The 55155-nt window shown below is 64.6% G+C and carries 56 protein-coding genes and 1 tRNA gene (1 of these 57 cut by a window edge); 26 read left to right on the top strand and 31 right to left on the bottom strand.

The window, feature by feature from the left end; genetic code table 11:
* Nucleotides 1–21 precede the first annotated feature (21 nt).
* Nucleotides 22–342: a cupin domain-containing protein gene (locus SG26_RS16425; RefSeq protein ID WP_014040517.1), complete on the bottom strand. Its 321-nt coding sequence runs from the start codon at nt 340–342 to the stop codon at nt 22–24.
* A 214-nt stretch (nt 343–556) separates the two neighbouring features.
* Between SG26_RS16425 and SG26_RS16430 the strand changes: the two genes are divergently transcribed.
* A tRNA-OTHER gene (locus SG26_RS16430) sits at nt 557–658 on the top strand.
* 362 nt (nt 659–1020) lie between these two features.
* Here SG26_RS16430 and SG26_RS16435 read toward each other — a convergent pair.
* A complete protein-coding gene (locus SG26_RS16435; RefSeq protein ID WP_004592515.1) occupies nt 1021–1245 on the bottom strand; it encodes a hypothetical protein in 225 nt (74 codons plus the stop codon).
* Nucleotides 1246–1331: 86 nt separating this feature from the next.
* Between SG26_RS16435 and SG26_RS16440 the strand changes: the two genes are divergently transcribed.
* The 4 genes from SG26_RS16440 to SG26_RS16455 all read left to right on the top strand — a co-directional run bounded on the left by SG26_RS16440 (nt 1332) and on the right by SG26_RS16455 (nt 5373).
* Nucleotides 1332–2372: a nicotinate-nucleotide--dimethylbenzimidazole phosphoribosyltransferase gene (locus SG26_RS16440; protein ID WP_050038159.1), complete on the top strand. Its 1041-nt coding sequence runs from the start codon at nt 1332–1334 to the stop codon at nt 2370–2372.
* 2 nt (nt 2373–2374) lie between these two features.
* On the top strand, nt 2375–3694 hold the full coding sequence (locus SG26_RS16445) for a cobyrinic acid a,c-diamide synthase (protein WP_050038160.1): 1320 nt from the start codon (nt 2375–2377) through the stop codon (nt 3692–3694).
* Nucleotides 3695–3766: 72 nt separating this feature from the next.
* Nucleotides 3767–4576, top strand: a complete 810-nt coding sequence (gene dacZ, locus SG26_RS16450; RefSeq protein WP_004960990.1) for a diadenylate cyclase DacZ — start codon at nt 3767–3769, stop codon at nt 4574–4576.
* Between the two features lie 2 nt (nt 4577–4578).
* On the top strand, nt 4579–5373 hold the full coding sequence (locus SG26_RS16455) for a mechanosensitive ion channel domain-containing protein (RefSeq protein WP_004960988.1): 795 nt from the start codon (nt 4579–4581) through the stop codon (nt 5371–5373).
* Between the two features lie 6 nt (nt 5374–5379).
* On the opposite strand, the gene SG26_RS16460 is transcribed toward SG26_RS16455, so the two are convergent.
* The 3 genes from SG26_RS16460 to purD are packed head-to-tail and all read right to left on the bottom strand — an operon-like array spanning nt 5380 to nt 8856.
* A complete protein-coding gene (locus SG26_RS16460) occupies nt 5380–5928 on the bottom strand; it encodes a DapH/DapD/GlmU-related protein (protein WP_175055171.1) in 549 nt (182 codons plus the stop codon).
* A 20-nt stretch (nt 5929–5948) separates the two neighbouring features.
* Nucleotides 5949–7445, bottom strand: a complete 1497-nt coding sequence (locus SG26_RS16465; protein ID WP_050038161.1) for a TrkH family potassium uptake protein — start codon at nt 7443–7445, stop codon at nt 5949–5951.
* A gap of 58 nt (nt 7446–7503) precedes the next feature.
* Nucleotides 7504–8856, bottom strand: coding sequence for a phosphoribosylamine--glycine ligase (gene purD, locus SG26_RS16470; RefSeq protein ID WP_050038162.1), 1353 nt, complete (start codon nt 8854–8856; stop codon nt 7504–7506).
* Nucleotides 8857–9009: 153 nt separating this feature from the next.
* Here purD and SG26_RS16475 point away from each other — a divergent pair, with 153 nt between their 5' ends.
* Nucleotides 9010–9273 (top strand): hypothetical protein, encoded by a 264-nt coding sequence (locus tag SG26_RS16475; RefSeq protein WP_050038163.1) that lies wholly within the window; start codon nt 9010–9012, stop codon nt 9271–9273.
* A 54-nt stretch (nt 9274–9327) separates the two neighbouring features.
* Nucleotides 9328–11481, top strand: coding sequence for a thioredoxin domain-containing protein (locus tag SG26_RS16480; RefSeq protein ID WP_050038164.1), 2154 nt, complete (start codon nt 9328–9330; stop codon nt 11479–11481).
* A 2-nt stretch (nt 11482–11483) separates the two neighbouring features.
* On the opposite strand, the gene SG26_RS16485 is transcribed toward SG26_RS16480, so the two are convergent.
* From SG26_RS16485 to SG26_RS16495, 3 genes are all read right to left on the bottom strand, one after another.
* A complete protein-coding gene (locus SG26_RS16485) occupies nt 11484–11873 on the bottom strand; it encodes a thioredoxin family protein (RefSeq protein WP_050038165.1) in 390 nt (129 codons plus the stop codon).
* Between the two features lie 108 nt (nt 11874–11981).
* Nucleotides 11982–14144: a glycoside hydrolase family 3 C-terminal domain-containing protein gene (locus SG26_RS16490; protein ID WP_050038166.1), complete on the bottom strand. Its 2163-nt coding sequence runs from the start codon at nt 14142–14144 to the stop codon at nt 11982–11984.
* Between the two features lie 41 nt (nt 14145–14185).
* A complete protein-coding gene (locus SG26_RS16495) occupies nt 14186–15943 on the bottom strand; it encodes a histidine kinase N-terminal 7TM domain-containing protein (protein ID WP_050038167.1) in 1758 nt (585 codons plus the stop codon).
* 27 nt (nt 15944–15970) lie between these two features.
* Between SG26_RS16495 and SG26_RS16500 the strand changes: the two genes are divergently transcribed.
* Together SG26_RS16500 and SG26_RS16505 are read left to right on the top strand one after the other, a co-directional pair.
* A complete protein-coding gene (locus SG26_RS16500) occupies nt 15971–16294 on the top strand; it encodes a DUF5827 family protein (RefSeq protein ID WP_079980837.1) in 324 nt (107 codons plus the stop codon).
* Nucleotides 16291–17115, top strand: coding sequence for an ATPase (locus tag SG26_RS16505; RefSeq protein WP_050038168.1), 825 nt, complete (start codon nt 16291–16293; stop codon nt 17113–17115). The genes SG26_RS16500 and SG26_RS16505 overlap by 4 nt, the downstream gene beginning before the upstream one ends.
* Nucleotides 17116–17136: 21 nt before the next feature.
* On the opposite strand, the gene SG26_RS16510 is transcribed toward SG26_RS16505, so the two are convergent.
* Nucleotides 17137–17712: an MBL fold metallo-hydrolase gene (locus SG26_RS16510; RefSeq protein WP_050038169.1), complete on the bottom strand. Its 576-nt coding sequence runs from the start codon at nt 17710–17712 to the stop codon at nt 17137–17139.
* 122 nt (nt 17713–17834) lie between these two features.
* Between SG26_RS16510 and SG26_RS16515 the strand changes: the two genes are divergently transcribed.
* The 5 genes from SG26_RS16515 to SG26_RS16530 all read left to right on the top strand — a co-directional run bounded on the left by SG26_RS16515 (nt 17835) and on the right by SG26_RS16530 (nt 20825).
* Complete coding sequence (locus SG26_RS16515; RefSeq protein ID WP_023843291.1) at nt 17835–18419, top strand: response regulator transcription factor; 585 nt, start codon at nt 17835–17837, stop codon at nt 18417–18419.
* Between the two features lie 10 nt (nt 18420–18429).
* The gene (locus SG26_RS16520; RefSeq protein ID WP_044951863.1) at nt 18430–19089 is read left to right on the top strand and encodes an ATPase domain-containing protein; all 660 of its coding nucleotides are present in this window, start codon (nt 18430–18432) and stop codon (nt 19087–19089) included.
* A gap of 82 nt (nt 19090–19171) precedes the next feature.
* A complete protein-coding gene (thyX, locus tag SG26_RS16525) occupies nt 19172–19915 on the top strand; it encodes an FAD-dependent thymidylate synthase (protein WP_008308896.1) in 744 nt (247 codons plus the stop codon).
* A 197-nt stretch (nt 19916–20112) separates the two neighbouring features.
* Nucleotides 20113–20286 (top strand): hypothetical protein, encoded by a 174-nt coding sequence (locus SG26_RS21220; RefSeq protein WP_154020804.1) that lies wholly within the window; start codon nt 20113–20115, stop codon nt 20284–20286.
* 134 nt (nt 20287–20420) lie between these two features.
* Nucleotides 20421–20825, top strand: a complete 405-nt coding sequence (locus SG26_RS16530) for a translation initiation factor IF-2 subunit beta (RefSeq protein ID WP_014040534.1) — start codon at nt 20421–20423, stop codon at nt 20823–20825.
* Here SG26_RS16530 and SG26_RS16535 read toward each other — a convergent pair whose 3' ends face one another.
* The 6 genes from SG26_RS16535 to SG26_RS16560 form a co-directional block, all read right to left on the bottom strand.
* Nucleotides 20826–21005, bottom strand: coding sequence for a hypothetical protein (locus SG26_RS16535; RefSeq protein WP_004515550.1), 180 nt, complete (start codon nt 21003–21005; stop codon nt 20826–20828).
* A 73-nt stretch (nt 21006–21078) separates the two neighbouring features.
* Complete coding sequence (locus SG26_RS16540) at nt 21079–22047, bottom strand: transcription initiation factor IIB family protein (protein WP_014040535.1); 969 nt, start codon at nt 22045–22047, stop codon at nt 21079–21081.
* A 479-nt stretch (nt 22048–22526) separates the two neighbouring features.
* Nucleotides 22527–22829: a hypothetical protein gene (locus SG26_RS16545; protein ID WP_023843293.1), complete on the bottom strand. Its 303-nt coding sequence runs from the start codon at nt 22827–22829 to the stop codon at nt 22527–22529.
* 55 nt (nt 22830–22884) lie between these two features.
* On the bottom strand, nt 22885–23160 hold the full coding sequence (locus SG26_RS16550; RefSeq protein WP_014040537.1) for a winged helix-turn-helix domain-containing protein: 276 nt from the start codon (nt 23158–23160) through the stop codon (nt 22885–22887).
* Nucleotides 23161–23339: 179 nt separating this feature from the next.
* Nucleotides 23340–23834, bottom strand: a complete 495-nt coding sequence (locus SG26_RS16555; protein WP_050038170.1) for a fasciclin domain-containing protein — start codon at nt 23832–23834, stop codon at nt 23340–23342.
* A 74-nt stretch (nt 23835–23908) separates the two neighbouring features.
* Nucleotides 23909–24193: a DUF357 domain-containing protein gene (locus SG26_RS16560; RefSeq protein WP_014040539.1), complete on the bottom strand. Its 285-nt coding sequence runs from the start codon at nt 24191–24193 to the stop codon at nt 23909–23911.
* 101 nt (nt 24194–24294) lie between these two features.
* Between SG26_RS16560 and SG26_RS16565 the strand changes: the two genes are divergently transcribed.
* On the top strand, nt 24295–25344 hold the full coding sequence (locus tag SG26_RS16565) for an NAD(P)/FAD-dependent oxidoreductase (RefSeq protein WP_050038171.1): 1050 nt from the start codon (nt 24295–24297) through the stop codon (nt 25342–25344).
* A gap of 66 nt (nt 25345–25410) precedes the next feature.
* Nucleotides 25411–25698 (top strand): hypothetical protein, encoded by a 288-nt coding sequence (locus tag SG26_RS16570; RefSeq protein ID WP_014040541.1) that lies wholly within the window; start codon nt 25411–25413, stop codon nt 25696–25698.
* 16 nt (nt 25699–25714) lie between these two features.
* On the opposite strand, the gene SG26_RS16575 is transcribed toward SG26_RS16570, so the two are convergent.
* A complete protein-coding gene (locus SG26_RS16575) occupies nt 25715–26374 on the bottom strand; it encodes a 2,5-diamino-6-(ribosylamino)-4(3H)-pyrimidinone 5'-phosphate reductase (protein ID WP_014040542.1) in 660 nt (219 codons plus the stop codon).
* Between the two features lie 44 nt (nt 26375–26418).
* A complete protein-coding gene (locus tag SG26_RS16580) occupies nt 26419–26877 on the bottom strand; it encodes a hypothetical protein (protein WP_023843295.1) in 459 nt (152 codons plus the stop codon).
* Between the two features lie 243 nt (nt 26878–27120).
* On the opposite strand from SG26_RS16580, the gene SG26_RS16585 reads away from it, so the two are divergent.
* Genes SG26_RS16585 through SG26_RS16595 form a run of 3 tightly spaced genes read left to right on the top strand, consistent with a single transcriptional unit; the run spans nt 27121 to nt 30917 of the window.
* Nucleotides 27121–28401 carry a Single-stranded DNA binding protein gene (locus SG26_RS16585; protein WP_050038172.1) on the top strand — a complete coding sequence of 427 codons (1281 nt, stop codon included), beginning with the start codon at nt 27121–27123 and terminating at the stop codon, nt 28399–28401.
* Nucleotides 28398–30119 carry a hypothetical protein gene (locus tag SG26_RS16590; protein WP_014040545.1) on the top strand — a complete coding sequence of 574 codons (1722 nt, stop codon included), beginning with the start codon at nt 28398–28400 and terminating at the stop codon, nt 30117–30119. The genes SG26_RS16585 and SG26_RS16590 overlap by 4 nt, the downstream gene beginning before the upstream one ends.
* A 48-nt stretch (nt 30120–30167) precedes the next feature.
* On the top strand, nt 30168–30917 hold the full coding sequence (locus SG26_RS16595; RefSeq protein WP_050038173.1) for a metallophosphoesterase: 750 nt from the start codon (nt 30168–30170) through the stop codon (nt 30915–30917).
* Nucleotides 30918–30936: 19 nt separating this feature from the next.
* Here the strand turns inward: SG26_RS16595 and SG26_RS16600 are convergent, their stop codons facing one another.
* A complete protein-coding gene (locus SG26_RS16600; RefSeq protein WP_004960905.1) occupies nt 30937–31785 on the bottom strand; it encodes a class 1 fructose-bisphosphatase in 849 nt (282 codons plus the stop codon).
* 176 nt (nt 31786–31961) lie between these two features.
* On the opposite strand from SG26_RS16600, the gene SG26_RS16605 reads away from it, so the two are divergent.
* Nucleotides 31962–34796 (top strand): DEAD/DEAH box helicase, encoded by a 2835-nt coding sequence (locus SG26_RS16605; RefSeq protein ID WP_050038174.1) that lies wholly within the window; start codon nt 31962–31964, stop codon nt 34794–34796.
* Nucleotides 34797–34819: 23 nt separating this feature from the next.
* On the opposite strand, the gene SG26_RS16610 is transcribed toward SG26_RS16605, so the two are convergent.
* Nucleotides 34820–35557 carry a sporulation protein gene (locus SG26_RS16610; RefSeq protein ID WP_014040549.1) on the bottom strand — a complete coding sequence of 246 codons (738 nt, stop codon included), beginning with the start codon at nt 35555–35557 and terminating at the stop codon, nt 34820–34822.
* Between the two features lie 176 nt (nt 35558–35733).
* A complete protein-coding gene (locus SG26_RS16615) occupies nt 35734–36870 on the bottom strand; it encodes a PAS domain-containing protein (RefSeq protein WP_050038175.1) in 1137 nt (378 codons plus the stop codon).
* A gap of 194 nt (nt 36871–37064) precedes the next feature.
* Between SG26_RS16615 and SG26_RS16620 the strand changes: the two genes are divergently transcribed.
* Together SG26_RS16620 and SG26_RS16625 are read left to right on the top strand one after the other, a co-directional pair.
* On the top strand, nt 37065–37682 hold the full coding sequence (locus SG26_RS16620) for a zinc ribbon domain-containing protein (RefSeq protein WP_023843296.1): 618 nt from the start codon (nt 37065–37067) through the stop codon (nt 37680–37682).
* Nucleotides 37683–37717: 35 nt separating this feature from the next.
* Nucleotides 37718–39475 (top strand): DNA mismatch repair protein, encoded by a 1758-nt coding sequence (locus SG26_RS16625; protein ID WP_050038176.1) that lies wholly within the window; start codon nt 37718–37720, stop codon nt 39473–39475.
* Nucleotides 39476–39480: 5 nt separating this feature from the next.
* Here SG26_RS16625 and SG26_RS16630 read toward each other — a convergent pair whose 3' ends face one another.
* From SG26_RS16630 to SG26_RS21225, 5 genes are all read right to left on the bottom strand, one after another.
* Complete coding sequence (locus SG26_RS16630; RefSeq protein WP_050007419.1) at nt 39481–39945, bottom strand: SRPBCC family protein; 465 nt, start codon at nt 39943–39945, stop codon at nt 39481–39483.
* A 290-nt stretch (nt 39946–40235) separates the two neighbouring features.
* Nucleotides 40236–40547, bottom strand: a complete 312-nt coding sequence (locus SG26_RS16635) for a hypothetical protein (protein WP_050007418.1) — start codon at nt 40545–40547, stop codon at nt 40236–40238.
* A gap of 645 nt (nt 40548–41192) precedes the next feature.
* Entirely contained in the window at nt 41193–43574 is a 2382-nt protein-coding gene (locus SG26_RS16640; RefSeq protein WP_050038177.1) for a cation-translocating P-type ATPase, read from the bottom strand.
* The gene (locus tag SG26_RS16645) at nt 43571–44344 is read right to left on the bottom strand and encodes a sulfite exporter TauE/SafE family protein (protein WP_014040556.1); all 774 of its coding nucleotides are present in this window, start codon (nt 44342–44344) and stop codon (nt 43571–43573) included. The genes SG26_RS16640 and SG26_RS16645 overlap by 4 nt, the downstream gene beginning before the upstream one ends.
* 1 nt (nt 44345) lies before the next feature.
* Nucleotides 44346–44522: a hypothetical protein gene (locus tag SG26_RS21225; RefSeq protein ID WP_023843297.1), complete on the bottom strand. Its 177-nt coding sequence runs from the start codon at nt 44520–44522 to the stop codon at nt 44346–44348.
* 167 nt (nt 44523–44689) lie between these two features.
* Here SG26_RS21225 and SG26_RS16650 point away from each other — a divergent pair, with 167 nt between their 5' ends.
* Genes SG26_RS16650 through SG26_RS16665 form a run of 4 tightly spaced genes read left to right on the top strand, consistent with a single transcriptional unit; the run spans nt 44690 to nt 48756 of the window.
* Nucleotides 44690–45922 carry a halocyanin domain-containing protein gene (locus SG26_RS16650; protein WP_014040558.1) on the top strand — a complete coding sequence of 411 codons (1233 nt, stop codon included), beginning with the start codon at nt 44690–44692 and terminating at the stop codon, nt 45920–45922.
* Between the two features lie 4 nt (nt 45923–45926).
* Nucleotides 45927–46496, top strand: a complete 570-nt coding sequence (locus SG26_RS16655) for a cytochrome c oxidase subunit II (RefSeq protein WP_014040559.1) — start codon at nt 45927–45929, stop codon at nt 46494–46496.
* Entirely contained in the window at nt 46496–48184 is a 1689-nt protein-coding gene (locus SG26_RS16660) for a b(o/a)3-type cytochrome-c oxidase subunit 1 (protein WP_050038178.1), read from the top strand. Before SG26_RS16655 ends, SG26_RS16660 begins: the two co-directional genes overlap by 1 nt.
* Nucleotides 48185–48207: 23 nt before the next feature.
* Nucleotides 48208–48756, top strand: coding sequence for a hypothetical protein (locus SG26_RS16665; protein WP_014040561.1), 549 nt, complete (start codon nt 48208–48210; stop codon nt 48754–48756).
* A gap of 5 nt (nt 48757–48761) precedes the next feature.
* Here the strand turns inward: SG26_RS16665 and SG26_RS16670 are convergent, their stop codons facing one another.
* From SG26_RS16670 to SG26_RS16695, 6 genes are all read right to left on the bottom strand, one after another.
* Nucleotides 48762–50033 (bottom strand): zinc ribbon domain-containing protein, encoded by a 1272-nt coding sequence (locus SG26_RS16670; RefSeq protein ID WP_050038179.1) that lies wholly within the window; start codon nt 50031–50033, stop codon nt 48762–48764.
* Nucleotides 50034–50073: 40 nt separating this feature from the next.
* Entirely contained in the window at nt 50074–51216 is a 1143-nt protein-coding gene (locus SG26_RS16675) for a zinc ribbon domain-containing protein (RefSeq protein WP_050038180.1), read from the bottom strand.
* Between the two features lie 60 nt (nt 51217–51276).
* Nucleotides 51277–52485, bottom strand: coding sequence for a PP2C family serine/threonine-protein phosphatase (locus SG26_RS16680; protein ID WP_050038181.1), 1209 nt, complete (start codon nt 52483–52485; stop codon nt 51277–51279).
* The gene (locus tag SG26_RS16685; RefSeq protein WP_014040565.1) at nt 52482–53720 is read right to left on the bottom strand and encodes an FHA domain-containing serine/threonine-protein kinase; all 1239 of its coding nucleotides are present in this window, start codon (nt 53718–53720) and stop codon (nt 52482–52484) included. The genes SG26_RS16680 and SG26_RS16685 overlap by 4 nt, the downstream gene beginning before the upstream one ends.
* 56 nt (nt 53721–53776) lie before the next feature.
* Nucleotides 53777–54961, bottom strand: a complete 1185-nt coding sequence (locus tag SG26_RS16690; protein WP_050038182.1) for a VWA domain-containing protein — start codon at nt 54959–54961, stop codon at nt 53777–53779.
* Nucleotides 54962–55094: 133 nt separating this feature from the next.
* Nucleotides 55095–55155, bottom strand: the end of a protein-coding gene (locus tag SG26_RS16695) for a hypothetical protein (RefSeq protein ID WP_014040567.1). Its footprint extends 542 nt past the window's final position; the window shows 61 of its 603 coding nt (coding positions 543–603); its start codon lies off the right edge, out of view; the stop codon is at nt 55095–55097.

Consider the following 55155-nt stretch of genomic DNA (forward strand, 5'->3'; position numbering starts at 1 on the left):
CGATATCTGTTTCTGCGAGTTTCAGGGTGCGCCGACGAGGACGAACGTGCTCTCGGTATCGCCGTTGTGAATCGTTCGCTCCGCCTCCGGCGGGAGTCTGATTGCGTCGCCCGCAGTGAGAGCCACGTCGTCGCCGTCAACCTCGACAGTCGCTTCTCCCTCGATAAGGACGTACACCTCCTCGTGGCCCTCGTCGGCGTGGTCGTGCGGTTTGCCGGTCCAGCCGGCCTCGCAATCCAGCACAGTGACGCCGACCTGCTCACAGTCCAGGGGGTCTCGGAGGAAGTGCATCGCATCGGCCACCGGTTCCACATCGGTGTAGTTGACTTTCGTGTAGCTCACAGACACAGGTGTCGCCGGCCAACACAAAATAAGTTGTTGTGGATTCGAAAGGAAAAGCTGCAGAGGCGGATACCGCTCCCGCTCTGGGCGTTGCCATTGGTGAGATACCGGATGAGCGACCGGCTCAACGGCACTCGAGTGTCGGCAGCGTTGACTGCGGAAACACCCGGAATCATCACTTACTTGGTTGTCAGGAACGTATTACTGATAGCTTGGAAGGGTGGCTCAGTGGTAGAGCGCTACCGACCAACATGCCAGAATCGGTTGGTAGTTACCCCGCAAAGGGCTCCGCGTGGTTCGACTCCCGCCCCTTCCATTTTCCGTCGGTTCGTCGTGAGCGGAGTAGCCGGCTCCGGGTGTGCCACACTGGCAAGTCGGATCTGACAGTTGAGCCGCCTAGAACTACCCCAGTAGGGTTGACTATAGCTATCGGGTACGAAAACCGTCGATGTGGAAGCCGACGCCTCACCGGAAGTGGAAAGGTAAGGAATGTGGGGGTGGGGGGTGGGGTGGTGCGGCACCAGTGTGGTGCCTATTGCGAAAAACGGGAGGAGATGTATAAAAATCCATTGCTGTGATTATCACAGTTGATATTGGGGTGAGATGCTGTTGCCGGATTCTACACTACTGGCGTAGAGAATTGGCGGAGGACCAACGAGATGACACCTGTCCCGGCAGTTACTTGTGGGTAAACAACACGACGTTCCCATCGTTGATAGTCGTACAGAGGTCCATCTCGAAATCGAGATTGAGGGAGGTGAACTCCTGCTTACAGACGACCATATCGTCGAACGGTTCTTCACAGGATGGACAGGCCACAGCCGTCGTGTTCTGGTAGGAAGCGATCGCCTCGTTGTCCTCACGCGGCGTCAACGACGAGAGGAGTTCGTCAAAATCGTCCATGTTCGGGGAACCGCGGGCGTACGGTATAAATCATGCGCCGCCCCAGCACCAAGGTATTAAAGTTCACTTGTGGTAATACAACTACAATGACTTCACCCGGTGGCGGAACGCGCTTCGCACTCGTCGCAGGAACCACGGAGACCGCGGATCGGGCGGGGATCAGCGCCGCCGGAGCCGATCCCGAACTAATGTCGGTAACGCCCGCCGCAGACGCTGAATTAGTGACATACGGCACACCAGTTCGGACGGACGTGACACCAGTCAGTCCGAGTGGCTGTCCGACGCCGGCGCTGGTGACACGGGCCGCCCGAGAAGTCCTTGGATTTGATGTCACAGTTGTCGATGGCGGACTGGCCGAGAAAACGGGGGCACCGACAGTCTCAGTCGGCGCACGCCCGGGAAAAGACATCGCAGAGCGGGACCCGGTGTCGACGGCCCACGGGGCGTTCGCGGCCGCCCGACAGCTCGGGCAGGCACTCCCGGCCGACGAACTGTATCTGGGCGAAACAATTCCCGGCGGGACGACGACGGCACTCGGCGTCCTCCGTGCGCTGGGCGAGGACGGGATGGTCTCCTCGTCGCTCCCCGAAAACCCCACAGCGCAGAAATCGGAGGTGGTCGCCGAGGGACTGCAAGCCAGTTCGCTGGAGCCGGGCGACGCCGCAAACGAACCGAAACGGGCGGTTCGCCGGATGGGTGACCCCGTTCTGGCAACGCTCGCCGGGCTGACCGCAGGGGCCGTCGAGAGCGATACCGCAGTGACGCTGGCCGGCGGCAGCCAGTGCGTCGCCGTCGCTGCGCTGGTCCGCCACGGCGGCTACGAGGGACCGCTCGGACTGGCGACGACGAGCTACGTGGCCGACGACGGGAGCGCCGACGTGCGGGCGTCGGCTGACCGACTTGACCTCGACCTGACGGTGACAGACCCCGGCTTCGACCGGAGCGATCACGTCGCGATGGAGCGGTTTGTCGCCGGCGAGGCGAAGGAGGGGGTCGGCATGGGCGGCGCGCTGGCGCTCGCCGACCGCGCCGGCATCCCGATGGCGGAGGTCCGTGACCGCTTTGCGGCCATCTACGACGACCTGATTGGCGACGCGCCCACAGCAACGGCCGAGGAGAGGACGTGAACATGGAGGGGTTCGTTCTCGCCGGCACAAGCTCCGGCGTCGGCAAGACCGTTGCCACGCTGGCGACCTTGACAGCGCTCGAAGACGCCGGGTATCAGCCCCAGCCGGCCAAGGCTGGCCCGGACTTCATTGACCCGAGTCATCACGAAGCACTCGTCGACACACCGTCGCGGACGCTCGACCCCTGGCTTGCGGGCGAGGACGGGATGCGCCGGACCTACTGGCGCGGCACGGGCGATATCTGCATCGTGGAGGGCGTGATGGGGCTCTACGACGGGACGAAGACGTCGACGGCAGCGGTCGCCGAGGGGCTGGACCTCCCGGTCGTTCTGGTCGTCGATGCGAAAGCCGGCATGGAGAGCGTCGCCGCGACGGCACTCGGGTTCGCGCAGTACGCCGACCGCATCGGTGTCGACATCGATGTGGCCGGCATCCTCGCACAGCGCGCCCACGGCGGCCGACACGCGGACGGCATCAGGGATGCACTCCCCGAGGACCTCACCTACTTCGGCCGGATTCCGCCGATGTCGGACCTGGAGATTCCGGACCGCCATCTCGGGCTACATATGGGCTCAGAGGCCGGGCTCGACCGTGACGCACTCTCGACAGCGGCAGAGACCATCGATATCGAACAGCTGGTCGACGTGGCACGGGAGCCACCGGAAGTCGCGCCTCAGGGAAAGGACAGCGACGGCGTGGCGGCCGACCACCGAATCGCCGTCGCGCAGGACAGCGCGTTCTGTTTCATCTACCCCTCAGTACTCGAACGACTCCGGTCTGAGGCGTCCGTCGAGCCGTTCTCGCCGGTCGCCGGTGACTCGGTGCCCGACGCCGACGCCATATATCTGCCCGGCGGCTATCCGGAACTCCACGGAGAGTCGCTCGAAACCGGCGGCACACTCGACGAGATAGCCCGTCGTGCCGCCGACGGCGTCCCGGTCTACGGCGAGTGCGGCGGCCTGATGGCGCTGTCGGAGTCGCTGACGACGACCGACGGCGACACCTACGAGATGGCCGGGGTCCTCCCCGCGGACATCGAGATGCAGGACCGGTATCAGGCGCTTGACCACGTTGAGTTAGAAGCACGGACAGACACCGCCGTGGCCGCGTCCGGAGCGCACCGCCGCGGACACGAGTTCCACTACTCCGCTGCGACCCTCGGCAGCGATGCGTCGTTCGCTTTCGACATGGTTCGGGGCGACGGTATCGACGGCGAACACGACGGCCTCACAGAATACAGCACCATCGGGACGTACTGTCATTGCCACGGCGAAAGTGGCGCGTTCGACCGTCTGCTTGCAGTTCCTTCGAAGGATATCTGACGTACGGCCCGCCGTCGGACGCGTGGCTGACTGCCCGCAACCTTTTTTTCGACAGACAGCGTCGTTCTGATAATGAACGAGTTGCGCGACCTACTTGGAGACCTGGTCGCAGACGTCGACGCCGTATTCCTGTTTTCCCCGAACGCGTCGTTTTTCGAGGAGTTCGACGACGTCGACGAAGAAATCGTCGTTGTCGGCCCGGAGAACACTCTCGATGCGGAACCGTTTGTCGAGCTACCGATCGATTTCACCGACCTTGAAGGCCGCCTCCGCTTCGGTATCGAGGGCGCACTGGAGCAGGGCATCGTCGACGAGGGCGACGAAGTGCTCTGTGTGACCGAGGTGCTGGACGGGGCCGAGAACACGCTCGTGCGGGTCCAGACCAACGATTTCTCACCCTCCGGCGTGTATGACATGTTCGTCAACTCGCGGGCGGACGCAAGTGTCGTCCGTGATGTCTTCGAGGTCGCCATCGAACTGGGGAAGAAAGGCCAGAAGGGCAAGCCTGTCGGCGCTCTGTTCGTCGTCGGCGACGCCGGCAAGGTGATGAACAAGTCCCGGCCGCTGTCGTACAACCCTTTCGAGAAGTCCCACGTCCACGTCGGCGACCCCATTGTCAACGTGATGCTCAAGGAGTTCTCGCGGCTCGACGGCGCGTTCGTCATCTCCGACGCCGGCAAGATTGTCTCCGCATACCGGTATCTCGAACCCTCCGCGGAGGGGGTCGACATCCCCAAGGGCCTCGGGGCCCGGCACATGGCGGCCGGCGCGGTCACCCGTGACACCATGGCGACGGCTATCGTTCTCTCCGAGAGTGACGGGCTCGTACGGGCGTTCAAAGGCGGGGAGTTAGTCCTCGAGATCGATCCCGAGGAGTACTGAGGATGCAGTTTGGTTTCGACTGGGCAACCATCATCCGGCAGGTGTTCTCGCCACAGGGAACGTTCGTCTTTTCGCTCGTGGTACTGGCGTTTGGCATCGTGCTCGGCTATCTCGTCTGGCGCTCGTCCCGGCGGTTCATGCGCGAACTCGGTGTGCCAGAGGCAGTTGAGGGGACACCGTTCGAGCGGACGGCGCGGGGACTCGGCACATCAACTGTCGGCATCGTCTCGAACCTGGCGGCGCTGTTTATCTACATTACGACGGTCACCGCCGTCCTCAACATCGCGCAACTGACAGACCCGGAACTGTACTGGGCCCGCTTCACGTCGTTCCTACCTGACCTGTTTATCGCCCTGTTCGCCGTCATCATCGGCCTCATCGCGGGCGACAAGGCCAAGCTCATCGTCTCCGAGCGACTGCGCAGCGTCAAGATGCCCGAGGCGACGGTGCTGCCCGAACTCGTCAAGTACAGTATCTTCTATCTGGCAGTACTCATCGCACTCGGGCAACTGGGCGTCGAGACGCTCGCCCTGCTCATTCTCCTCGGGGCGTACGCGTTCGGGCTGGTGTTCGTCTGTGGACTGGCACTGAAGGACATCCTGCAGGCCGGTGCAGCCGGTCTTTACCTCCTGTTGACAGAGCCATACAGCATCGGGGACGAAATTGTCATCGGTGACCAGAGCGGCATCGTGCAAGAAGTCGACATCCTCGTCACGCGTATCGAGAGCGACGGCGAGGAGTACATCATCCCGAACAAGCGCGTGTTCAACACGGGTATCGTCCGTATTCGCGGCTAAGTGAGGTTACGCTTCTTCGGTTGTCTCGTCGTCCGCGCCCAGCGGTTCGGCCGGGACGCCAGCAACGGTCGTCTCTGGCGGCACGTCGGCAGTCACGAGCGAGTTCGCGGCGACCTGTGCGCCCGGGCCGATTTCGACGCCGGGAAGCACAATCGCGCCCGCACCAATCATGGCCCGTTCGCCGACAACGACTTCGCCAGTGCGGTACTCGTCCTGCAGGAACTCGTGACACAGCAGCGTCGCGTCGTAGCCGATGATTGCGTGGTCCTCGACGGTGATGAGTTCGGGCCAGAACACGTCCGGCGTCGACTCCAGCCCCCACGCGACGCCGTCACCGACGGTGACACCGAGCCGCGAGAGTAGCCAGTTCTTCAGCCGGAGGCTCGGCGAGATGCGACAGACGAGGATGACGACGTAGTTGACCATCACCCGGAGCGGGTGTTTGGCGTCAGGCCACGGGAACAGGGAGTTGTGCGGGCCGGGCGTGGGGTGCTGGCGCAGTCGGTCGTGTCGTGGACCACTCACGTCCGTCGTGTACGGGGCCGCGATAATCAAACCCGTCGGCTCGCCGGCGGTCACCGCGTCCAGAACGTCGGCGTCAGCATCACCAGCACGGGGACGATTTCGATTCGGCCGACCCACATCAGCAGTATCATCAGCACCTTGCTCGACCGGGCGAATCCCTCGTAGGTCCCGTAGGGGCCGGCCTGCCCGAACGCCGGGCCGATGTTGAAGAACATCGACGCGGCGGCGCTGAGGGCCTCGAACTCGGTTATCGGTGCGCCCGCCCGCTCGCCGTCGGCCACGAGCAGGACAGTACCGAGTATGAAAAACACCAGCGCGACCAGCGTGTACGCATACACGTCGCGGACGGTGTCCTCGTCGACGATTTCCCGTCCCAGTCGGACCGGGCGGACACTCCAACGGTGGGCCGAAACGTTCAGGTCCCGCCAGAAGGACTTGGTGACGATGAGCCAGCGCAGCGTCTTGATAGAGCAGGTGGTGCTTCCGGCCATCCCGCCGATGAACATCATCACGAAGAGGACGTTCTTTGCGCCGGCCGACCAGGTGTTGAAATCCGTTGAGGCGTAGCCCGTCGTCGTGACGATGGCGGCGGTCTGGAAGACGGCGTGGCGAACCGTCGCCCCGACGCCACCGGTGAATCCCTGATCGAGCACGAGTAGGCCGCCGATGAGCAGGGTGCCGACCCCGAGAATCCCCACGTAGAAGTGGAACTCCTCGCTCTGCCGGAGTCGGTCAGTGTCGCCCCGAACGAGCGCGTACAGCAGGACGAAGTTCGTTGCGCCGACGATCATGAACAGCGTCACCGCCCACTGGACGGGCGGGGAGAACGCGCCGATGCTCTCGGCCCGTGGGGAGAAGCCGGCCGTCGCGATGGCGGTGAACGCATGAGCAATCGCGTCGAAGAGGGTCATCTTCGGGGCGAGGCCGCTCACTCCCAGCGCGAACAGAATAGCCGCCGCAGCAGCTGTCAGACCGAGATACAGCAACCCCAGGATGCGCGCCGTATCCTCGATGCCGGGCGTAAGCTTTGTCACATTCTCGGTCCGCGTCTCCGTCTCCATGAGCTGTGCGCCGGCGACCGAGAGCCGCGAGAGCACGGCCGTCGCGAGCAACAGAACGCCGAGGCCGCCGAGCCACTGGAGGACCTGCCGCCACATCAGCAGTGCCTGCGAGTGGGCGTCGAAGTCCCGGATAACGGTCGCGCCCGTGGTGGTGATGCCGCTCATTCCCTCGAACAGCGCGTTGACGGGGGTGGCGAAGACGCCGGTCCCCTCAAGGAACAGCGGTATCGCGCCGACCACGGCGATGGACAGCCAGGCCAACGACACCGTCAGGAACGCCTCGCGGTCGTCGATGCGCTCGCGCTGGAGGCGAGCGAGCGCTGTGCCGACGCCCAGCGTAATCGCTATCGTGACGAGATACGGTAGCGGCGACTCACCGTACAACACAGCCACCAGTGCGGGAATCACCAGCGGAACGGCCAACCACTGCAAAATCGCACCGAGAACGTTCAGCGACGACCGCACGTCGACAGTGGTCAGTGCCAAGGGCGTTCACCGCCCGGCGATTTTCCGGCGCGTGACCGCTGACGCTGCCACCACGCGCTCAGTCCGCGCCGCCGCGGATGTCGTTCATGTGGTCGATACGCTGCTGAACCAGGTCGGCCGTACCGATGTCGTGGCGGACCCGAAGCCCCTCCGTGCCGGCCCGTTGGAGTGATGCCTCAGCGATGGCCTCTGCGTCGCCAATCGTTTCGGCCAGGCCGACGACGGCGTAGGATCGCGACGTGGTCGTGTAGATGCCGTCCTCGCGGTCGTCGACGCTGGCGTAAAACAGCAGCGCCTCCGGAGCCGTCTCCGCGTCGTCGCCGGACTGCTCGCGGTGATCCTGAACGACTTCCGCGATGACATCGTCGTCAATGGTCACCTTCGCCCCGGCGTCGGGGTCGGTCGGGTAGCCGTCCGGGACGGCGTACTTGCAGACGGTCGCCATCGGGCGGAAAGAGAGTTGCGGCAACGGCTCCTCGTCGCGGGCGGCAGTCAGCACGTCGAGGAAGTCCGTGTTGAGCACCGGCAGCGTGTTCATCGCCTCGGGGTCGCCGAAACGGGCGTTGAACTCCACGACGCGGGGCCCGGTCTCGGTGAGCATGAACTGGCCGTAGAGAACACCTTTGTAGCCCTCAAGCGCGTCGACGGTCGCCCGGAGCACGTCGACGGCGTCCATGTAGTCATCCTCGTCCATGAACGGGAGGTGGAGGCTGGAGTCCGAATAGCTCCCCATCCCGCCGGTGTTCGGCCCCTCGTCGCCCTCGTAGGCGCGCTTGTGGTCCTGCACCGCCGGCGTGACGCGCAGTTGGCCGTTGGCGACAAAGGCCTGGACGGTGAACTCCTCGCCGACGAGGCGCTCCTCGAGGACGACGCGGTCGTAGTCGGAACTCCGGAGGTATTCCTTGGCCTCCGCGGCGGTACACTGGTCGCCGATGACACGGACGCCCTTGCCGCCGGTGAGGCCGGCGGGCTTGACCGCGAGGTCGCCGTCGTACTCGTCGATGTACTCGCAGGCGGCGTCCATGTCCTCGAACGTCTCGAAGTCCGGACAGCCGGGGATGTCGTGTTCCCGCATGAACCGCCGCTGGAACGCCTTGTCCGTCTCGATGCGAGCCTCCGCCTCCTGTGGCCCAAAGGTGTAGACGCCGGCGTCGTCCAGCGCGTCGGCGACCCCGGCTGCAAGGGCCGCTTCGGGTCCGATGACGGCGAGCGTCGCGTCGACCTCCTGGGCGTAGGTCGTCACTGCCGTCGGGTTTGTCGTGTCGAGTGCCTCGAAACCGTCGGCCAGTGCGACAATACCCGGGTTCCGGTTGCCGGCACAGGCGTACAGCTCCCCCGGTGAGTCCGCGAGCGAGCGCGCAATCGCGTGTTCCCGGCCGCCGCCACCCACGAGCAGCACTGTCTCTGTCATACTCGAAGGCCGGATTGGCTCTCACCTAAGTATTGTCTTTTCGCCGGTTTTCGCTGACTGCGACGGTCGTTTCCACATCGGAAGCGCTGTCGTGTACGGTCCGCCGGACAGAGACCGAGAGCTACTTTGCCCAACCTTGTGACACACAGGTGCATGCCCTCGTCCCGCCCCTTCATCGACCCCGCTACAGGAGAGTTGGAGATAGCCAGAATTATCTCCGAAGCCGTTCCGCTGGCGAAACTCATCGGCGTGTTCGTCGCTGTGAGCCTCCCTCCCTACGCCGTCGCGCTCTTCGGCGCGGAGAACACCGCACTGGGTGCATTACTGGCCCTACTCGGGGATTTTATCCTCGCCGTCGGAGCCGGCGTCGTTCTCATGTACGTCATCGTCCGTGGCATCCAACTGGCTGACGAGTGAGGCCTAGCTGCCGTCGTCGCGTCTCTTTTCCCCGCGGCGCTCCCAGCCAGAGGTATGAGCGACACGACGGACCCGACCTCTCGCAACCGACTCGACGAGGCAGAGAGCCCGTATCTCCGCCAGCACGCGGACAACCCCGTCAACTGGCAGCCCTGGGACGAGCAAGCCCTGGAGGCCGCCAAGGAACGGGACGTGCCTATCTTCCTCTCGATCGGCTACGCGGCGTGTCACTGGTGTCACGTCATGGAGGAGGAGAGCTTCGAGAACGAGGCCATCGCCGAGCAACTCAACGAGCACTTCGTCCCGATAAAGGTCGACCGCGAGGAGCGGCCGGACCTCGATTCGGTGTACATGAGCATCTGCCAGCAGGTGACCGGCGGCGGTGGCTGGCCGCTGTCGGCCTGGCTCACGCCCGAAGGCGAGCCGTTCTACGTCGGGACGTACTTCCCGCCGGAGGAGAAGCGCGGCCAGCCGGGCTTTGGCGACCTGCTCCAGCGGCTCGCCGACTCGTGGTCGGACCCCGAACAGCGCGAGGAGATGGAGAACCGCGCCCAGCAGTGGACCGAGGCCATCGAGAGCGACCTCGAAGCGACGCCGGCTGACCCTGAGGACCCCGCAGAGGACATCATTCAGACCGCCGGCACCATCGCCCACCGCGGCGCGGACCGGCAGGACGGCGGCTGGGGCTCCGGCGGCCCGAAGTTCCCCCAGAACGGGCGGCTCCATGCACTTCTGCGAACCCACGCGGACGGCGGCCAAGAGGACTACCTGACCGTCGTCGAGGAGACGCTGGACGTGATGGCCGACCGGGGGCTGTACGACCACGTCGGCGGGGGCTTCCACCGCTACGCGACGGACCAGCAGTGGGCCGTCCCGCACTTCGAGAAGATGCTGTACGACAACGCCGAGATCCCGCGGGCCTTCCTCGCCGGCTACCAGGCCATCGGCTCGGAGCGCTACGCGTCGGTCGTGCGGGAGACCTTCGAGTTCGTTCAGCGCGAGCTGCAACACCCCGACGGGGGCTTTTTCAGCACGTTGGACGCCGAAAGTGTCCCACCTGAAGATTCGGATGGCGACAGCGAGGAAGGGCTGTTCTACGTCTGGACGCCCGAGCAGGTCCACGACGCCGTCGATGACGAGACTGACGCTGACATCTTCTGTGACTACTACGGCGTCACTGAGCCGGGCAACTTCGAGGGGGCGACGGTGCTCGCCGTCCGGAAGCCGGTGTCAGTGCTGGCCGAGGAGTACGAGCGAAGCGAGGACGACATCACGGCGAGCCTCCAGCGCGCACTGAACGAGACGTTCGAGGCCCGCGAAGAACGTCCGCGGCCGGCCCGCGACGAAAAGGTGCTGGCCGGCTGGAACGGTCTGATGATTCGGGCGCTCGCCGAGGGCGCGATTGTCCTCGATGACGCCTACGCCGACGTGGCCGCCGACGCCCTCTCGTTCGTTCGGGAGCACCTGTGGGACGCCGATGCGGAGCGACTCAATCGCCGCTACAAGGACGGCGACGTGGCCATCGACGGCTATCTGGAGGACTACGCGTTCCTCGGCCGCGGCGCGCTGACGCTGTTCGAGGCGACCGGCAACGTGGAGCACCTCGCGTTCGCGATGGACCTCGGCCAGGCCATCACCGAGGCGTTCTGGGACGACGACGAGGGCACGCTCTTTTTCACGCCGACCGGCGGCGAATCGCTGGTCGCGCGACCCCAGGAACTGACCGACCAGTCGACGCCCTCCAGCACCGGCGTCGCCGTCGACCTCCTGCTGTCGCTATCCCATTTCAGCGACGATGACCGCTTCGAGACGGTCGCAGAGCGGGTCATCCGCACCCACGCCGACCGCGTCTCCTCGAACCCGCTCCAGCACGCCTCGCTCACGCTAGCGACGGATACCTACGAGCAGGGTGCGCTGGAACTGACGCTGGTCGGCAATCAGCCCGATTATCCGAGCGAGTGGACGGAGACCCTCGCCGAGCGGTACGTCCCGCGCCGCCTGCTGGCTCACCGACCGGCCGACGAGGGCCGCTTCGAGCAGTGGCTCGACGCGCTCGAACTGGACGAGTCGCCGCCGATCTGGGCCGGCCGCGAGCCGGTCGACGATGAGCCGACGGTGTACGCCTGCCGGAACTTCGCCTGTTCGCCGCCGAAACACGACCTCGGGACGGCGTTAGACTGGGGCACAACGGCCGACGACGGAGAGTAGCCTCACGCCATCGCGTCTTCGATCTGGTCGGCGAGAGACACGGCGATAGGGACCGGCTCCTCCTCGACAAAGCGGGCTATCTCCTCGCCGTCGTGCTCGACGACGACCGTCGGAATGAGTTCGATGTCGTACTCCTCGACATGTGGTCCGGTTTTCGAGCCGTCGTCTTCCTTCTCGACGGGATAGTGGTGAATCTGGGCGTCCGGGATATGGGCGGCTTTCAGGGCCGCGCCGAAGTCGGGGAGCTGGGCCCGGCAGTCCTTGCACCAGTCGCCGCCCCAGATCTTGTACTCGAACTCATCAGCGTAGTGTGTGAGAACGTCGACGGTGTCGGAATAGGCGTCTTCGACCCACACCGGGTTCGGCTCCATGGTTTCGAGCGTTTGACTCATAGCTGGCTGTATGTAGTCAGGGGGCTTGAAATCCCCGGCCGTGAATTTTCCGCTTCAGACGGGCTCCAGCGGAAAATCGGTGTTTCAGCCGAGGCGAGTCCGGACGCGCTAGCGGTCGACTCGGACAGTCGTCCGAACGTCCCGAGACGACCGGCCGATTTCGACGGTGTAGGTCCCGGAATCGACTGTCCAGCCGGAATCCGTGTCGTACCGCGAAAGCGCCAGGTCGTCCAATGTCAGCTCCACCGTCTGCCGTTCGCCGGCGTCCAACTGCACGGCCTCGAACCCGGCGAGTTCGCGCTCCGGGCGGTCGACGCCGTCCACGGATGGCGGTCGGACGTAGGCCTGAACGACCTCTCGGCCCGGCCTGTCGGCGACGTTCTCGACGGGGACTGCGACTGTCTGTTCGCCTGTGGTTTCGGCATCGCCGTACTCGAACGCCGCGTACGAGTGGCCGTGGCCGAACGGGTAGGTCGGGTCCACATCCGCGTCGTCGAAGTGTCGGTAGCCGATAAAGACGCCCTCATCGTAGTGGACTTCGTCATCGACACCGGGATAGCGGCGTTCAGTCCCTGCAGTCGGATACTCGCTTTCCGGGGCGAAGGTGACCGGGAGCCGGCCGCTCGGGTCGCGGTCGCCGTAGAGGACGGCGGCCGCCGCGTCCCCGTCCGCCTGCCCGGGATACCACTGTTCGAGGACCGCGGCCACGTCCTCCCGCCACGGGAGTTCTACGGGGCCGCCGGACCTGACGACGACCACGGTGTTCTCGTTGGCGGCCGCGATGGCCGAGACGAGTTCATCCTGTCGTCCCGGCAGTTTCAGGGAATCCCGGTCCCGCGCCTCTGTCGTCGCGTCGCGGACGAACACGACGGCGACATCGGCGGACTCGGCTGCCGTGACGGCGTCGTCGAGCGATGGTTCCCGGTCGGCTGTGTCGCCAGCCGCACCGTCGGTTTCGTCGTCCTCGCCGACGAACGGCAGGAGGTCGAACAGCGAAACGGATTCGATTTGCGGGACGCCGAGCGCTGTCGTGACTGCGCCCTCGGAACGAGATTCGATCCCGTCGACCGGGGTAACCGAGTGGATCGGCGTTGTTTCTGAGGAGCCACCACCGCCCAGTTTCGGCTCGTCGATATTCGGCCCGATGACGGCCACGTCCGCCCCGTCATCCAGCGGCAGGACGCCGTCGTTGTCGAGCAACACGGTTCCGCGGGCCGCAACGGCCGAAGCGATATCTCGGTGTCGCTGGCTGTCGAGTTCGCCCACCGACGCGTCGCTGCTTTCACCGGCTTCGGCAGTAGTCCGATTACTGTCCAGCCGCCCGAATCGATCTATCTGGCCGAGAATCCGCCGAACCATGTCGTCCAGCCGGCCGGCCGGGACTTCGCCGCCGTCGATGGCATCGGCGAGCGGGTCGCCGAACAGGCCCGCCCGCGTTGCGTCCGGGATGCCGTCGGGCCACTCGAACTCCTCGTCGCCATCCGCGGTGTCGCTGTCGGCGGCTTCCGCTGCGCCGGGGGCCGCCACGCCGGGCATCTCCAGGTCCATGCCTGCATTCGCCGCGTCGACGGTGCTCTCCAGTCCGTACCAGTCCGAGACGACGTAGCCGTCGAACCCCCACTCGCCTTTGAGTACGTCGCCGACGAGGCGCTCGTGGTCGCTCATGTGCGTGCCGTTCACTCGGTTGTACGCCGTCATCACCGACCCGACGCCGGCGTCGACGGCCGCGCGGAACGGCGGGAGGTACAGCTCTCGGAGGGTCCGCTCGTCCACTTCGGCGCTAACGGTCGTGCGGTGTGTCTCCTGGTTGTTTGCGACGAAGTGTTTCACTGTCGCCGCGATATCCGCGGACTGAATGCCGTCGATAAGGCCGGCCCCGACAGCGCCGGCGTGGACGGGGTCCTCGGAGAGATACTCGAAGTTGCGACCGCAGTGTGGAATCCGGATGATGTTCACGCCGGGCGCGAGCAACGCGTCCTGATCGAGCGCCGTCGCCTCGCGGCCCATCGCCGCTCCCTGTCGCCGAGCCAGGTCGAGGTCGAACGTCGCCGCGGTCGCAATCGACGCCGGAAAGGCGGTCGCACGTTGGCCCTCAGCGCGGATTCCCAGCGGCCCGTCGACGAGGCGAAACGGCGGAATCCCGGCCGCCTCAACGCCAGAGATGTATCCCGTCGCTGTGCCTTCCGGGTCGGTTGCGCCGCGAACGAGCGCGAGTTTCTGTTCGCGGGACAGCCGGGCGAGCACCGCTCCAATGTGGTCGTCGTCAGCCATATCGCAGTTCACAGCCGAGCGGGCCTTATACTGTCGGCTGCTCAGGACGGCGTCTCAGAGAGCTGTGTCGACCTTGTTTCGAGCCCCGAAATGACGAGTTTCGCGCCGCCGGACCGGCTCTCCGTCATCTCGACGTCCCACCCGTGGGACTCGACGACGTGCTGGACGATGGCCAGTCCGAGGCCGGTCCCCGACTCGGAACTGGTGACGCCGTGCGTGAATACCTCCTCTCGTTCCTCGGGCGGCACGCCGGGGCCGTTGTCGCTGATCGTGAACCCGTCCGGGGTGGCGTCAACGCGTATCGTTACCCCCGCGCCGCCGTGTGCCACACTGTCGTCGGACCCTGTCCGACTGTGCCCGTGGTCAGCGCTGTCGTCGGCATCTGGTCGACTGCCTGTGGAACCATGTTCCACACTGTTCCGAACCACGTTTTCGAACAGTTGCAGGAGCTGGTCACGGTCGCCGATAATCTCCCGGTCGCCGTCGATTCGCAGCGTCGCCTTGCCGGTGTCGACGTGGCCCCAGGCCGCCTTCGCCAGCGCCGAAAGCTGTAGCTCGACCCTGTCAGTCGTCTTTTCGTCGCGGGCGAAGGCGAGTACCTCGTCGATGAGGCTACTCATCCGGTCGTGGGCCTCCTCGACACGGTCGAACTCTTCGGGGTCGTTCCGCTCTCGGGCCAGCGCCAGTCGGCCCGAGGCCACGTTCAGCGGGTTCCGGAGGTCGTGAGAGAGGACAGCGGCGAACTGGTCGAGCTGCTGGTTCCGGCGTTCGAGTTCCCGCTCGCGCTCTTTCTGCTCGGTGATTTCGTGGACGAGAAACACGCGTCCGACCAGCGCGTCGTGGGAGTCATACAGCGGGGTGAGTTGGACGTCGAAAAACCGGTCGCGCTGCTCGATGACGGCCTGCGTTTCCTCGGCGTCGTCGTTCAGGCCGCGGTACTTTTCCAGTAGCTTTGGCGACGTTTCGAGCGCGTCCTCGACGGATTTCCCGACGATATCTTCGTCTCCGAGCAGTTGCCGGCCGACGTCGTTGGCCTCGATTATCGTATCGTCCGTATCGACGACGAACACAGCGCTGTTGAGGGATTCGACGACCTCCCGGTAGGCGACCGGCGAGATGTCCAGCAGTCGGCCTTTGAAAAACGCCCACGAGAGCGTGAGCCCGGTGCCAGCCAGCAACAGCGGTGTAAATTCGATTGCGGTATCACCGAAGATGCTGACAACGCTCCCGAACCACGGGAGCACGATAGCCAGTAGGACGGCGTACACCTGCTTCCGGTACAGGCCGCCGGAGACGAGTGCGTAGTGGATGAGAAGCGCACTCGACACGGCGATGAGTGCATAGGAGTATACCAGATGCCCCCAGAAGACCGGTCCAGGGGTTATCTCCCAGCCGTACATACCAGCGTCCGTCGGGCCGGAGATAGCGTATATCGCACCGTCGGGGCCGACAAACAGCGCGGCAAAGAACACGAGAGGTTCGACAGCCAGTAACGCGACGGCCCGCCAGCCGAGATACCGGTCGCGGCCGGTGTAGGCCAGCGCGAACACGAACAGGCCGGCCATCGCGGGCATCACGCCGACGTACAGGCCGTACGCGAAGAACAGAGCCAACTCAGTCCCGCGCGTCAAAACACCGACCGCGGCACAGAGGTCCCATATCGAGAGCCCGGCGAGCAGAACAGAGAGCGCGGTCCCGCCGGGAGAGTCACGCCGGCTCCACGCGTACACCGACAGCGTCCCGAGGACAACGGCCACGACAAGCAGGGAAAAGGCATATGCAACGAGCAGCGTGGCCATTGACGTATAATCCGGCTCTGCGAGTAAATGGGTTCCGCCCAGTTCGAGGGATTTACCCACTCGCTCGGCATACCGGTGGGTATGCCTGTCGACAAGCAGGAGTTCGACGAGATACTGTCGTTCGAGCTCCACGAACCCGCGGACATTCTCGACGCCGACAAACTGTACACCATCCCGGAAATCGCCCGCCTCCTGCAGGGCCTCCCGGCGGACGCCGAACTCAGCGAGGCCAGCGAGTCGGTGTTCATCGACTGGGCCATCCCGTGGATGATCTTCAATCAGGACGACCTCGTCATCGCCGACCCGCAGGACGACGACGTCGTCGGGCTGTACGGCCTCGCTGAGTCATGAAGCTCCTCGTTGCCGGCAGTGACCGGGTCGACGCGGGCAAGACCACGTTCAGCGTCGGCCTGCTCGAACGGACCAGCGCTCAGGGGTTCAAGCCCAGAGCGGGCAACAACTACTGGTTCGACCACGACGACTATCAGCGAGCGACAAACGAGGGGCGGCTGTACGGCAAGGACGCCAAGCGCCTCGCGGCCGCGTCACCGAGCGATGTCGCACCGGAAGAGATCAATCCGATTCACCGCCTCTGGCACCCCTCACCGGGAGCCGAGACGGGCCTGCTCGGGAAAGAAAACCAGCAGTTCGTCGTGGACCGGGTCGGCCGTCCGAGTTCTGAAACCGGGGTCGAATACGTCGTCAACGGGACCGTCGACCTGCCGGAGTCCGTTGCCGAACGACTCCCGGTTGCCAACGCGCCACGGGTCACCTCAGTCGCCGATTTCAACGACCTGATGCGGGTGATGCACGTCGAGGCACTGGAGTCACTCGCCGCGGACATCGAGACGACGGACCGGGCGGTCGTCGAGTCCTACGGCGACGTGGCCCGGCCGCTGTCGGGCGTCGAACCGGACGCCGTGGCCGTCGTCGAGCCGGGACGAGCACGCATCTACGACGGCGACCGGTACAGCAAGGCCTGTCAGATCGCCACCGGTGGTCCCGGCGACGGGCAACTGGAGGAACGGGTGCCGAACGTCGTCGACCTTATCGAGCAGGTCGCAGCAGTACGGCTCCCCGCACTCGATAGCGAGCAGCGCAACGACCCGGCGGCGGTCGCCGATGCGTACGACCACGCCTACGACGCCTTGCTGGCCTGTGCCTTCGACTAAAACTATCGCTCAGCCGCAGCCTCAGAACTTCGCGGCCTGCAGGGCCAGTTCGATGTCCTGGTACGGCGCGTCGGTGACGCTCGGCCCGTGGCCAGTGTGCATCTCCTGTAAGTCCTCGTCGACAACCGACAGCACCCGCTCGATACTGTCGACGAGCAGACTACGGTCGCCTTCGTCGAGGTCGGTCCGGCCGAAGCTCCCGTTGGCGAATACGAGGTCGCCGGCGAACAGGACGCCGGCTTCGTCCGAGTAGAAGCAGAGATGGTCGTTCTTGTGGCCGGGCGTGTGCAGCGCCCGGTAGTCGTGGTCACCTAGCTGTATCGTTCCGTCATCAGCGATAGCGTGCTCGACACCGTCCTGGTCCGTGTCGTAGCCGTACACCGGCACGTCGAAGGCGTCGACGACGCTGTCGAGGTTCTCGACGTGGTCGTAGTGGGTGTGGGTGACCGCAACAGCGTCGATGTCGTCGACGTGTTCTTCGACGGCCGACACCACGTCGAACTCGTTGCCGACGTCAACCAGAACGGTTCGGTCCCCAGTGACGAGGAACACGTTGCTCGTGAAGGCCTGCTGCCCACGGGCGAGGTTTCGAATCATTACCCGCCTATTGACCGTCGTCCCGGATGTGGGTATCGTTCTGTCACCGGCCGAGACGCGCTACACGCCCGCACCCACAGGGCTATGTACGTGGATATGCAAACGGGGGATAGTAGAACATTATGTCAGATTCGGACCTACCTGTGGTGCTTATCGTCGAAGACGAACCAGATGTTGCCGAGACGTACAAACTGTGGCTGCAACAGGAGTACGAGGTCCGCATGGCACAGAACGGCGACGAGGGCCTGGAGCAACTGGACGCGGATGTCGATGTCGTGTTGCTCGACCGGATGATGCCCGGACTTTCCGGGGACGAAGTGCTGGAGCGTATTCGCGAGCGGAAGCTGGGCTGTCGGGTGGCAATGGTCACTGCCGTCGAACCGGACTTCGATATTCTGGAGATGGGCTTTGATGCATACCTCTCAAAGCCGATTCGGAGCGAACAGCTCCACGAGACGGTCGACAATCTGCTCGACCGCTCCGAGTACGACTCTCTGCTGCAGGAGTACTACGCGCTCGTCGAGAAGCAGGCGACGCTGGAAGCGACGAAATCGAGCGCAGAGCTGGCGGAGAGCGACCAGTACGACGAACTGACCCAGAGAGTCGCAGAGATGCGAGACGACCTCTCGGAGACACTCGGTGGCATCGAAGACGACTCCGATTTCATCGCAACGCTTCGCGGACTGAGCGACGATGAAGACAACTGAGCGACAAACAATGTATGATCTCACCTCAGTACTAGAGTTCGATGCGCTCAGTGAGGTCCGGCCAGGGTCCAGCATCCTGATCTCCGGCCCAGCAATGAGCGGGAAGGAACGACTCGCATACGATATTCTCGCCGATGGTCTGCGAAAGGACGACGGCGCAGTGGTCGTGACGACCGGAGACGGCGCGGGCAGCGTCGTCGAGGAGTTCCGGTCGCTCGTGCCCGACCTCGACGACTCCCAGCTCGGTGTCATCGACTGTCGGGGCGAAGGTGGCACGGACGAGGAGGCAATCGGCAACGCCCACGCCCACCACGTCTCTTCGCCCGGTGATCTCACCGGCATCGGTATCGGCATCACGAAGGCGCTGGAGGGACTACACAACGCCGGCAACGAACAGGGCCGTCTGGCCCTCGTCTCGCTGTCGACGATGCTGACCTACACGGACAAGAAGACCGTGTTCAAGTTCTGTCATGTGCTGTCCTCGCGGCTGGACTCCGCGGGCTACATCGGCGTGTTCACCATCGACTCGGGAGCCCACGACGACCAGACACTGCAGGTCATCAAGCAGGCGTTCGACGGGATGATCGACGTGCGCGACGCCGAGGGCGGCGGCCGCGAGGCCCGCGTGCTCGGCCTCGCCGGCGAGCCGACCGACTGGCAGGACATCTGAGTACGTCGCCATCCACAGGCGGTCCGAACCCCGTGTCGGTCCGGGAAGGAAGTATTTTGCCGCTCCGGTTCACCCACCCGATATGGACGTAAAGCTGCTCGAAGCCACAGACGACCCCGAGGACCTCATCTGCAAGGCAGCACGTAACGACTACAGCGACACCTCCGTCGGCAGCCAGTCGTTCGAAGCGACGATGGCTGAGGTCGACGGAGACACCCTTGACGACAAGAAGGAGACGCTCATCGGCCACCTGCTCGACCACGGCCACTTCGGTCCGTTCGAGCACGCGCAGGCGACCTTCGCCGTGGAGGGGGTCTCCCGCTCCTGTATGGCCCAGATCACCCGCCACCGCCACGTCTCCTTCGACGTGCAGTCGATGCGGTACGTCTCCTTCGACGACGTGGACCCCGAAGCCGTCCGGGAAGGCGAACTGGTCGTGACGCCGCCGTCCGCGACGGACCCGGACTGGATCGGCCGGAACCAGCAGAAAGCGAGCGTCTCCGACGAGGAGTTCGAGAAGCGCACGGAAATATTCAAAGACACCATCGAACAGGCGGTCGAATCGTACCAGGAACTGCTTGAGCTGGGAATGCCACCGGAAGACGCTCGGTTCGTGCTGCCAATCGGAACAAAGGTGAACATCGTGATGTCGATGAACGCCCGGATGCTGATGCACGTCGCGGACATGCGAGCCGCGGCGGACGCACAGTGGGAGATCCGGGAGATGACCGAGGAGATGCTCGACCTGGCAGCCGACTGGTGTCCCAAGACCTTCGACTACTACGAGCGGGAGATGAAGGGACGCAAGAACCGGCTCGCACCCTGACAGAGCCGCACTTCTCGCGGCAGTTCAGAACAGCTGTCTTCGGTCGTGGGCATCGACAATTGTTGGATCGACCTTGATACTCACAACGGCAATAGCGAGACACGAGCCGTTTTGTTGCGTCAACGACCGGATTTCAGAGTATCAAAAGACGAAACGAGTACGACACATTCATTACCGCACATCCTAGATAAACAATTGTGTCTTACGAGGTTGAACGTCCCACCCGTCGGTCGGGCACTGCGTCTGATGTGATGTGTGCTGTCGACGATGTCGACGGCCAGCAGCGGTTCGTCATCGCCGATATTGCCCACGATGACATCTGGATTTCGATGGTAGCGGACGAGACCTGCACACTTACAACCTGGCGATAGCGGGCCACCACCGGCTGTGACGGATTCTTGTAGATAGTTCCGGATAGTGCTGACCTCGGGGTCGACACAGACCGGGAAATCGCTCAAACAGTCCGTATGAAAAGTTTTTGTTGACCGCTCTGTGACGTAGGAGTATGGAATACGACGACATGCTCGACCGGGCGATGGAGGAGACGCCCGAGATTGACGGCACAAGCGAGCGGTTCGAGGTCCCCGATCCAGACGTCCGACAGGAAGGGAACGTCACCGTCTACGAGAACTTCCAGTCGACGTGTTCCCGGCTCGGACGCGAGGACGACCATGTGATGAAGTTCCTCCAGAACGACCTCGGGACAAGCGGCCACATCGACGAGAGCGGTCGAGCGCGCCTGACCGGCGAGTTCGATGCCGACCGTATCGAGGCGTCCATCGACGAGTACGTCGACGAGTTCGTGCTCTGCTCGGAGTGTGGGCTGCCGGACACGCAACTGGAACGGGAACAGGGCGCGCTGTTGCTCCGCTGTGAGGCGTGTGGCGCCCGCTCGGCGACGAGCGAGTAGCTACTGCAGACCTTTCAGCGTCTGCAAGTCGTTTTCCGTGCGGGTAAAAACGGCGAGCCGATGGCTCGCGTGACAGTTCGGGCAGTGGAACGTCGTGTCGTGTCGCGGCAAGTCCGTTGGCGTCGACTCCCAGTCTTTCTTACACTCAGGACAGAGCAATCGAACGTACGCTTCCTCCATGTATGTTACTCACACACATATCCAACGATAAAAAGCCTTGGCGTCTCCCCATTAGTCTGCCTTCACCCGGGCGTCAGGCCGGAAGGTCCTCGGCTTCGAGGAGTTCCTTGTACCGGTTTCGAATAGTCACTTCGGAGATGTCGGCGACGTCGCTGACCTGACTCTGTGTGACCTTCTCGTTGGTCAGCAACGCGGCGGCGTAGACGGCCGCTGCGGCGATGCCGACCGGCGATTTGCCGGAGAGCATCCCCGACTGGCGAGCACCTTCGATGAGGTCCCGTGCCTGTCGCTGGGTCTCCTCGCTGAGTCCGAGGTCGGAGATGAACCGCGGGAGGTAGTGTTCCGGGTCCGCCGGCTGGACTTCGAGGCTGAGTTCCCGGACGATGTACCGGTAGGTCCGTGTGAGTTCCATCTTTTCGACGCGGGAGACGCGGGCCATCTCGTCCAGCGACCGGGGGTTTCCGGCCATGCGAGCGGCCGCGTACAGCGCGGACGTGGCGACGCCCTCAATGGAGCGGCCCGGAAGGAGGTCGTCACCGAGCGCGCGTCGGTAGATGACGCTGGATGTCTCGCGGACGTTCTGGGGGAGTCCCAGCGCCGAGGCCATCCGGTCGATTTCGCCCAGCGCCTGCTTGAGATTGCGCTCCTTGGAGTCACGGGTACGGAACCGCTCGTTCCAGGTCCGGAGCCGCTGCATTTTCTGGCGCTGCTCGCTGGAGAGGGAACGCCCGTAGGCGTCCTTGTTCTGCCAGCCGATGTTGGTCGAGAGCCCCTTGTCGTGCATCATGTTCGTCGTCGGCGCACCGACGCGGGACTTGCGGTCCTTCTCTGCGGAGTTGAACGCCCGCCACTCCGGCCCGTGGTCGATCTCGTCCTCTTCGACGACCAGTCCACAGTCCTCACAGACTGTTTCGCCGTGTTCGGAGTCCGTAACGACGTTGCCACTACATTCGGGACAGGCCTCTACAGCCTCCTGCTCCGTCGGTTCGGATATTTGCTCGTCTCGTTCTCGTGTGCTCGTCCGCGTTGGTGATTCACTCATGATTGGGAGTTCTGTTCTGCCGGGTGCAGAAATTTTAAGACTGTTTGGGGAAACTGTCTTATCCTATAGTTAGTCCGTAAAGTATATAAATCTTTCTCCGTATTTCCGCAGGAACCGCCGGATAGCGGGGTGATAGGGTATGACATGGTCCGCCGTACGGCTATATAATCTTGGTGGTTATCGCCGCCGTCCGTGCACAACGCATAAATGGGGGGCTGCACCGCCGTGCGACTCCATCTGTGCTCCGTCGAACGACCAGTCCTCACCTCGATACGACCGCTCCTGATCGGTCGGGAGCGGCAAGTGGGTCCCGGAATTACCGGGTCAGCGGGAGTCACCGTGTGGTTCCGCACATCGTGGGGGAGTGATGAGATATAAAAAGCGATGTTACCAGTCGATACAGTTTGGTTACAATTACGCTCCAGATGCATACATCCGCGCGACGAGAGCCCCCGTTCGTGGGATGTCGCGGCGACCGCTCAATCGAGCGAGATCCACGCCAGAAACAGCAGCCCTCCGAGCTCCAGTATCGCAACGAATGTCATCGCGCGACCGGCGACAGGGGCGGCGCTTCGCAACAGCACGGCGACCTCCGGGTCAAGGACGTAGTAGTAGACGGACAGGCAGTTCTCGGCGAGCAACAGTACCCCGAAGACCGTCAGTCCGAGCGCGTGTTTCGAACCCACTGCCAGGTAGTTCCGGACCCAGACTGACAGTAGCACGAGCAGGACCACGACGTTGAGCGCGGACGCGACACTCGCCGCGGTCATCCAGACTGCCATCTGTGCCCTCCTATGCCGGCTCGTGGTAAGACTCCTTTCCCGATTTCAGCCATTGTCACTCGATCTCCGCGATGATTTCCTCGATGGTGTCCCAGTACTGTTCGGTCCTGTCCGTCAGCGTGTAGACGGAGCCGTAGTCGCCGCCGGTGTTGTCGACGACGCCGTTGTCCAACAGCACGTCAAGGTGGTGCCGGACGGTCTTGTAATCGAGGTCAAGGTCCTCCGCCAGTTGGTTAGCGTTCCGGGGCCGTCGCTTGAGGGCCTTGAGGATACGGGCTCTGTTTGGCCCCCCACGGGTCCCGGAGAGAACGTACCAGAGGACACCCTCCATCAGCGGACCCAACTCTCCGGGCGTACGTATATCCACTGGCCGATTGTGCGATAACTGCCTACGAGCGTAACGGCGGAAGCTAATTGTCAGCGGTGGGCATCAAGAACCCGAAGCGGTCGTCGCGGGGTGGCAATTCTGGCCGGCTGTCACGCACGGGCTCGAGATAGTCGTGCGCCGGGTTACGGCTGCAACACGCCGTCGATGGCGTGGATGAAGCCGTTGGAGGCCTCGATGTTCGTGTCGACGATATCGGCCTGGTCGCCGTTGAGGTCAGTCCCGTCTACGTCGATCTTCGCCCCGTTCAGCGTCGGGATTTTCTCCGAGTCGACGACGGAGCTTGCGTCTCGCTCGCCCGGTGCGACGTGGTACGTGAGGACGTCCACGAGGAACTCGTCGTCAACATCGCCGACGTTGTCGACAGTGATTCCCGCGGCGTTAAACGCATCGTCGGTCGGCCCAAACACCGTCAGCTGACGGTTCCCGCTGAGTGTCTCGCCGATACCGGCTTCCGCGACAGCGGCGACCAGCACGTCGAAGCCGTCGGCCGCCATGGCCACGTCAATGATCGTATCGCCGTCTCTCGGCGGCGCGGCAGTCGCGGCACCGACGCCACCGACTGCGACTGCTGTTCCGGCACCGATACTCCGTAACACACTGCGCCTGGTCTGTTTCATGGAAACCCGGGCGATTCGGAGGACTGTTGACAGTTAACCAGTTTCCGAACTGGGACCCAAATTAGACCATAGTTTCAGACAGTGAATAGGTGACCCTCGGTCGGAACGTCAAAGAGTCCGATACGTGCGCCCGCGTCCAGCCACGCATGCCCGTACGAGAACGATGCCAGCGCGTTGACCGGGTCGTCGTCGTCCCTGAAGTGGCGACCGTCCGCCAGATACGCCGCCGCCATCTCTTCACACTCCAGTGCGGCGTCGTGCATCGGCGTCCCTTCAGGTGGCGCGACTGATGCCGCGTCGAGCGCCTCGGCGAGCAGTCCCTCGTAGCGGTCGGTCTTCTCTTCGAGATCTGCGGCCATACCCTCAGCGAACGGTGGCAGTGGCCTAAGCGTGTCGTCCCAGTGCGAGTTCGGCGCACGACAACACAAGCTAAATACGGCCCGGTAGTCTAGCTTGGCTAATGACAGAATCGGTCGAACACCGACGACTCATCGTCGCTGGCACCGGCGCAGCGGGACTGACAGCGGCCATCTACGCCGCCAGAAGTAACAACGACCCACTCGTTCTGGAAGGCGACGAACCGGGCGGGCAGCTCACGCTGACCAGCGAAGTCGAGAACTTCCCCGGCTTCCCCGAGGGGCTCTCCGGTCCGGACCTCATCAACAACATGAAAGAGCAGGCCGAGCGGTTCGGGACCGAGCTGAAACACGGCATCGTCGCCGACATCGACGACAGCGAACGGCCGTTCCGCGTGGAACTGTCGAACGGCGACGTGTACACCTGCGACGCCTTCATCGCCGCCTCCGGAGCCAGCGCCCGGACGCTGGGCGTCCCCGGCGAGGACGAGCTGATGGGCTACGGCGTCTCGACGTGTGCAACCTGTGACGGCGCGTTCTTCCGCGGCGAAGACATGCTCGTTGTCGGCGGCGGCGACGCGGCCATGGAGGAGGCCCACTTCCTCACGAAGTTCGCCGACACCGTCTACATCGCACACCGCCGCGAGGAGTTCCGCGCCGAGGACTACTGGATCGACCGCGTCCAGCAGAAGGTCGACGAGGGCGAAATCGAGATCATGCGAAACACCGAGTTGCTGGAGATGCACGGCTCACCCGAAGACGGGGTCGACCACGTCACCCTCGCACAGAACGACGAGGGCCATCCCAGCGAGAAGCTCGACGACGACGAGACCGAAACCTTCGACTTCGATGTTGGCGCTGTCTTCATCGCTATCGGCCACACGCCTAACACCGACTACCTCGAAGACACCGGCGTCGAACTGGACGATACCGGCTACATCCAGACCCACGGCGGCACCGGCGGCGACCAGACCGCCACCGACGTCGACGGGATCTTCGGTGCCGGCGACGTGGTCGACTACCACTACCAGCAGGCCGTCACCGCCGCCGGGATGGGCTGTAAGGCCGCCATCGACGCCGACGAGTACCTCGAATCACAGGCCGAGGCCGCCGCCGAGGCGGAGTCCGAGGCCGCGGCAGAAGCCGACGACTAGCGCAGTTGTTTCTTCGTTCGTCCCCACATCCACAGACCCTTTAGGATAGCCCCCGGAGTGAGCGGCATGGCAACCGATACTGTCACGCTGACTATCGACGACGGCGAAGAGACCGACGAACTCACCGTCCCAAGCGAACTCGTAGACATCCTCCGAGAGTCGCCCGAGGAGACGGACCCGCAGGTCGTCGGCGACATCGCGATGTTCGGCATGACCCAGCGGATTCACAGCGCTGTCCACCACGCGCAGGGCGAGCCGGACGAGCAGATCGTCGCGCTCGAAGAGGAAACCAGCGAACTGTTCGAAGAGCGCTTCGGCCAGTCCTTCGCCGAGCTGACCGGCCACGACCACTAATTCTGTCGGCCAGTTCTTAGAACTGCCAGTGTAGCACCACGCCGTCGTCGAGCCGTTCGACGCCGGCCAGCTCCGGCTCCGGGAAGTCCTCGATGAAGCCGTCGCCGTCGGCCAGCGTCGGCGCGTCCCGGCCGCCGATGACCTTCGGCCCGATGTAGACGAACAGCTCGTCGACCAGCGCCTCTTCTAGCAGGCCGAAGATGAGTTCGCCGCCACCCTCGACCATGAGCTGGTCGATACCGTCGCCCTCCAGTTTCGCAAGCGTCGTCGTCAGGTCGACCCGGTCCTGCCCGGCGGCGATGACGTACGCGCCGGCGTCTTCCATCTCCTCGATGAAGTCCGGCGGGGCGGCTTCGCTGACGAGGAGGTAGGTCTGGGCGCGACCGTCCAGCACTGTGGCGTCCGGCGGCGTTCGGATGCGGGAGTCGGCGACGACGCGTGCGGGATTTTCCGGCTTGCCGCGGTCGGCCCGGGCGGCGCGGCGGTCGGCGTCGTCGACGGTCAGTGAGGGGTCGTCAGCGAGAATCGTACCGACGCCGACCATCACAGCATCACTGTCGGCTCGAAGCTGGTCGACGCGGTCGAAGTCGTCCGGGCCGGAGATAGCGATCTGTTCGCGGCGGCGGGAGGAGAGTTTCCCATCGACACTCATGGCGGCGTTGACGACGACGTGCATACTCGTTCGTGCCGGCGACACGTCAAACGGCTTTTGGGTTACAGTCAGGAGGACGTTGTTTCGGGGCGCTTCGACAGCTTCCGGACGTCGAGTTTCTTCACGGTGCCGTCGCCGGTTTTCAGCTTCAGCACCGTCTTTTTCAGTACGAGTTCTTCGACGTCGAGCGTCGTCTCCGTGCTCCAGCCCCGTAGCCTGACCATCCCTTCCTCGTCGATTTCGAGGAACGTGCGGGGTTTGCGCTGGGACCCCATCGTCCACTCCTCGTCGCCGACGGACAGCTCCTGCCCGCCGCTTTTCGCCCAGCGGAACACGCAAGCGAACTGCTCGCGGGGTTCGTCACCGCGGTCGTGATCGACGCGGGTCCACTGCTCGAAGTCGACGCCGAAGTGGGCGGCCCACAGCTCCAGATACTCGAAATCGAACTTCTTCTTGCCGTCGTTGTTCCGGCCACTCCGCCAGATGACGTGCGCCTCCGACGGCTTCGACCCGAACATACTACCCATAGTCAGGCCCCCGGGCGACTGCCGTTATTATTTGATCTGATATCACGAATCCCGACTAGTCGAATATCTCCGATAACGTACTTTTTAGCCATTTGAAACGTCCCAACACAGTCAACGCCCATATCCTGAGAGATTACAGTATCACAAATAAGAATTGTGGGCGATTTTGAACAGGTGTGAACGGTCGTGACTTGCACGGCCGGCCGAAAACGCTTTTGAGTGCTCCCGTCGAACCGTCAGTCGATGTCTCTCGAAGACCATGCCGAGGAGCTCGCCTCCGACCTCGGTGTTGACAAAGAGGAGGTCACACGCGACCTGGAAAACCTCGTGAACTACTCCGTCCCGATGGACGAGGCCAAGCAGAGCCTCAGACGGAAGTACGGCGATGGCAGCTCGGGCGGCGATAGCACGCCGTCGAGCAAGGCCATCAACGAGGTTTCGACCGACGACTCGAACGTGACGGTCACCGCCGTGGTGCTCACGTCGGGTCGTCGCTCCATCCAGTACAACGGGGAACAGCACGTCATCCGCGAGGGCCAACTCGCCGACGAGACGGGGAAGATATCCTACACGGCCTGGGACGGCTTCTCGGGCGACCTCCAGCCCGGCCAGACCGTCCAGCTCGGCAACGCCGGCGTCCGCGAATGGGACGGCCAGCCGGAGCTTAATCTGGGCGACAGCACCAACCCCGAGGTCGTCGACGAAACGCTCGACATCGACTATGAAGTCGGCGGCCGCGCCGCGCTACAGGACCTCGCACCGGGTGACCGCGGCATCACTGTCGAGGTGCAGGTGCTGGAATGCGAACAGAAGGTCATCGACGGCCGCGACGGCGAGACGACAATTCTCAGCGGCGTCCTCGGCGACGAGAGCGGCCGCCTCCCCTTCACTGACTGGGAGCCCCACGAGGAAATCGAGGAAGGGGCGTCCGTCCGCCTCGACGAGACGTTCGTCCGCGAGTTCCGCGGTGCGCCGTCGGTAAACGTCTCGGAGTTTTCGACGGTGACCGCGCTGGACCGCACGGTCGAGGTCACCGAAGACGCGCCCCGGATGTCCATCCGGGAGGCTGTCGAGAGCGGCGGCCTGTTCGACGTGGAACTGGCCGGCAACGTCATCGAGGTGCGGGACGGCTCCGGCCTCATCGAGCGTTGTCCGGAGTGTGGCCGCGTCATCCAGAACGGCCAGTGTCGCTCCCACGGCGCGGTTGAGGGTGAGGACGACCTGCGGACGAAGGCCATCCTCGACGACGGAACCGACACCGTCACCGCGGTGCTCGATGACGAACTCACCGCCCGCGTGTACGGTGGCGACCTCGACGACGCCCGCGAGCACGCCCGCGACGCGATGGACAAAGAGGTGGTCGCCGAGCGCATCAGCGACCGCATCGTGGGCCGCGAGTACGTCGTCCGCGGGTCGCTGTCGGTCGACGAGTACGGCGCGAACCTCACCGCCTCGACCTTTACCGAGGCCGACGACGACCCGGCGACGCGTGCGCAGGCCCTCCTACAGGAGGCAGACGCATGAGCGAATCCGGCGACAGCGGCCCCGGCCGCCGGGAGGTCGCCCATCGGCTGTTCGCCGCGGAGTTCGACGACGCCGACTTCTCGTATTCGGAGTCCGACGAGGAGCGCGCGCCGAACTACGTCGTCACGCCGACCGGCGCGCGGGTCAACCGCCTGTTCCTCGTCGGCGTCCTCACCGAACTCGAACAGGTCAACGACGACGTGTTGCGCGCCCGGGTCGTGGACCCGACCGGCCCGTTCGTCATCTACGCCGGCCAGTACCAGCCCGACGAACTGGCGTTTCTGGAAGGGGCCGACCCGCCGATGTTCGTCGCCGTCACGGGCAAGGCCCGCACCTTCCAGCCCGACGACAGCGACCGGGTGTTCACCTCGGTGCGACCCGAGAGTATCAGCGAGGTCGACGCGGACACGCGGGACCGCTGGGTCGTCCAGGCCGCCGAGCAGACCGTCTCGCGCATCGGACAGATGGCCAGCGCGAAACAGGCCGGTTTAGCCGGCGACGAACTCCGCCTCGCGCTGCTGGACCAAGGCATCGACGAGAGTGCCGCGGCCGGCATCACGCTCGCGCTGGATCATTACGGCACGACCGGCGACTACCTCGACGCGCTCCGGACGACGGCGCTCGACGCCGCTCGCGTCGTCGCCGGCGACACGGACGAGGCGCAAGGGCTGTCGTTGTCACCGGACGACGGGACCGACGACCCGATTCCGCTCCTTGCCTCTCTCGACCTCGATACTGACGTTTCCACCCCGGAGACGGCGACTGAGGACGCAGAGGGAGACGCGACGGCAACCGAGTCCGGCGCTACTGAGCCGACGACAGACGAGGAGGTGGCCGACGCGGCCGAGAAAGGTGCGCCCGCAGACGCTGCCGACGCCGAGCCCGCGCCCGGTTCGCCCGGCGCACCGGTCGGCGACGAGTCGACAGAGCCAGACGCCGGCGCGGCCACGAGTGACGCACCCGTCGAGACGCCCGAGACAGCGACCGACGCCGCAGCCGACGAAACCACGCCGGGTGAGTCCGTGGGTGAGGACGTGTCCTCGACGCCTGAACAGAGCGAGCCCGTGGACGAACCACCGGTGTCGAGTGAGCCGGTGACCGACGCCGACGCGATGGGACAGGACGAACCGGAGTCGTCGTCCGAACCCGACAACGGCGGTGACCTCGGCGACTTCGACACCGAGTTCGAACTGGACGAGGACGAACGCGAGGAAATCGAACAGGAGTACGGCACTGACTTCCAGAGCGGGACGGAAGTGGATGAGCCCGGCGAGGCCGACATCGAGACGCCGGACCACGAAGAACTGGCCGACGCGGCCCAGGAGGGCGCGCCCGCAGACGCCGCCGACGCCGAGCCCGCACCCGGTTCGCCCGGTGCACCGGCCGGCGATGAGTCCCCCGAGCCGACCGCTGACGCGGCCACAAGCGACGCACCCGCCGAGACGCCCGAAACAGCGACCGACGCCGCAGCCGACGAGACCACACCAGACGAGTCGGCGAGCGAGGACGCGCCTACCGAGGACGTGGACCTCGAAGACGCCGTCATGGCGGTCATGGATGACCTCGACGACGGCAGTGGGGCCGACCGCGAGGAACTCCGCTCGACGGTCGTGAGCCGCCACGGCGCGGACGCCGATGCCGTCGAGGACGCCATCCAAGACGCGTTGATGGGCGGACGCTGCTACGAGCCCGAGGACGGCAAGCTCACACCCATCTGACGCACCGAGCCGCGGTCCTTTTCTCCCCTGCGACCCAACCGAGCGCAGATGCGTGTCGAACCGCTTCCCGACGTCCCGGCGGCCACCGTCGATACTGACGGGGAGCGACTGCTGGCGGTGGCCGATTATCACGCCGGCATCGAAGCAGGGCTCAGATACGAGGGGGTCGAACTCCAGTCGGCCGCCGAGGCCCGCCGGGAGCGGTTGCTGACATGCCTGAGACGCGCCCGGGCCGACCGGCTGGTCGTCATCGGCGACCTGGGCCACGCCATCGGCGACCCGTTCGCAGACGAGCGAGCGGAGCTCGAAACGCTGTTCGACGCCCTTGACGTGCCCGTGACACTGGTGAAAGGGAATCACGACGGCGGTCTGGAGCCAGTCTTGTCTGACCTCGACGCCGACGTCGAAGTGACGCCGGGACACGGCACCCGCATCGGCGCTGTCGGGTTCGCCCACGGCCACACCTGGCCCGCGCCGGACGTGCTCGAAGCCGACGTCGTCTGTGTCGGCCACGAACATCCCGTCGTCCGACTCGAAGACAGCGTCGGTGGGGCCCAGAAGGAGCGGGCCTGGCTCCGCGGCTCGCTGGTGACTGAGCCCTTTGCCGAACAGTTCGACCAACCAGTCGAGAACGCGCCGGACATCGTCGTCTTTCCGGCGTTTAACGACCGCTCCGGCGGGACGTGGGTCAACGTCGACGGACAAGAGTTCCTAGCTCCGTTCCTGCCCGAGGGGATGGCGGATGCCGAGGCGTTCCTGCTCGATGGCACGCGGTTAGGGGCCTACCAGCAGGTCTGAGCCAGCGTTCTGTACCCGCCTATGTTTCCGAGAGCGCCGCTTCGAGTTCGTCGACCAGTTCTGTGTTCCCGAGGAACGTCGGCGTCCGGTCGTGGATACCGTCCGGTTCAACGTCGAGCAACGACTGCGAGCCGTCGCTAGAGGCCCCACCGGCAGCCTCGACGAGGTACGCGAGCGGCGCTGATTCGAAGTGGACCCGAAGCTTACCGTTTGGGTACCCCGACGTCACCGGATACCCGAACAGCCCGCCGTATTCGAGCACCTGCGCCAGGTCGGCGACGGTCGCGCCGCCGTAGCGGAGCTTCAGGTCCCGCTCGAAGGACTGGGCGATGTCGTTGAACGCGTCGCTTCGCTCGCCAGTCTTGCCCGCTAACCCGACAACAGTCGCCTCTGCTGGCAGTTCGAACTGGCCCCAGCGCTCGCTGTGCCCGTCCCGGAGGAGGTGCTCCTGAACGACATCGCGGTCGGACCGGGCGATTGTCAGCGTCGTGTATGGGCCGTATAGCACCATCAGTGATGCGACCATTTCCCGGCCCGCCGCGGGCAGTTCAGCGTCGTAGACCCCGATTATCGTCCCCACGGAGTTGTTCGAGGCGAGGTTCGAGGAGCCATCGAGCGGGTCGATGGCGATGCTGTAGCCCTCGCCACAGTCGACCACGTCGCTACGTTCCTCGCTCGCGTACGCGCCGATGCCGTCGATGTACGCGAGTGCGTCGAAAAACAGGTCATCGGCCCACACGTCGCCACCGACCTGTTGCTCCCCACTCGGGTTCTCGCCAGCGGCTCTGTTGGCGTAGTTCGCCAGGTTCCCGCTAACGTAGTGGGCCGTGTCCTTTACCGCCCGTTCGATCTCATCAAGCGTGTTCACAGGCCATCACCGGCCGCAGTTGCACAGGCGTCAGTCATGATTCCACATATCCCAGGGCAACGACATAAGGCTGTACCCGTTCTCCCCCGCAACGCCCGCAGTGCTCTGGTTACCGATGGGGGACGAGAGAATGTGACACAACGTGTTTAACCCGGTGTAGTCGCTAGAGAGGGGCGATGACTGACGGGGTCGCTCGCGGCGATGACGCCTTCACTGCGCTCGGGCCGGCCGTCCGCAGTGCGCTCTCCGAGCGCGGTTTCACGACGCCGACCGACCCACAGCGAAAGGCGATTCCAACTCTGGCTGACGGGCGAGACGCGCTAGTCGTCGCCCCGACCGGAACCGGAAAAACTGAAACGGCGATGTTGCCGGTCTTCGACGCGCTGGCCGAATCCGAGGACCGCTTTGGCATCGGCGCGCTGTACATTACGCCGCTCCGGGCGCTGAACCGCGACATGCGCCAGCGCCTCGACTGGTGGGGCGAAACGCTCGGCCTCGAAGTGGACGTTCGCCACGGCGACACGACTGACTACCAGCGCCAGAAGCAGGCCAACGACCCGCCGGACGTGCTGGTGACTACGCCGGAAACGCTACAGGCGATGCTCACCGGGTCGAAGCTCCGGACAGCGCTAGAGGATGTCGAGCATATCGTTATCGACGAGGTCCACGAACTCGCCGCGGCCAAGCGCGGCGCACAGTTGACCGTCGGCCTCGAACGGCTCCGGGAGCTCTCCGGGCAGTTCCAGCGCATCGGCCTCTCGGCGACCGTCGGCGACCCAAACGAGGTCGGCCGGTTTCTCACCGGCGGCCGCACGTGTGCCATCGTGGAAGTGGACATCGGCAGCCGGCTAGATATCGAAGTGGTTCGGCCCCAGATTACTGACCGCGACGAGCAGCTATCAAGCACCCTCGTCACCGACGCCAGAACGGCCAGTCACGTCCGGTACATTGCCGACCTCATCGACGAACACGAGTCTGTGCTGCTGTTCGTCAACACCCGACAGACAGCCGAGGCGCTTGGCTCGCGGTTCAAGGAACTCGGGACCGACCTCGGCGTTCACCACGGTTCGCTGTCGAAGGAGGCCCGCATCGACGTGGAGGACCGCTTCAAGGCCGGCGACCTCGACGCCCTGTTGTGTACCTCCTCGATGGAGCTGGGTATCGACGTGGGCCACGTCGACCACGTCGTCCAGTACGGCAGCCCCCGCCAGGTGTCCCGCCTCGTCCAGCGGGTCGGCCGCGCCGGCCACCGCCGCGACCTCGTTTCCTCGGGCACGGTCGTTACGACTGACACCGACGACACGCTGGAGGCGCTGGCGATTGCGAGACAGGCCGAAGCCGGCGATGTCGAGCCCGCCGAAATCCACGACGGGAGCCTCGACACAGTTGCCAACCAGATCGCCGGACTGGTGATGGATACCGGCGAAATTCGGGCGATGCGGGCCTACGAGATACTGACCCGCGCGTACCCGTTCCGGGACCTCGACGAGGCCCAGTTCAAGCAGGTCGTCGAGGAACTCGCAGCGAACAACGTCATCTGGCTCGACGAGGACCGGGACACGTTAGAGAAGCGCCGCGGGACCTGGCAGTACTTCTACCAGAACCTCTCGATGATTCCCGACGAGGCCACATACGACGTGGAGGACGTGGCCTCAGGCCAGCAGGTCGGGACCCTCGATGAGAAGTTCGTCGTCAACTTTGCCACGCCCGGCGAGGTGTTCGTCCAGCGCGGGGAGATGTGGCGCATCACGAACATCGACGAGGAAGAGGAAGTCGTGACCGTCTCACCCATCGAAGACCCCGCCGGTGAGGTCCCGTCGTGGGTGGGGCAGGAGATTCCGGTTCCGAGAGCCGTCGCCGCGGAAGTCGGCGAACTCCGTCGTGTGGCTGGTCGGCAACTCCAGGACGGCGCGGACACCGAGGCCGTCGCCAGAGACGTGGCGACTCGCTATGCCGCCGGCCCGGAGACCGTCGCCGAGGGACTTTCGCAGGTCGAGAAGCACGAGGGGCCGATTCCGGACGACACGACTATTCTGGTGGAGTTCCACGGCCGGGAGGTCATCGTCAACGCTTGCTACGGGCACAAAATCAACGAAACGCTGGGCCGGGTCCTCTCGGCGCTGCTCGGTCAACGGGCAGGGTCGTCGGTCGCGATGGATGTCGACCCGTACCGGATTACGCTGGAGGTCCCGCGCCGGATCACCGCCGGCGATGTCATCGAAGTCATTGAGGACACCGATCCTGACCACCTCCCAGCACTCATCGAACTCAGCCTGAAAAACGCCGACGCGCTGAAGTTCAAGCTCGCGCAGGTGGCGACGAAGTTCGGCTCGCTCAAGCGCTGGCGGGGCCGGGGGTCGACTGACTTCGGCCGTGACCGCCTGCTGGCAGCGCTTGAGGACACGCCGATGTATGACGAAGCCCTGCGCGAGGTTCGCCACGAGGACCTCGCTATCGAAGCGACAGCCGACCTCCTCCGGGATATCCAGCGCGGCGACGTGGCGCTCGAAACAGTGGGCGAGCACACGCCCATCGGGACCGGCGGCAGTTCCTCCGGGCGGGAACTCCTCTCACCGGAGAACGCCGACGCGAGCGTCATCAAAACCGTCAAGGAGCGCATCCAGAGTGACCGCGTCATCCTCGCATGTCTGCACTGCAAGGAGTGGGACCGCAAACAGCAGGTCAAGCGCGTGCGGGATCAGCCGTCGTGTCCGCAGTGTGGCTCGACCCGCATCGCCGCGCTGAATCCGTGGGCCGAGGAAGTCGTCTCGGCCGTCCGGACCGACGACAAGGACGAGGAGCAGGAGAAGATGACCGAACGAGCCTACCGCTCGGCCTCGCTGGTCCAGAGCCACGGGAAGCGGGCGGTGGTCGCGCTGGCCGCCCGCGGGGTCGGGCCCCACAACGCCGCCCGAATCATCAACCGCTTGCGGGAGGACGAAGACGAATTCTACCGGGACATCCTCCGACAGGAGCGGGAGTACGCACGGACGCAGTCGTTCTGGGGTTGAGAGCGGCACAGTACGCCAGCAGGCTAACTCAGTTCCCGAATCGCTTCCGCAAGTCGTGGCTCGATACCGTCAGGGTCAGGGGCTTCTATCGTGAGTTTCGTGTGTCGCTCGTCGGCATCAGTCACCTCCGAAAGCAGTCCGGCGCTGCGGTCGACCTCGACGTACAGCGTAAGTCCGTCGTCGTCGAACACCGGGACGATCTCGACCTCGTCGACCGCGCCGGCGAACTCGCCGCGCTGGGGCCGGAACTCGAACTCCTGAGCGAAGTTCGCCGAGGTAGTGAACAGGCTCCCGGCCGTCGCCTCACAGGCCGAGGCATGGAGCGAGAAACCGAGCGAATCCAGCGCGTCGAACACCGCTTGCGTGCGGTGTGTCGGTTCGACTTCGATGTAATCCTCGTCGCCGGGGTCGACCGCCATCGAGATATCGAGGCCGGTCTCGATTTCGACGGCCGTCGAGCGCGTAGTCACCGGCGTCTCCCTGGGAATATCTATAGTAGTCTCGAAACGTCGTTTCTCGCCCGCTTCGATAGTGAACGGTTCGGTAAGTTGCCACTGATCGATGATGGCGTCCTTGTACCCCTCGTCGGATTTATATTCGGTTTCCAGCGCGAAGTAGACCGCGTCGACATCCTGATCCGTCGACCCGCCCTCGACGTGGACCTCGGCCTGGACGGATTCGCCGGCTCTGACGGTATCCGTCGGCAGAATCGTGTCTACTGTGGCCGAGCCGATGCCGATTCTGGAGAGCACGTCTTTCATTCGTGTTGTGAAATTCGACCGTCACAGAGTATAAAGTTCAGGGAGCGACGCTATCGAAAGAATGGGGTTACGAGAGTGCCCGGGCACGTCCGGCTCCGGGCTGAGAGAGCCAGTTGGGACCGTTTCACCCTGACATAGCCGTTTGGAGCCGTCGGTTCCACTGCGGACGCAACCGATCAGTCGTCTGATGTACGTTGACTTATCATGACGACTCCAGCCGTGTTGCCGTCCAAGTCGGTGAGAGAGCGGCCGCTGAACTCATACGTACGGCGGTGCCCGCCGTCGGTGAGTAGGGCGGCCGTAACGGTAGCTCGCCCGCGATCGAGAGACCGATGGACCGCGTCGGTAATCGCCTCCCGCTCGGCTTCGGGAAACAGGTCGGTGATCGGCAGCCCTTCGGCTGCTTGTCCGGTGTGGCCTGTAAGCTCACCCGCCCGTTCGTTGCAGTGCTCGATGTGCCCATCTGCACTGAGGACGAACAGTGGGTCCTCCAGCGCATCGAGCGCTTGCTGGATGACCGCACGCTCCTCCAGTAGTTCCTGTTCGCGGTTGTGACGCTCGGTGATGTCAGTAAACGCAACGACCAGTTGTTCGACCTCGCCGTCAGAGATTATCGGCGTAGCGCTGACTTCGTGGATGACTTCCCCGACCGGGTGGTCCAGTGTCAGCGTGTATTCGATTGTCTCGCGCGTGGCGACGCATTTCCGGTACGCACCAGCGATCTTTCTACTATTTTTCTCCCCAAGTGCTTCAACTGGAGTCTTACCGATAAGCTCTGACTCTACGAGGCCAGTGAACTCAAGCACTCGTGAGTTGCATCGCCGGAATCGGAACCCGTCTTGTTCAACATCGACGAGGAGGAGTCCGTTTCGCGTGTTCTCGAAAACAGCGGCGTACTCTGCTGTGGTTTCCTCCAGTTGCTTTCTCGACTGATACTGCGTGACAGCGTTGCTTATTCGATTGGCTAGCAGCTCGTACTGCTCAGCTCCGGATTGTTTCTGCAAGTAATCAGTCGCACCGGTAGAAATGGCATCGCTTGCAATCTCTTCGCTTCCTCGACCGGTGAACATGATAAACGGGAGTTGCGGGTGTCGCTCACGGACCGCCTGCAAAAATTCAAGCCCGTCTGTCTCGGGCATCTCGAAGTCTGAAACGACACAGTCAGGAAGAGAACGATCCATAGCCTGTAGCCCATCGGTGGCACTTGGGACAGTTTCGACCGTGAACCGCTCGTCTTCACGTTCAAGTAGCTCAGCCGTCACTGTAGCGAGGGCCTCGTCGTCGTCCACAAGAAGAATGCTAACCTCCCCCATATATCATGATAGCAGCCGAATGGATTATCTCTTTGCATAGTTCGCACCAATCATGACATTTAAATTTTAACTAAGTGGATAGGCAACGCAACCGCTCTACGATCTCTTAAGCCGTACTTTCTCTAAGTGTGTCCGAATTTATACTATTCTAATAGCAATGGTTTATCCGGACTACTCAAAGCGCTCGGCGTGCAATGGGGGATATGACCGAGTGGCGCGATGCGTCGGACCCCGCCTGCCCGGAGTGTGGCGAGCCGCTGGAGCCGACGGCGATGGCCTGCCCACACTGTGACGCGTCGTTACTCACCGACGAACAGACGGAGATGCTTGACGAACGCCTGACCGAGACGCTCGAGTCGATGGACGCCGGTGCGCCGACGTGGGCAGTCACGCTCACGGGGCTCTCGCTCGGCATCGCCATTGCGCCGCTCGTACTGTACGCCGTCGTCATCCTCGTCGGCGATCTCTCGCTTCCCGTGGCCGTCGGCGTCTTGCTGGCCGGCTGGCTCGGTCCAGCCGCGTATCTCTCGCGGCTGCGTAATCCCAGCGAAGTGCTGGCCCGGGGGCTGTACCTCGTCGTCGCCGGCGTGGCCGTCGTCGTGCTCGCAGTCGGCTACGAGGTCCTCCTGTCGGATGGCCCGTCAGTCGTCTCCGAACAGACCGCGCTCGTGTCGCTCGGTCTTGCGATTCCGGCGACGCTGGGAGCACTCATCGCGCGCCGCGCGGCCCGGCGGGCTGACCGGCAGGCCCGCGGGGAGCCGGGGCCGCTGCACGAGCGCTTCGGTATCGACGACGACGAGCCCGACAACTGAAAACGCCTAAGCGGGCCGCCGTTGTCCACCCGTGCATGCGACTGGAGGAGTACTGGGGCATCGGCCCGAAGACGTCCGAACTGCTCACCGAGGAGCTGGGCGTCGAGCGGGCCATCGAGGCCATCGAGTCGGCGGATACGCGTGCGCTAACCACGGCCGGCCTCTCCCGGGGGCGAGCGACGCGAATCCTCCGGCGGGCGACCGGGGCCGAGTCGATGGACCTGCTCGCCACCAGAGATACCCGCGACGTGTACAAGGAACTACTCGACCTCGCCGAGGAGTACGCGGTCACCGAAGATGCGGCCGACAGCATCCGGGTGCTGACGCCGCTACCGACCCGCGAGGCGATGGACGAGCGGCTGGACGACGTGCTCGAAGCGCGGGATACGTGGGCCGACCTCTCGGAGGCGGACCAGCGGGCCGTTCTCGACGCGTTCGACGCGTTCGACGCTGACGGGGGTGAACTAGCCGCGGTCGACGTGGCGCTGGCGCTCCGGGACACCGGCATCGAGAGCGGCGTGTTCGAGCCACTGGCGACCCTCGACGGCGAGTCACTGACGGCTGGCCGGGCGGCGCTCGCCGGCCTCGCGGGCGACGGCGAGTCCGTCGGCGAAGGGGCCGACGAGGAACTCGACCGCCTGCGCGACCAGCTCGGGCAAATAGAGGATCTTGCAGCGGCATCAATGGAGGTCGTCGAGGCCGTTCAGGAGGGCGCTCGGCGGCCCGACGAGTTCCAGGACGCGCTCGTCCGGCACGTCACGGGCGAGACAGGTATCGACGCTGCCAGAGTCCGCGACGCGATGCCCCGCGAGGCGACCGACGCGCGGGATTTCGTCGACGTGGCGCTCCGGGAACTCCGAAGCACGCTCCGAAGCGACGTCCGGGAGCGCGAGGGGACGGTCGCCGACCGGCTGGAAGACGACCTCGCGGACGCCCGCGGGGACATCGACGCCGCCATCGAGGCGGTGGACGACATCGCGTTCTCAGTGTCGCTCGCCCGCTTCGCCATCGCGTTCGACCTGACGCGGCCCGCCTTCGTCGAGGACCGCAAGACCATCGCGGTGAAGCGGGCCCGGAACCTCACCATCGCCGACGTGGAAAGCGTCCAGCCGGTCACCTACGCCATCGGCGACCACACGCTGGACCTGGACCGGGCGAACCAGCCGCCAAGCGGCGACCGGGTGGCTGTCCTGACCGGCGCGAACTCCGGCGGGAAGACGACCCTGCTGGAGACGCTGTGTCAGGTGCAACTGCTGGCCCAGATGGGGCTGCCGGTCCCCGCCGAGGCCGCCGAGGTGGGCATTGTCGACACCGTCGTGTTCCACCGTCGGCACGCCTCGTTCAACGCCGGCGTCCTCGAATCGACGCTGCGCTCTGTCGTCCCGCCGCTGACCGAGAGCGACCGGACGCTGATGCTCGTCGACGAGTTCGAGGCTATCACCGAGCCCGGCTCCGCCGCCGATCTCCTCCACGGACTCGTGACGCTGACCGTCGACCGCGACGCGCTGGGCGTGTTCGTCACTCACCTCGCGGACGATCTCGAACCGCTGCCTGTCGAGGCCCGTGTCGATGGCATCTTCGCCGAAGGGCTGAATCAGGACCTCGAACTACAGGTCGACTATCAGCCCCGGTTTGGCACTGTCGGGAAGTCCACGCCGGAGTTCATCGTCTCCAGGCTCGTTGCGAACGCAAAGGACCCTGTCGAGCGAAACGGGTTCGAGACGCTCGCCACGGCCGTCGGCGAGGAAGCGGTCCAGCGGACCCTCTCGGACGCGCTCTGGACCGACGAGTAGCGCGGTTACGACAGCGAACTGGCGACGACTCGCTCCTCTCCTTCGACCGCCTCGGCGACGTTGTCCAGCAGCCGCCGTACCTCCCGGCGGTTGTACCACCTGATAAGCGGCGCGAGGAGAACCTCCGGGAGTGGCCCGGGGACCTCGTACTCGGCCGCGTATGTGAGCCGCGTGCCCCCGCGCTCCGGTTCGAACCGCCAGGCTATCCGGCCCGTCAGGTCGCCGCTCATCTCGTAAACGATACGCTCGGGCGGCTTGTACGTCGAGGCACGGACCTCACCGGTGAAGGTGATTCCGAACATTTTGTACTCGTACGCAGCGCGGTTTCCGCTGTTTGGCAGCCGCTCGATGCGTTCGGCGCGGGTAAGGCTCGGCGTGACGGCCGCCTGGTTCGACGGCTCGTCCATGAACGTGAACACTGTCTCGACTGGTGCATCGAGCCAGCGGTCGTCGGACGTATGGACCGTCATGTGTCCTGCTTCGCACTCCAGTATCTTACACGCTCGGCCACACAGTGACAACAGACCAGTCTGGGGGTCAGGAACTAGTGCGACCGGTCCCGGCGGCTACAGCCGACGGGTACGGCGTGACTGTGCTCGGCTCTTCGAGTCGCGTCGCCGCCTACCGATGACAGCGGCGAGGTAGGTTCTATGCATCATGAATGACTCCCCGGCAGGAGCCGAACCTGCGCCGGGCGGGAACCCGACTCCGCCTGGTGATTCCATGGAGGCAAGAGACGGGACGAGTTGGAGGGGTGCGCTTACGCGTCACCGGCCACGTCGACGCGGTTGACCGCCATCACGCCGAACCCCGCTTGCAGGAGTTCGGTGCGGCCGTCGGCGGTGTTTTCGTCGTCGTTGACTCGCAGGGTCAGCGACACGTCGGCGTCGACCCGGATGTCGGTCCAGGTCGGCCGGACGCTGGTCACACGGTCGACCGCCACGTCTTCGACGCCGTCGACGGCCGCGAGGACACCGGCGACACCGGCTTCGAGGGTCTCGGACCCGCCACGCGGAACGCGCAGTGATACGTCGGCCGATACCTCGGTCGGGGGAGTCGCCTGCAGCGACATAACGCCGACGGCCGGAGTCGAACCGGGCCGAGAGGGCACTCACCAGTCGAGTCGCGTCGGTCGGAGACTGCGCGGGTGGCGGGCGCGTACGTCCGGCCCGGAACGGCCGGTACAGGATTCCCACACCGGGAGGATGGGGAACCCGAAGGCTGGACAGCGAGATAGCTACACGACACAGTACAGACTCGGGGGCGAGTGGCACAGGCCGACAGGCCACACTGGGCGGTGCAGGCCTATCAGACGGAGTGGCCGAGCGGGAGACAGGGCTTCACCGCTTGACAGTGAGCCCGAACGAATCGCCACCGCAGTGCGGCGTCCGTGAGTGGGACGCCGGTCCCACGGCAGCGAACCAGTCTATGGTGCCACGGGCGGAATTTTCACCGAGCGGGTGTCCGCAGTGGCCCGTTCCCCAATAAGGGATGCGTACTCGACCGTAGCGTCAAGGCTACGTTCGATAGCCGACCGCCCGCTGTACAGCCAGCGAGCGAACGACGTTGGCGCGGGAACGGGAATTGCGTAAGTCATGGGTCACCACGTCGGTGAAAGCGACGTATATCCGACCAGAACCGGTGATATATTAAATCTGTTTCAGACATGATACCAAATGACAAGAACGGGCGCGTTCGCTGGCACGACAGCACGGCTTCAGCCGGCCGCTGCTGGTTGCTGCGTCGCAGTCGGTCCCTCGGCACTCGCCTTGCTGTGTGACGCGGTTCCCGCGAGCGTCCGCGTGGAGTTCCCCACGACGAGCAGGCTGCTGGCCGTCATCGCCAGCGCCGCAAACAGTGGGTTCAGGACGCCAAGCAACGCGAGCGGGAGCGCCACGGCGTTGTAACAGAACGCCCACGCGAGGTTCTGTCGGACCCGCGTGCGAGTTGCGGCCGTCACGGCGAACATGTCAGGAACGGCGCGCAGGTCGTCTGTTGTGACGACCGCGTCGGCCGCATCGGCGGCCAGTGACGTGCCTGACGCCATAGCGATGCCGACGTCGGCGGCAGCCAGGGCCGGGGCGTCGTTACTCCCGTCGCCGACCATCGCGACAGTCCCGCGGGACTGCAGTCGCTCGACGACTTCGGCTTTCGCCTCCGGCGGCACCCCGGCGAACACTTCGTCGACGCCGTCGTGGCGCTCGAACGGGACGGCGGCCTCGGGCCGGTCGCCAGTGATGACGACGACATCGCGGTCCCGGGCGAGCGTCGAGACGACCGACTCCCAGTTCGCGCGGAGCCTGTCCCCCGCGACGAGCACGTCCTGTGCTTCGCCGTCCCAGCCGACGAGCGCCGGGACGCGCCCGTTCTCGGTCGCACGTTCACACCGGGTCCGGAGGCCGGCGGGCACGTCGAACCCGAGGTCGTCGAACAGCGCTTGCGTCCCGACGACAACCCGGTCCCCGTCGACCGTCGCACTGACGCCCTGCACCGGGTGTTGCTCGAACTCGGAGACAGTCGCGTCGGGGACCGACACGGCGTCCGTCACCGCTTCGGCGACGGGATGCTCCGCGAACTGCTCGACTGCGGCCGCCCGGGCCATCGCCCGCTCGTCGGCCTGCTCCAGCAGTTCCATCTCGCCCGTCGTCAGCGTCCCCGTCTTGTCGAACGCGACCACGTCCGCGTCGGTCGCCGTCTCGAACACCGCATCGCCGGTGATGACGGTCCCGCCGTCCAGCGCCCGACGGATGCCGGCCGCGGTTGCCAGCGGCGTCGCCAGCCCCAGCGCGCAGGGACAGGAGACCACGAGTACAGCCAGCCCGGTCAGCATCGCGTCCGTGGGTGTCGCTCCGGCGACGAGGTGCCCGCCGGTGGCGAGCACAGCCAGGAAAACCACCAGCGGGACGAAGACGGCGGCGATGCGGTCGACCAGCCGCTGGACGCCGCCGCGCGTGCTCTGGACCTCCCACAACAGGTTCGTCAGCCGGTCGACGGTGCTCTCGGCGTCCGGCCCGACCTGGACGACGACGCCGCCCTGCGTGACCAGGGACCCGCCGATGACCTCGTCGCCGTCCGTCTTCCGGACGGCTAGCGACTCGCCGGTCACGAGCGACTCGTCGACGGCAGCGGTCCCTTCCACGACGGTGCCGTCGACCGGGACGCGATCCCCGGACCGGACAACGACTTCGTCGCCGGGCGACAGCACCCCTACATCGACCTCCTCGTGACCACCGTCAGTGCGTCGCCGGGCGCTATCGGCCCGCTGTGTCGTGAACTCCGTGAGGCGGTCCAGCGCGCGCCGCCGAACCCGGTCCTGGTAGTAGTCGCCGACCGAGACGGCCATCACGATGACCGTCGCCACGTCGAAGTACACCTCTGTATGTCCCAAAATGACGGCGACAACGCTGTACAGGAAAGCGGTCACGGCAGCCATCGCCACCAGCAGGTCCATGTTCGGCCGGCCGGCCCGGAGGCTGACGTAGGCCCCGCGAAGCAACGGCCACCCAGTGTACCCGACTACGACGCCGGTCATCACGGCCATGTTCCACAGCAGGTAGTCCCCCGCCTGCCCCGCCGGGTCGAACAGCAACAGCGACGGGTCGACACCGAGGTAGGCCGGGTAGAGAAAGAGGACGTACCACAGCATCGTCATCATCCCGAAGAAGCCGCCGACGATGAGACGCCCCTCCAGCTCGTACTCGTCGTCGGTCTCTGTGGCCTGCAGATTGGCGTCGTAGCCGGTGCCGGCCACCGCGTCCGCGAGGTCCGACTCGGAGAGCGTATCGGCGTCGTAGGTGAGTTTCATCGTCCCGGTCGGGTAGCTGGCGGCCGCGGCGGCGACGCCGTCGTGGTCTGTGGCCCGCGCTTCCAGAAACGTCTCGCAGGTCGCACAGTGCATCCCCTCGACGGAGAGGAAGGCCGTCTCGCCGTCGGCGTCGTCCGGATCGGGTCCTGTGTCGGCCGCGTCGCGGGTCTCCGTCGCCGGGTCGTCGAGCGTCCGGGCGACCTCCAGACAGCCGCGACAGCAGAACGTCCCCTCGACCGCGTCGTCGGTGACCGGCGTATCGACCGGCAGGTCACAGAGCGTACAGTGGGTCATGTCCAGGGCATCGGCAGGGGTGGTTTCGGGATGGCGATACCGAACGCCGCCAGCCCGTTCGACAGCGGGACGAGCGCGAGCGCGATGAAGACGACCCCGAGCACCCGGTGTAGCGTCGCGCGATGGCCCGGCGACAGCGTGCCGAAGGCGGTCCCGTAGGCGAACACCAGCGGGAACGTCCCGAGGCCGAGCGCGGCCAGCGAAAGCCCGCCGGTGAGCGCGGATCCCGTCGCAAACGCATACAGGAACGCCGGGTAGAGCAGCGGACAGGGGAGCAGCCCGTGCATTGCACCCAGCGCGACCATCCCCGGGCCGTCGACCCACCGGTCGACTCTGGCGACGAGCGACGCGGAGAGTCGCTGGAACAGGTCCCCGACCAGCGGTAGCGACCGGGCCACATCGACGGCGCGGCCACGGGAGAGATACCCCAGCCCCACGGTGATGATAGCGAGGCCGACGAAAACCCCGACGGCTCCACGGACGGCGGTCCCGAGGCGTGCTAAGCCGGCCACGTCGTACAGAACGCTGCCAGCAGCGCCAAGCACCGTTCCGACGAGCGCGTAGCTCAGCGTCCGTCCGGCGTTGAACAGCGCGTGCTGACGTATTTCGTGGCCTGATACCGGCCCGCCGTCGTCAAGTCTATCGGCGTAGGTGGTGACTAACGGCCCGCACATCCCGAGGCAGTGGACACTCCCGACGAGTCCCAGCCCGACGAACGCCGCGAGGCCGGCCGTCTCACCGGAACTCAGCCCCGCCGTCCCGAACTGCATATCAGACGGTACTCGACTCGGTTGGTTGTGTCATCCAGAACAGGCTGCCGGCGATGATGACGACGCTGACCAGCGAGAGCGCGACGATGGAGCGTCCGGTTCCCTGCATGTAGTACGCGACCGGCGCGAGACCGAGCAGCGCCAGCAACGTCACGAGCCGAGGGCTTGACGCAGACATATCTGGCCGTACGTTAGAGGGATTATAAAAAGAAACGGGTCGTTCCTGCCGGCTGAAAACACCATCAGGGGTTTTTTTAGGTAATCTGCTATCTTCCCAGATATGGTACGGCACGAAGCTAGAAGCAGCCAGCTGCCAGATTCGCACGACGCGGTGGGGGTGCGACGATGGCGCTGAGTCGGCGACAGTTCGTCGGTGCCGCAGCCGGGACGGCGGCGCTGGCCGCGACCGGCACGGCGACAGCACAGGAAGAACCGGACTACGGCGGCTGGTTCGACGACGTCTCGAACTACGACGGGACCGCCGACAAGCGAGGCCAAGACACTGTTACAATCACCGTCGGCGCGCAGGGCAACAACGGCGCGTTCGCCTTCGACCCGCCGGCAGTGATGGTCAGCCCGGGCACAGAGGTCGTCTGGGAGTGGAACGGCGAAGGCGGCGGTCACAACGTCGTCTCCGACGGCGACGGCCCGCTCGACTCCGGGGGCGCGGTCAGCGAAGCCGGCACGACCTACAGCCACACCTTCGAGTCTGAGGGGATGTTCAAGTACGTCTGTGTTCCCCACGAAGCGCTCGGAATGAAAGGCGCAGTCGTCGTCCGGTCCGGTGGCAGCGGGGGCGGCGACTCCGATGGCGGCGGTCAGCAACAAGGACCGCCGGCAAACCCGGATTACGGCGGCTGGTTCGACGACGTCTCGAACTACGACGGAACGACAGTCGACAGAACCGACGCCGATAGCGTCGAGATATCGGTCGGTGCACAGGGCAACAACGGCGCGTTCGCCTTCGACCCGCCAGCGGTTCGGGTGACACCCGGCACCGAAGTGACGTGGAAGTGGACCGGCGAAGGCGGCGGCCACAACGTCGTCTCCGACGGTGACGGTCCACTCGACTCCGGGGGCGCGGTCAGCGAAGCCGGCACGACCTACAGCCATACCTTCGAGGAAATGGGCGTGTACAAATACGTCTGTGTCCCTCACGAGTCACTCGGGATGAAGGGCGCTGTCGTTGTCGGTGGCCCGCTCGATGGCAGCGGTGGTGGCAGTGACGGCGGCAGCGGACAGGAAGGGAGCGGTATCGAACTCTCCGGCCCGCAGTGGCTCCTTTCAGGCTCGGTCCTGCTGGCGTTCTTCTCGCCGCTGTTGTTCGCGGTCGCGATGCGACGCCGCCAGAACGGGCGGCCTCCACAGACGGGTGAAGGTGGCGAGCTACGGCGGGCGAGCGGCCCGGAACCTGTTGAAGAGGCCGCTGAAACTGAACCGGCTGTCGAGCTGGGCCACGACGAGTACGACCCGAAGGGAACGGCGGCGTTGGTCGCCTTCTACTTCGTGTTGATTGCCCTGCTGTGGGTGTTCATGTACTTCGTCGAGTTCCTCGGCCGCGTCTCCATAATCGGGTGATACCATGCAGGTTCATAGATTCGAAAAAGTTTGGCTCGGTGCAGCGATACTGCTCATCGTCGGTTTCATCGCCACCATCGCGTACGGGTCGGTTGGTGTCGGCGTCGGGATGGTCGACGATACGGGCGGACAGATCAGCGCAGAAGAAGTACAGAACGGTAACACTGGGACCCAGTTCGACGACCCCGGTGTCGTCAAAGAGGACGGGCAGTACGTCGTGTACGTCGTCGCCCGGCAGTTCCAGTTCTCTCCCGGAACTGGGGACACACCGATCCGCGTGCCCGCGGGTGAGAACGTCACGTTCAAGGTGACCAGTGCAGACGTGGTGCACGGCTTCTCAGTGGTCGAAACCAACATCAACACGATGGTCATTCCCGGGCAGGTCTCGGAAGTCTCGGCCCGGTTCAACGAGCCCGGCACCTACGGGCTCATCTGTCACGAATACTGCGGGGCGGCCCATCACACGATGGGTGGCTCCGTCGAGGTCGTCCCGCCGGAGGAGTACGATATGCAGCAAGAGAACATCGACCAGTCCGCAGATGACGCACAGGCTCAGGAGGAGGCGGATCAGTAATGGTGTTCGTCGACTCCTATCCGAAAACGTCGAAGCTCGTCCGTAGCGAGTTCCTCGTCTCGTTCATCGCTCTCGGAATCGGTGCGCTGTTCGGCGTCATCCAGGCGCTCCATCGGACCGGCGTGTTCCGGGGCTTCGTCAGTTCAGCCGACTACTACACGATTCTGACGGGCCACGGCGTCCTGCTGGCGCTCGTGTTTACCACGTTCTTCATCGCAGGACTGTTCACATGGGCTGTCGCCAGCAGTCTCGAACGGGAGTTGCCACAGCGTATCGCCTGGTCGGCCTTCTGGATAATGCTCACGGGGACGGTGCTTGCGGCCGTGTCTATCATCGGCGGTATCGTCGGTTCGCCGTCGATCCTGGGTCACGACCTCGAAGCGGACGTGCTGTTCACCTTCTACGCCCCGATGAAGGCGCACCCGGCGTTCTACATCGGCGCTGCGCTCATCATCGTCGGCTCGTGGGTCGCCGGCCTCGCGTACTTCAAGTCCCTGTGGGACTGGCGCTCGGAGAACCCCGATGAGCGCATTCCCCTGCAGACGTTCATGGTCCTGACGACGATGCTGATGTGGTACGTCTCCACCATCGGCGTCGCCGTCGAGGTCGTCGCCTTCCTCATTCCGTGGTCGCTCGGACTCATCCAGAACGTCGACCCGCTGCTGACGCGGACGCTGTTCTGGTACTTCGGCCACCCGGTCGTGTACTTCTGGCTCATGCCGGCGTACCTCGTCTGGTACACGATCCTGCCGAAGCTGGCCGGCGGGCGACTGTTCAGTGACCCGCTGGCCCGCGTCGTGTTCGTCGCCTTCCTGCTGCTCTCGACCCCGGTCGGCTTCCACCACCAGTACACCGACCCCGGTATCCCCTCGGGCTACAAGTTCATCGCGATGACGAACACGATGTTCTTGCTGTTGCCCTCGCTGCTGACCGCGTTCACCGTGGTCGCCTCGGTCGAACACGGCGCTCGCCAGCGGGGTGCAAAGGGCTATCTCTCCTGGCTTCGGAATCTGCCCTGGGGTAAGCCGGCCTTCGCCGGCTGTATGCTCGCCGGCCTGATGTTCGCCGCAGGAGGGTTCTCCGGCATGATCAACGCCGGGATGAACATCAACTACCTCATCCACAACACCATCTGGGTGCCCGGCCACTTCCATCTCACCGTCGGGACTGCGTTCGCGCTGACGGCGATGGCGATCAGCTACTGGCTGGTCCCACAGATCACCGGGAAGAAACTCCGACAGCGCACCATCGCCACGCTCCAGCCGTACGTCTGGTTCGTGGGCATGGCGGTGATGTCGAACGCCATGCACCGCGCCGGCCTCGCCGGCATTCCGCGACGGACTGCCGAACCGACGTACGACGAGTTCGCGTTCGAGGGCGTCGCCGGAACGGTCGGCGAAATGCGCATCCAGATCGCCATCGGCGGCTTCCTGCTGTTCGTCGGCGCGGCGATGTTCCTCATCGTCATGGCCGACACCTTGCTCGCTCGCCGCGGCGGGACGCTGTCGGTCAACGGGACGATTCCGGAGCCGCTGTCCGGCGCGGACCACAGCCCGCGTATCCTGGACAACTACAAGCTCTGGACGGCGATTGCCCTGCTGCTCATCGCCATCGCCTACGGGCCGCCGCTCGCCAGCATGGTCGCTGATGGACTGTTCGCGCCCGGTAGCCCGCCGATCCCGGTCTAACACAACTTCACTACTCTCTCATCATGTTCGACGACGTCGACGGTCCGGAGCAGAAAACGCTGCTACGACTCCTCATCATCGTTGGAATCGGCTTGCCGATCCTCATCGAGGTCGTTACCTTCGGGAGTATGATGGGGCATCATTTGACCGGGGACACCGGAGGTGAGGCGGTCCCCGAAACGCCGACTGCGGAGCCGGCCGGTGCCGGCGTCGGCGACCCGATTCTGGAATCCGCGAACGTCTCAGCCCGCATCGATGCGGCGTCTGTCGTCACCGCTGACGAGGGGTGGCGGTTCACGCTCACGGTGAACGTGACGAACACCGGGACAGACCCCGCGGCAGTTCGTCTCGACAGCGTCACCACCCGCAGCGGCGAGACGGTTGCGGAATCCGCGAGCACCGGACAGCTACCAGTGAATCAGACTGACGACGTGACCAAGTCGTGGCTACTGCCCCCCGGCGAACGACCGGACACTGTCTCCGTAACAGTGCTAGTGTATCCGGACGGGGGCTCGGTACAATCGACGCAATACACCGTTGCGCTCGGTGACATCCCCGTTTCGAACCGCTGACCGTCTCACTCGTCCACGGGGTCGCCACAGGACGGGCAGGCGGTAGCATCGGGCGGGAGCGACTCGCCGCACTCGCCACAGTACGACTGGCCGGCGTCGCGGCCGCCCGGCGTGAAGACGGACGTATCGTCCATCCATGCCTCGTTCGTCGCCGAGTCAGCCGCATTCGAACTGTCCGTCCCGGCCGTCTCCGATTCCGTTTCTGTACCGCTGTCGGTGGCCGCCGTTTCCGGTTCCGCGTCGTCGTCCGACGGCTGCGCGTTGTTCTGTTCCGATCCGTGAGCGGGCGGTTCCGCCGCCGGGACCTCGTCGGGCGAAAACACTCGCGTCCCGGTGTGTCCCGGTGGCTCCTCGTCGCTGTCAGCATCTGCGGTGTCGGTCCCCGATCCAGTCTGTTCCCGGGAGTCCGGTGCGGCGTCCACAGTCCGTTCGGCAGTCGGACTCTCGTCGCTGCTTTGTGAGCCGCCGACCGGTGGCATGATAGGGAACCGCTGGTCCGGACGGCGCTGGGGGTTCGAAAGCGGCGCACGGATTCGAACGACGGTTCCAGCGAGCAGTTGGAACAGGAGGTACGCGCTCGCCAGCACGCCGGGGACGGCGATGAACAGAGGTGTGGCTTGCGATGGCTGTACGCCCGTCAGTTGCAGCGCCGTCTCCGCCACGGGACCGACGCCCGCCCGCGCCAGCCACGGGGACAGCGACGACGACACGCCGGGTGCGACGACCGGCTGGGTCAGCCACCCAGTCCCGAGAGCAGCGGCGCTTACGAACACCAGCAGCGACAGGAGTCGTGGAACCGAAAGCGTGTAGACGCGGTGTCCATAGGCGACGGTCCGGACGACGAGATGCACCGTCCCGAACAGTGCAACTACCGTGAGCAGACGTTGCTGGCCGAGCGTGACACTGAGCAACAGGCAGCCCAGAAGCACACTGCCGGGGAGAGCGAGCAACAGGCTCGGATGGTCCAGCCGATACGCGTCGGCGAGGTTGCCGTAGCTGTTCCGAAGCCGTCGGTTGACGAGGACAACGGTCGCCAGCGACGGACCGAGGAGCCAGAGACTGACGGCAAGTACAGTGCGTAGCGAGATAGTCCGGCCAGCAAGTGTCACAAGAACAGTACCTTCGATCCCTGGGAACTGCGCCAACAGCAGCCCCGTCGCGAGCACCCAGCCACCGTAGACGAGCCATGCCAGACCCACACCCACAAACAGCCAGGTTTCAGTTCGCAGTAGTGCGGCGGACTCGCGGAGTTCCAACCCCAGTCGACCACGCTCCATCAGCCTGATGTTTCCCGACCGACCGCTTAACTGTGGGTGGTCACGCCGCCCGAATTGTCATCGTGGCGACGCCCGACAGTTCGAGTTCGTCGCCCGGTTGGATCGGTTCCCGGTCGCCTTTCTTCAACTGGGTCTCGTTCAGCCGCGTCGGGTTGTCCCCGAGGTCGACCAGATAGTACCCTTCCGGCTGGCGGTCGAACCGGACGTGTTCGCGGTGGATCCGAACCGCTTCGTCTTCCGGTCGCCCGGCATCCAATAGTGCCGCCCGAATCTCCCGGCCGATGCGGTCACCGTCTTCGATGGTGATGTCACGACCCTCGACCGAGAGGACGAGTTTGTCCGGTACCGCCGCGTCGTCGGTGGACTGTGACGCGAGTGTGTCGACGGCGTTGCCCGTGGCTCCTGACTCACTCTCCGTCTCATCGGCGGTCGACGACCCTGTCGAGTCAGCCGTCGGCGTGTCGCTCTCGCCGCGATGTGCGTCTAAGTCCTCCCCACAGTTGACACAGAAGCTGGCATCGTCGTCGACAGCGGTGTCACAGGACGGGCACGCGTCGAGCGAGCCGTCGTCGCCCGGTGTGATATCCTGTACGTCGGCACCGCAGGCGACACAGAAATTCGCGTCGGCGTCGAGTTCGCGGTCACAGTCCGGACAGGCGATCGTCGCCGCATCGTCATCTGTCTCCGAGGCGTCGTTGGATGTCTCGGCGTCCGCATCGGAGTCACTGCTGGACTGGTCCGAGGTGTCATCATTCTCGTCGGGTTCTTCCGCAGCCTTCGGCTCGGTTTCGTTTTCGGCATCGGTGTCGGCTTCAGGCTCGTGTTCCGTCGCCGTCTCCGCCGTCCCCACCGTCTCGTCTCCGGCCTCGGCTGCCCCAGTATCCGAGGCTCCATCCACCGATGCGTCGTCGTCGCTGTCATCGTCGAGAGTGTGCCCATCCGGGGCGTCGGCTTCGTCGCTAGCCCCCATCGACCGGCCATCCGTCGGGTCCGCCTCGTCCGTGCCTTCCGGTATCAGGTCGGCGTCGTCCGGCACCGCATCGTCGGTGTCAAAATCAGCAGCGCTTTCGTCAGTGTGTTGCCACTCACCACAGTCCGGGTTTGTGCACCATCCGCCCGCGACTGTCGGATCAAAGTCCTCGTCGCATATGGGGCATTTTACCGTGCGGTCGGATTCAGGCATGGGTTTCGTTAGAGAGTATAGAGTCGAGAAATAAAATACTTGTCCCACGAAACTTTCTCTCTATTCGTCTGTCATAATAACGGTATCCCGTTCGGAAATGTCGAGATCAGGGTCGATATCTCGGACTGGCATCCCGCCGCTTTCCGGTGTTTCCGGAAGCGCACTGTCGGCAAACAGGAGCACGGAGATGTTGTCCTTCCCCCCGCGGTCGTTTGCCAGTGACACGAACTCCCGACTCGCCGCGTCGAGGGACGCTGCATCGAGGACCACGTCACGGATCTCGTCGTCGGTGACGGCCGCTTCGCGGATACGCTCGGCCACTGAATCGGCGTGGTCCGAATCGACGTACTCCTCGTACAGTTCCGGCGCGTCGGTCTGTGCGTCGATGAGTCCGTCGCTGGTCGCCAACACCGTGTCCTCCGCGTACAGCCTGACCGTCCGCGTGTCCACCCCGACAGTCGCCTCGTCGGGGTCCTCGTAGCCGGACCCGCCCAGCGCGCGTGTGATCTCGTTGCCGTTCGGGTGGACGTGTGCCTCGACCGGGTCGATTTCGTCGTTGTCGACCCACTCCTGAACGACGGCGTGGTCTCTGGTCAGCGGCGAAATCGTCTCACGGGCGCTGTTGACGACGTAAGCCCGGCTATCACCGACCCAGCCGTAGTGGAGTTTGCCGTCGGCGTAGATGCCTGCAACGACCGTCGTGTAGGATTGGGTCCCGGTCTCGTTTGCGTACCGGATGATCTCGCGGTGGGCCGCCGTAATCGCCTCCGCCACGGCAGTTTCGAGTTCCTGTTCGCCGGGCGGGTCCGGGAGGACATCGCGGGCGACATCGACGTCGAACCCGCCGGGATAACTCCGGGCCGTTCGAATCGCCACGGGGGCGAGGTGTTCAGCCACGATAGTCGTCGTAATGTACGACGCAATGTCTCCGGCGTCGTGTCCGCCGGCACCGTCGGCCACCACGAACACGCCGGCCGAACGGTTCATCGGTCTCCCGTTGCCCTCAGTGTCAGCTGAAGCCCCTTCGTCAGTGTCCGCTGCGTCCGTGTCGTCAGCGGTATCGGTCGCCGTCTCAGTACCGGCTGTCTCGTCTGTCACATCCGCCGTCTCGTCGCCGTCTGCTGTGACCGGCTCCTTCGACTGTGGCCTGTCTTGCCCGCGGTAGCCGTCCCGATGCCCCTCCTCGAACACCGTCAGCGAGACGCTGTCCTCGTTGATGCCCTGTCCTCGCTTCCGCTCGCCGATGTCGTAGTTCGTGCTGTATCTCATGACTCCTCCGGATGGAACTCGAACGTGACCCCGTAGGTCGGATGGACCAGCGACACCAGGTCGCCGTCGGTGAGTGTCACCGACTCGGGTGGAACGTTGCCGTGTCTGTCGGTCGGGTCCTCGCCCTCGGAGCGCAGACGGTTGCGTCCGGGTTCGGAGAGGACCCGCTGCCAACCGGCCCCCTTCTGGACGAACGTCCCGTTGAGGCTCCGGTCGTGGAGGGACCACTCGCCGTCCTCGATATCGAACTGTACCTGCACCGAGGAGATGTACTCCCCCTGCGGGTCTTCGATTGTTATCGATGCCGGGGGACCGCTCGCGCCCTGTCGCCCGATAGTGTCGCCCGGTTCGACGGTGAACTGCCTGTCCGCTTGAATGTACGTCACTGACGCCGTCGCGGGCGGCGTTGGATCGCGCCGTTCGAGGACCTCTTTGAGGACCGTCGCGTTCCGGTATCGGTCGCGGTAATGTGACTGCGTGGCCCGTTCGACGATTTCGGCCAGATAATCGTCGCAGTCGGCCCCGAACGCTTGCGGGTTCACCCCGTCTTTCTTCGGGACGCTCCCCTTGAGCAAGAATAGGAGTATCTTCCCGATAGAATACACGTCCGACCACGGCCCCTGCCGAACGTCGGTTCGGCTGGCCTCGGCGACTTCGCGGGGCTTGAACGGCCCCAGAATCGTCGTCCCGGTGTTGCCGGAGGACGGATCCTCGGTGGCATCGAACCCCGTCGCCGTATTGAAATCGATCAGCGTGGGCGTGATGTCGGGTGTGAGCATCACGTTCTCCGGTTTCAGGTCCCGGTAGACGATCTCGTTCTCGTGGAGAAACCCCATCGCGTCACAGAGGTCGATGCCGATCTGTCGGACCTGTTCGCTGTCGTCGATTGGGCCGTGCTGGTCGATGACTTCGTCGAGTTCGATGCCGTCGACGATCAGCTGGACGACCAGAAACGGAACGTCACGCTCCGTGACCTGATCGTAGTAGTCCATCACGTTCTCGTGACCGCCGGCCCGGCGGATGCGTTCCAGTGATCCGACCTCCTTTTTGAAGTACTCCTCGATGATGTCGGGGTCGTTCTGGGATTCGGTGTAGTTGGGGTACTTCACAGCGACCGCCTCACCCGTCTCGGTGTCTCTGGCGCGGAACGCCTTCGCGAACCCTCCCTTGCCGAGGAACTCCTCGAGTTCGTACTGGCCGGCGATGACATCACCGCTCTCAGGTTCCCAGTTCATGGATCACCCGTTTCTCCGGCCAGTAGCGGCCCTGCCGACACTGCAGGTCGTTGCAGTCACTTCTGGATGCCCTCGTCAGTGACGATCTTCGTCGCCTTGTTCTGCTCCTTGCGTCCGCCTTCCATCACGATCCGCGTCTCACGCTCAGCGGTCTGGACGGCCTCGGTGTCCTCGCCGTGGATGCGCGTCATCCGCTCCAGTTGGGTCTGTGCCTCGGCGACGTTGCCCTTGCCGAGTTCCGTCTTGATAACGGTCTGTCGGTGGTCCACGTCGACCTGTTCGTTGTGCGCGGCCAGTTTCGCCTCGTCGTCGGTGTAGTCGACGGTGATCGATTCCCGCGTCGTCTCGCCGCCAGCGTGCAGCGTGACATCCGCCACGGACACGGCGTCTTGCGGGTCGTTGGCCGGCGCGTGTATCTTCAGCACGACTCGCTGAGTCTCCCGCTCTAGCAGGTCGGGCAGCGGCACGACAGCCGCGTTGTCCTCCCAGTTGGGGTCTACAGACTGGGTCTGTGGCAGCGAGCGGTACACTTCACTCACCTCGACACCGTCAGCCACGTCAAGTTCGAGACGGGCGTCGGGAGCGACGACGGTCCCGGCCTCCTCGACTGCGTCGCCGAAGAACGACTCGATGTCACCGGCGGCGTCCAGGTGTGTCCATTCGCCGCGGGCAACGGTACCGAGCGTCCGGATCGTCTCCTCGCGGTAGTCGCTCCCGATACCGGCCGCCTTGATTCTGATGCCCTCGGTGTCGATTTCGCGTGCTAGCGTCCCGAACGCTTCCGGGTCGTGGGAGTTGTCCTTCCCATCAGAGAGGAGCAGGACCCGCCGAGCCGTGTTGTCGTCTGTCGGCAGATCCTGCAGGGACGCCTTCGCTTCCAGCAGGCCGCTGTACATATCGGTGCCCCCGCCAGCGGAGATGTCAGCGACCGCGTCCACTGCCGTTTCACGCGAAATAGTCCCCCACCGGGTCGGTGCAAGAACCGTCGTGACCTCGTTGTCGAAGGCGATGATCGAGATGTAATCGTCCTCGTCGAGTAGCCCGAACACCCATTCAGCGCCAGCGCGGGCCTGTTCGATGTCTTCGCCGGCCATCGATCCACTCGCGTCGATACAGAGAGCAATCTGTCGCGTGGGTGGCTCCTCCAACCGTCCGGGCTCGACTTCGATCTCAGCGGTCAGTTTCGCCCCGCCCGTCGGCACGTAGGGTCGGTTGACCTCGCTCACGACAGTAGCGGTCATACTGGTAGATGGGTCGTACGGAGTAATTATATGTTTCCCTCAAATCGAGGGAAAAAAGTTCCAACTGGTACCTGGGTCGGTAGCCTGTAGTTACTAGCTATCCCCCAGTAGTAGGTGCTGTCTACGTCGCCTGTCACGTTGTCTCGACTCGGCTGCCGACCCAGAGAAGGGTTCCGAGCAGTGCCACGACAGTG

It is taken from the genome of Haloarcula sp. CBA1115, assembly GCF_000827835.1.
GTDB lineage: Archaea > Halobacteriota > Halobacteria > Halobacteriales > Haloarculaceae > Haloarcula > Haloarcula hispanica.

What these genes read in the sequence shown, in the direction of transcription:
- SG26_RS16560 (WP_014040539.1), bottom strand. Translation starts at nt 24,193, where the DNA reads ATGGCCGCAGATCTCGAAGAGAAGACCGACCGCTACGAGGGACTGCTC.
- SG26_RS16545 (WP_023843293.1), bottom strand. Translation starts at nt 22,829, where the DNA reads ATGGCAGTCTGGATGACCGCGGCGAGTGTCGCGTCCGCGCTCAACGTC.
- SG26_RS16675 (WP_050038180.1), bottom strand. Translation starts at nt 51,216, where the DNA reads ATGCCTGAATCCGACCGCACGGTAAAATGCCCCATATGCGACGAGGAC.
- SG26_RS16505 (WP_050038168.1), top strand. Translation starts at nt 16,291, where the DNA reads ATGAAGCTCCTCGTTGCCGGCAGTGACCGGGTCGACGCGGGCAAGACC.
- SG26_RS16625 (WP_050038176.1), top strand. Translation starts at nt 37,718, where the DNA reads ATGCGACTGGAGGAGTACTGGGGCATCGGCCCGAAGACGTCCGAACTG.
- SG26_RS16655 (WP_014040559.1), top strand. Translation starts at nt 45,927, where the DNA reads ATGCAGGTTCATAGATTCGAAAAAGTTTGGCTCGGTGCAGCGATACTG.
- SG26_RS16475 (WP_050038163.1), top strand. Translation starts at nt 9,010, where the DNA reads ATGCCCTCGTCCCGCCCCTTCATCGACCCCGCTACAGGAGAGTTGGAG.
- SG26_RS16515 (WP_023843291.1), top strand. Translation starts at nt 17,835, where the DNA reads ATGTCAGATTCGGACCTACCTGTGGTGCTTATCGTCGAAGACGAACCA.
- SG26_RS16555 (WP_050038170.1), bottom strand. Translation starts at nt 23,834, where the DNA reads ATGAAACAGACCAGGCGCAGTGTGTTACGGAGTATCGGTGCCGGAACA.
- SG26_RS16485 (WP_050038165.1), bottom strand. Translation starts at nt 11,873, where the DNA reads ATGAGTCAAACGCTCGAAACCATGGAGCCGAACCCGGTGTGGGTCGAA.
- SG26_RS16670 (WP_050038179.1), bottom strand. Translation starts at nt 50,033, where the DNA reads ATGGAGCGTGGTCGACTGGGGTTGGAACTCCGCGAGTCCGCCGCACTA.
- SG26_RS16660 (WP_050038178.1), top strand. Translation starts at nt 46,496, where the DNA reads ATGGTGTTCGTCGACTCCTATCCGAAAACGTCGAAGCTCGTCCGTAGC.
- SG26_RS16550 (WP_014040537.1), bottom strand. Translation starts at nt 23,160, where the DNA reads ATGGAGGGTGTCCTCTGGTACGTTCTCTCCGGGACCCGTGGGGGGCCA.
- SG26_RS16440 (WP_050038159.1), top strand. Translation starts at nt 1,332, where the DNA reads ATGACTTCACCCGGTGGCGGAACGCGCTTCGCACTCGTCGCAGGAACC.
- SG26_RS16620 (WP_023843296.1), top strand. Translation starts at nt 37,065, where the DNA reads ATGGGGGATATGACCGAGTGGCGCGATGCGTCGGACCCCGCCTGCCCG.
- SG26_RS16585 (WP_050038172.1), top strand. Translation starts at nt 27,121, where the DNA reads ATGTCTCTCGAAGACCATGCCGAGGAGCTCGCCTCCGACCTCGGTGTT.
- SG26_RS16530 (WP_014040534.1), top strand. Translation starts at nt 20,421, where the DNA reads ATGGAATACGACGACATGCTCGACCGGGCGATGGAGGAGACGCCCGAG.
- SG26_RS16650 (WP_014040558.1), top strand. Translation starts at nt 44,690, where the DNA reads ATGGCGCTGAGTCGGCGACAGTTCGTCGGTGCCGCAGCCGGGACGGCG.
- SG26_RS16575 (WP_014040542.1), bottom strand. Translation starts at nt 26,374, where the DNA reads ATGCACGTCGTCGTCAACGCCGCCATGAGTGTCGATGGGAAACTCTCC.
- SG26_RS16435 (WP_004592515.1), bottom strand. Translation starts at nt 1,245, where the DNA reads ATGGACGATTTTGACGAACTCCTCTCGTCGTTGACGCCGCGTGAGGAC.
- SG26_RS16630 (WP_050007419.1), bottom strand. Translation starts at nt 39,945, where the DNA reads ATGACGGTCCATACGTCCGACGACCGCTGGCTCGATGCACCAGTCGAG.
- SG26_RS16570 (WP_014040541.1), top strand. Translation starts at nt 25,411, where the DNA reads ATGGCAACCGATACTGTCACGCTGACTATCGACGACGGCGAAGAGACC.
- SG26_RS16580 (WP_023843295.1), bottom strand. Translation starts at nt 26,877, where the DNA reads ATGGGTAGTATGTTCGGGTCGAAGCCGTCGGAGGCGCACGTCATCTGG.
- SG26_RS21225 (WP_023843297.1), bottom strand. Translation starts at nt 44,522, where the DNA reads ATGTCTGCGTCAAGCCCTCGGCTCGTGACGTTGCTGGCGCTGCTCGGT.
- SG26_RS16635 (WP_050007418.1), bottom strand. Translation starts at nt 40,547, where the DNA reads ATGTCGCTGCAGGCGACTCCCCCGACCGAGGTATCGGCCGACGTATCA.
- SG26_RS16455 (WP_004960988.1), top strand. Translation starts at nt 4,579, where the DNA reads ATGCAGTTTGGTTTCGACTGGGCAACCATCATCCGGCAGGTGTTCTCG.
- SG26_RS16490 (WP_050038166.1), bottom strand. Translation starts at nt 14,144, where the DNA reads ATGGCTGACGACGACCACATTGGAGCGGTGCTCGCCCGGCTGTCCCGC.
- thyX (WP_008308896.1), top strand. Translation starts at nt 19,172, where the DNA reads ATGGACGTAAAGCTGCTCGAAGCCACAGACGACCCCGAGGACCTCATC.
- SG26_RS16685 (WP_014040565.1), bottom strand. Translation starts at nt 53,720, where the DNA reads ATGAACTGGGAACCTGAGAGCGGTGATGTCATCGCCGGCCAGTACGAA.
- SG26_RS16680 (WP_050038181.1), bottom strand. Translation starts at nt 52,485, where the DNA reads ATGAGATACAGCACGAACTACGACATCGGCGAGCGGAAGCGAGGACAG.
- SG26_RS16520 (WP_044951863.1), top strand. Translation starts at nt 18,430, where the DNA reads ATGTATGATCTCACCTCAGTACTAGAGTTCGATGCGCTCAGTGAGGTC.
- SG26_RS16510 (WP_050038169.1), bottom strand. Translation starts at nt 17,712, where the DNA reads ATGATTCGAAACCTCGCCCGTGGGCAGCAGGCCTTCACGAGCAACGTG.
- SG26_RS16540 (WP_014040535.1), bottom strand. Translation starts at nt 22,047, where the DNA reads ATGAGTGAATCACCAACGCGGACGAGCACACGAGAACGAGACGAGCAA.
- SG26_RS16595 (WP_050038173.1), top strand. Translation starts at nt 30,168, where the DNA reads ATGCGTGTCGAACCGCTTCCCGACGTCCCGGCGGCCACCGTCGATACT.
- SG26_RS16500 (WP_079980837.1), top strand. Translation starts at nt 15,971, where the DNA reads ATGGGTTCCGCCCAGTTCGAGGGATTTACCCACTCGCTCGGCATACCG.
- SG26_RS16645 (WP_014040556.1), bottom strand. Translation starts at nt 44,344, where the DNA reads ATGCAGTTCGGGACGGCGGGGCTGAGTTCCGGTGAGACGGCCGGCCTC.
- purD (WP_050038162.1), bottom strand. Translation starts at nt 8,856, where the DNA reads ATGACAGAGACAGTGCTGCTCGTGGGTGGCGGCGGCCGGGAACACGCG.
- SG26_RS16480 (WP_050038164.1), top strand. Translation starts at nt 9,328, where the DNA reads ATGAGCGACACGACGGACCCGACCTCTCGCAACCGACTCGACGAGGCA.
- SG26_RS16640 (WP_050038177.1), bottom strand. Translation starts at nt 43,574, where the DNA reads ATGACCCACTGTACGCTCTGTGACCTGCCGGTCGATACGCCGGTCACC.
- SG26_RS16445 (WP_050038160.1), top strand. Translation starts at nt 2,375, where the DNA reads ATGGAGGGGTTCGTTCTCGCCGGCACAAGCTCCGGCGTCGGCAAGACC.
- SG26_RS16665 (WP_014040561.1), top strand. Translation starts at nt 48,208, where the DNA reads ATGTTCGACGACGTCGACGGTCCGGAGCAGAAAACGCTGCTACGACTC.
- SG26_RS16590 (WP_014040545.1), top strand. Translation starts at nt 28,398, where the DNA reads ATGAGCGAATCCGGCGACAGCGGCCCCGGCCGCCGGGAGGTCGCCCAT.
- SG26_RS16610 (WP_014040549.1), bottom strand. Translation starts at nt 35,557, where the DNA reads ATGAAAGACGTGCTCTCCAGAATCGGCATCGGCTCGGCCACAGTAGAC.
- SG26_RS16565 (WP_050038171.1), top strand. Translation starts at nt 24,295, where the DNA reads ATGACAGAATCGGTCGAACACCGACGACTCATCGTCGCTGGCACCGGC.
- SG26_RS16495 (WP_050038167.1), bottom strand. Translation starts at nt 15,943, where the DNA reads ATGGCCACGCTGCTCGTTGCATATGCCTTTTCCCTGCTTGTCGTGGCC.
- SG26_RS16535 (WP_004515550.1), bottom strand. Translation starts at nt 21,005, where the DNA reads ATGGAGGAAGCGTACGTTCGATTGCTCTGTCCTGAGTGTAAGAAAGAC.
- SG26_RS16690 (WP_050038182.1), bottom strand. Translation starts at nt 54,961, where the DNA reads ATGACCGCTACTGTCGTGAGCGAGGTCAACCGACCCTACGTGCCGACG.
- dacZ (WP_004960990.1), top strand. Translation starts at nt 3,767, where the DNA reads ATGAACGAGTTGCGCGACCTACTTGGAGACCTGGTCGCAGACGTCGAC.
- SG26_RS16615 (WP_050038175.1), bottom strand. Translation starts at nt 36,870, where the DNA reads ATGGGGGAGGTTAGCATTCTTCTTGTGGACGACGACGAGGCCCTCGCT.
- SG26_RS16605 (WP_050038174.1), top strand. Translation starts at nt 31,962, where the DNA reads ATGACTGACGGGGTCGCTCGCGGCGATGACGCCTTCACTGCGCTCGGG.